This is a genomic window from Klebsiella sp. KP20-425-1 (assembly GCF_025813515.1).
In the GTDB taxonomy this organism is placed as follows: domain Bacteria; phylum Pseudomonadota; class Gammaproteobacteria; order Enterobacterales; family Enterobacteriaceae; genus Klebsiella; species Klebsiella pneumoniae.
In genome coordinates, this window is record NZ_CP109614.1 from 563,138 (window position 1) to 618,510 (window position 55,373).

General features: G+C 57.3%; 58 protein-coding genes and 1 other RNA gene (2 of these 59 running past the window's edge). 27 read left to right on the plus strand and 32 right to left on the minus strand.

Annotation, left to right across the window (positions count from 1 at the left end; all coding sequences use genetic code 11):
- The 9 genes from infB to mtr form a co-directional block, all read left to right on the plus strand.
- Positions 1 to 1,224, plus strand: partial view of a translation initiation factor IF-2 gene (gene infB, locus OHJ17_RS02745; RefSeq protein WP_002918250.1) — the 3' portion only. Its footprint begins 1,467 nt before the window's first position; 1,224 of the gene's 2,691 nt are visible here — the last part of the coding sequence; its start codon lies off the left edge, out of view; its stop codon occupies positions 1,222 to 1,224.
- A gap of 102 nt (positions 1,225 to 1,326) precedes the next feature.
- On the plus strand, positions 1,327 to 1,728 hold the full coding sequence (rbfA, locus tag OHJ17_RS02750; protein ID WP_002918248.1) for a 30S ribosome-binding factor RbfA: 402 nt from the start codon (positions 1,327 to 1,329) through the stop codon (positions 1,726 to 1,728).
- Positions 1,728 to 2,672, plus strand: a complete 945-nt coding sequence (gene truB, locus OHJ17_RS02755) for a tRNA pseudouridine(55) synthase TruB (RefSeq protein ID WP_004144892.1) — start codon at positions 1,728 to 1,730, stop codon at positions 2,670 to 2,672. Before rbfA ends, truB begins: the two co-directional genes overlap by 1 nt.
- A 148-nt stretch (positions 2,673 to 2,820) precedes the next feature.
- Positions 2,821 to 3,090, plus strand: a complete 270-nt coding sequence (gene rpsO, locus OHJ17_RS02760) for a 30S ribosomal protein S15 (protein WP_002918244.1) — start codon at positions 2,821 to 2,823, stop codon at positions 3,088 to 3,090.
- Positions 3,091 to 3,332: 242 nt separating this feature from the next.
- Positions 3,333 to 5,468, plus strand: a complete 2,136-nt coding sequence (pnp, locus tag OHJ17_RS02765; RefSeq protein WP_004150944.1) for a polyribonucleotide nucleotidyltransferase — start codon at positions 3,333 to 3,335, stop codon at positions 5,466 to 5,468.
- A 108-nt stretch (positions 5,469 to 5,576) separates the two neighbouring features.
- Positions 5,577 to 6,461, plus strand: a complete 885-nt coding sequence (gene nlpI, locus OHJ17_RS02770) for a lipoprotein NlpI (protein ID WP_002918241.1) — start codon at positions 5,577 to 5,579, stop codon at positions 6,459 to 6,461.
- Between the two features lie 104 nt (positions 6,462 to 6,565).
- Complete coding sequence (gene yrbN, locus OHJ17_RS02775) at positions 6,566 to 6,646, plus strand: protein YrbN (protein ID WP_085903200.1); 81 nt, start codon at positions 6,566 to 6,568, stop codon at positions 6,644 to 6,646.
- Positions 6,639 to 8,570 (plus strand): ATP-dependent RNA helicase DeaD, encoded by a 1,932-nt coding sequence (gene deaD / locus OHJ17_RS02780; protein ID WP_004150943.1) that lies wholly within the window; start codon positions 6,639 to 6,641, stop codon positions 8,568 to 8,570. Before yrbN ends, deaD begins: the two co-directional genes overlap by 8 nt.
- A 144-nt stretch (positions 8,571 to 8,714) precedes the next feature.
- Positions 8,715 to 9,959, plus strand: a complete 1,245-nt coding sequence (gene mtr, locus OHJ17_RS02785) for a tryptophan permease (protein WP_004900870.1) — start codon at positions 8,715 to 8,717, stop codon at positions 9,957 to 9,959.
- 44 nt (positions 9,960 to 10,003) lie between these two features.
- Here the strand turns inward: mtr and OHJ17_RS02790 are convergent, their stop codons facing one another.
- From OHJ17_RS02790 to ubiU, 3 genes are all read right to left on the minus strand, one after another.
- The gene (locus OHJ17_RS02790) at positions 10,004 to 11,011 is read right to left on the minus strand and encodes a luciferase-like monooxygenase (protein WP_002918234.1); all 1,008 of its coding nucleotides are present in this window, start codon (positions 11,009 to 11,011) and stop codon (positions 10,004 to 10,006) included.
- 143 nt (positions 11,012 to 11,154) lie between these two features.
- Positions 11,155 to 12,033: a U32 family peptidase gene (locus OHJ17_RS02795; RefSeq protein WP_002918233.1), complete on the minus strand. Its 879-nt coding sequence runs from the start codon at positions 12,031 to 12,033 to the stop codon at positions 11,155 to 11,157.
- 5 nt (positions 12,034 to 12,038) lie between these two features.
- On the minus strand, positions 12,039 to 13,034 hold the full coding sequence (ubiU, locus tag OHJ17_RS02800; protein ID WP_002918232.1) for a ubiquinone anaerobic biosynthesis protein UbiU: 996 nt from the start codon (positions 13,032 to 13,034) through the stop codon (positions 12,039 to 12,041).
- A 221-nt stretch (positions 13,035 to 13,255) separates the two neighbouring features.
- Between ubiU and ubiT the strand changes: the two genes are divergently transcribed.
- Entirely contained in the window at positions 13,256 to 13,780 is a 525-nt protein-coding gene (ubiT, locus tag OHJ17_RS02805) for a ubiquinone anaerobic biosynthesis accessory factor UbiT (RefSeq protein ID WP_002918231.1), read from the plus strand.
- The gene (locus OHJ17_RS02810; RefSeq protein ID WP_002918229.1) at positions 13,774 to 14,277 is read left to right on the plus strand and encodes a GNAT family N-acetyltransferase; all 504 of its coding nucleotides are present in this window, start codon (positions 13,774 to 13,776) and stop codon (positions 14,275 to 14,277) included. The genes ubiT and OHJ17_RS02810 overlap by 7 nt, the downstream gene beginning before the upstream one ends.
- On the opposite strand, the gene OHJ17_RS02815 is transcribed toward OHJ17_RS02810, so the two are convergent.
- A complete protein-coding gene (locus OHJ17_RS02815) occupies positions 14,264 to 14,554 on the minus strand; it encodes a GIY-YIG nuclease family protein (RefSeq protein WP_002918226.1) in 291 nt (96 codons plus the stop codon). The genes OHJ17_RS02810 and OHJ17_RS02815 overlap by 14 nt on opposite strands.
- A 49-nt stretch (positions 14,555 to 14,603) precedes the next feature.
- On the opposite strand from OHJ17_RS02815, the gene OHJ17_RS02820 reads away from it, so the two are divergent.
- A complete protein-coding gene (locus OHJ17_RS02820) occupies positions 14,604 to 15,047 on the plus strand; it encodes a YhbP family protein (protein ID WP_009484023.1) in 444 nt (147 codons plus the stop codon).
- On the opposite strand, the gene OHJ17_RS02825 is transcribed toward OHJ17_RS02820, so the two are convergent.
- Positions 15,009 to 15,545: a type 1 glutamine amidotransferase domain-containing protein gene (locus OHJ17_RS02825; protein ID WP_002918221.1), complete on the minus strand. Its 537-nt coding sequence runs from the start codon at positions 15,543 to 15,545 to the stop codon at positions 15,009 to 15,011. The genes OHJ17_RS02820 and OHJ17_RS02825 overlap by 39 nt on opposite strands.
- Positions 15,546 to 15,673: 128 nt before the next feature.
- On the opposite strand from OHJ17_RS02825, the gene OHJ17_RS02830 reads away from it, so the two are divergent.
- Entirely contained in the window at positions 15,674 to 16,321 is a 648-nt protein-coding gene (locus OHJ17_RS02830) for an NAD(P)H-binding protein (protein ID WP_020317103.1), read from the plus strand.
- A 75-nt stretch (positions 16,322 to 16,396) separates the two neighbouring features.
- A complete protein-coding gene (locus OHJ17_RS02835; RefSeq protein WP_004889624.1) occupies positions 16,397 to 17,437 on the plus strand; it encodes a permease in 1,041 nt (346 codons plus the stop codon).
- 121 nt (positions 17,438 to 17,558) lie between these two features.
- Here OHJ17_RS02835 and dolP read toward each other — a convergent pair whose 3' ends face one another.
- Genes dolP through OHJ17_RS02855 form a run of 4 tightly spaced genes read right to left on the minus strand, consistent with a single transcriptional unit; the run spans position 17,559 to position 21,212 of the window.
- Positions 17,559 to 18,134 (minus strand): division/outer membrane stress-associated lipid-binding lipoprotein, encoded by a 576-nt coding sequence (gene dolP / locus OHJ17_RS02840; RefSeq protein WP_002918214.1) that lies wholly within the window; start codon positions 18,132 to 18,134, stop codon positions 17,559 to 17,561.
- 9 nt (positions 18,135 to 18,143) lie between these two features.
- Positions 18,144 to 18,734, minus strand: coding sequence for a DnaA initiator-associating protein DiaA (gene diaA / locus OHJ17_RS02845; RefSeq protein WP_002918211.1), 591 nt, complete (start codon positions 18,732 to 18,734; stop codon positions 18,144 to 18,146).
- Positions 18,735 to 18,759: 25 nt separating this feature from the next.
- Complete coding sequence (locus tag OHJ17_RS02850) at positions 18,760 to 19,146, minus strand: YraN family protein (protein ID WP_002918206.1); 387 nt, start codon at positions 19,144 to 19,146, stop codon at positions 18,760 to 18,762.
- Positions 19,104 to 21,212, minus strand: coding sequence for a penicillin-binding protein activator (locus tag OHJ17_RS02855; protein WP_032433606.1), 2,109 nt, complete (start codon positions 21,210 to 21,212; stop codon positions 19,104 to 19,106). Before OHJ17_RS02855 ends, OHJ17_RS02850 begins: the two co-directional genes overlap by 43 nt.
- Before the next feature lie 63 nt (positions 21,213 to 21,275).
- Here OHJ17_RS02855 and rsmI point away from each other — a divergent pair, with 63 nt between their 5' ends.
- A complete protein-coding gene (gene rsmI / locus OHJ17_RS02860; RefSeq protein ID WP_004144878.1) occupies positions 21,276 to 22,139 on the plus strand; it encodes a 16S rRNA (cytidine(1402)-2'-O)-methyltransferase in 864 nt (287 codons plus the stop codon).
- A 200-nt stretch (positions 22,140 to 22,339) separates the two neighbouring features.
- Here the strand turns inward: rsmI and garD are convergent, their stop codons facing one another.
- Positions 22,340 to 23,911: a galactarate dehydratase gene (gene garD, locus OHJ17_RS02865; RefSeq protein ID WP_002917960.1), complete on the minus strand. Its 1,572-nt coding sequence runs from the start codon at positions 23,909 to 23,911 to the stop codon at positions 22,340 to 22,342.
- Positions 23,912 to 24,303: 392 nt separating this feature from the next.
- Between garD and OHJ17_RS02870 the strand changes: the two genes are divergently transcribed.
- The 5 genes from OHJ17_RS02870 (at position 24,304) to rnpB (ending at position 28,974) form a co-directional block, all read left to right on the plus strand.
- On the plus strand, positions 24,304 to 25,635 hold the full coding sequence (locus tag OHJ17_RS02870; protein WP_004149911.1) for an MFS transporter: 1,332 nt from the start codon (positions 24,304 to 24,306) through the stop codon (positions 25,633 to 25,635).
- A gap of 26 nt (positions 25,636 to 25,661) precedes the next feature.
- Positions 25,662 to 26,432, plus strand: a complete 771-nt coding sequence (garL, locus tag OHJ17_RS02875) for a 2-dehydro-3-deoxyglucarate aldolase (RefSeq protein WP_002917954.1) — start codon at positions 25,662 to 25,664, stop codon at positions 26,430 to 26,432.
- A gap of 26 nt (positions 26,433 to 26,458) precedes the next feature.
- Positions 26,459 to 27,349, plus strand: a complete 891-nt coding sequence (gene garR / locus OHJ17_RS02880) for a 2-hydroxy-3-oxopropionate reductase (RefSeq protein ID WP_002917952.1) — start codon at positions 26,459 to 26,461, stop codon at positions 27,347 to 27,349.
- 64 nt (positions 27,350 to 27,413) lie between these two features.
- Positions 27,414 to 28,559: a glycerate 2-kinase gene (gene garK, locus OHJ17_RS02885; protein WP_004149910.1), complete on the plus strand. Its 1,146-nt coding sequence runs from the start codon at positions 27,414 to 27,416 to the stop codon at positions 28,557 to 28,559.
- A gap of 32 nt (positions 28,560 to 28,591) precedes the next feature.
- Positions 28,592 to 28,974: RNase P RNA component class A (rnpB, locus tag OHJ17_RS02890), an RNA gene on the plus strand.
- Between the two features lie 462 nt (positions 28,975 to 29,436).
- On the opposite strand, the gene OHJ17_RS02895 is transcribed toward rnpB, so the two are convergent.
- Positions 29,437 to 29,901 (minus strand): OB-fold putative lipoprotein, encoded by a 465-nt coding sequence (locus tag OHJ17_RS02895; protein WP_004150939.1) that lies wholly within the window; start codon positions 29,899 to 29,901, stop codon positions 29,437 to 29,439.
- A 307-nt stretch (positions 29,902 to 30,208) separates the two neighbouring features.
- Between OHJ17_RS02895 and OHJ17_RS02900 the strand changes: the two genes are divergently transcribed.
- The gene (locus OHJ17_RS02900; protein WP_004149907.1) at positions 30,209 to 30,619 is read left to right on the plus strand and encodes a Spy/CpxP family protein refolding chaperone; all 411 of its coding nucleotides are present in this window, start codon (positions 30,209 to 30,211) and stop codon (positions 30,617 to 30,619) included.
- Between the two features lie 73 nt (positions 30,620 to 30,692).
- On the opposite strand, the gene OHJ17_RS02905 is transcribed toward OHJ17_RS02900, so the two are convergent.
- Positions 30,693 to 30,860 carry a hypothetical protein gene (locus OHJ17_RS02905; RefSeq protein WP_002917926.1) on the minus strand — a complete coding sequence of 56 codons (168 nt, stop codon included), beginning with the start codon at positions 30,858 to 30,860 and terminating at the stop codon, positions 30,693 to 30,695.
- Positions 30,861 to 30,884: 24 nt separating this feature from the next.
- Entirely contained in the window at positions 30,885 to 31,586 is a 702-nt protein-coding gene (locus OHJ17_RS02910) for a pirin family protein (RefSeq protein WP_002917925.1), read from the minus strand.
- Between the two features lie 104 nt (positions 31,587 to 31,690).
- On the opposite strand from OHJ17_RS02910, the gene OHJ17_RS02915 reads away from it, so the two are divergent.
- Positions 31,691 to 32,587 carry a LysR family transcriptional regulator gene (locus OHJ17_RS02915; RefSeq protein ID WP_004144865.1) on the plus strand — a complete coding sequence of 299 codons (897 nt, stop codon included), beginning with the start codon at positions 31,691 to 31,693 and terminating at the stop codon, positions 32,585 to 32,587.
- A gap of 41 nt (positions 32,588 to 32,628) precedes the next feature.
- On the opposite strand, the gene OHJ17_RS02920 is transcribed toward OHJ17_RS02915, so the two are convergent.
- The 11 genes from OHJ17_RS02920 to OHJ17_RS02970 all read right to left on the minus strand — a co-directional run bounded on the left by OHJ17_RS02920 (position 32,629) and on the right by OHJ17_RS02970 (position 40,087).
- Positions 32,629 to 32,997 (minus strand): DUF805 domain-containing protein, encoded by a 369-nt coding sequence (locus tag OHJ17_RS02920; protein ID WP_002917923.1) that lies wholly within the window; start codon positions 32,995 to 32,997, stop codon positions 32,629 to 32,631.
- A gap of 126 nt (positions 32,998 to 33,123) precedes the next feature.
- Positions 33,124 to 34,110, minus strand: a complete 987-nt coding sequence (locus OHJ17_RS02925) for a glutathione S-transferase family protein (protein WP_002917922.1) — start codon at positions 34,108 to 34,110, stop codon at positions 33,124 to 33,126.
- Positions 34,111 to 34,190: 80 nt separating this feature from the next.
- Positions 34,191 to 34,583: a DoxX family protein gene (locus tag OHJ17_RS02930; protein WP_002917920.1), complete on the minus strand. Its 393-nt coding sequence runs from the start codon at positions 34,581 to 34,583 to the stop codon at positions 34,191 to 34,193.
- Between the two features lie 345 nt (positions 34,584 to 34,928).
- Complete coding sequence (locus tag OHJ17_RS02935) at positions 34,929 to 35,225, minus strand: YqjK-like family protein (RefSeq protein ID WP_002917918.1); 297 nt, start codon at positions 35,223 to 35,225, stop codon at positions 34,929 to 34,931.
- A complete protein-coding gene (locus tag OHJ17_RS02940; protein ID WP_002917917.1) occupies positions 35,222 to 35,620 on the minus strand; it encodes a phage holin family protein in 399 nt (132 codons plus the stop codon). The genes OHJ17_RS02935 and OHJ17_RS02940 overlap by 4 nt, the downstream gene beginning before the upstream one ends.
- Before the next feature lie 2 nt (positions 35,621 to 35,622).
- A complete protein-coding gene (locus OHJ17_RS02945; protein WP_002917916.1) occupies positions 35,623 to 35,928 on the minus strand; it encodes an ElaB/YgaM/YqjD family protein in 306 nt (101 codons plus the stop codon).
- Positions 35,929 to 35,973: 45 nt separating this feature from the next.
- Positions 35,974 to 36,342, minus strand: coding sequence for a DUF1090 domain-containing protein (locus OHJ17_RS02950; protein WP_004144860.1), 369 nt, complete (start codon positions 36,340 to 36,342; stop codon positions 35,974 to 35,976).
- A gap of 149 nt (positions 36,343 to 36,491) precedes the next feature.
- Entirely contained in the window at positions 36,492 to 36,869 is a 378-nt protein-coding gene (gene mzrA / locus OHJ17_RS02955; protein ID WP_072196900.1) for an EnvZ/OmpR regulon moderator MzrA, read from the minus strand.
- An 8-nt stretch (positions 36,870 to 36,877) separates the two neighbouring features.
- Positions 36,878 to 37,540: a DedA family general envelope maintenance protein YqjA gene (gene yqjA / locus OHJ17_RS02960; RefSeq protein WP_002917909.1), complete on the minus strand. Its 663-nt coding sequence runs from the start codon at positions 37,538 to 37,540 to the stop codon at positions 36,878 to 36,880.
- 341 nt (positions 37,541 to 37,881) lie between these two features.
- Complete coding sequence (exuR, locus tag OHJ17_RS02965; RefSeq protein ID WP_002917907.1) at positions 37,882 to 38,658, minus strand: transcriptional regulator ExuR; 777 nt, start codon at positions 38,656 to 38,658, stop codon at positions 37,882 to 37,884.
- A gap of 127 nt (positions 38,659 to 38,785) precedes the next feature.
- A complete protein-coding gene (locus tag OHJ17_RS02970) occupies positions 38,786 to 40,087 on the minus strand; it encodes an MFS transporter (protein ID WP_002917905.1) in 1,302 nt (433 codons plus the stop codon).
- 480 nt (positions 40,088 to 40,567) lie between these two features.
- On the opposite strand from OHJ17_RS02970, the gene uxaC reads away from it, so the two are divergent.
- The 3 genes from uxaC (at position 40,568) to OHJ17_RS02985 (ending at position 44,170) form a co-directional block, all read left to right on the plus strand.
- Positions 40,568 to 41,980: a glucuronate isomerase gene (uxaC, locus tag OHJ17_RS02975; protein ID WP_002917899.1), complete on the plus strand. Its 1,413-nt coding sequence runs from the start codon at positions 40,568 to 40,570 to the stop codon at positions 41,978 to 41,980.
- Positions 41,981 to 41,998: 18 nt separating this feature from the next.
- Positions 41,999 to 43,486, plus strand: a complete 1,488-nt coding sequence (locus tag OHJ17_RS02980) for a UxaA family hydrolase (protein WP_002917898.1) — start codon at positions 41,999 to 42,001, stop codon at positions 43,484 to 43,486.
- A 129-nt stretch (positions 43,487 to 43,615) separates the two neighbouring features.
- Complete coding sequence (locus OHJ17_RS02985; RefSeq protein WP_002917897.1) at positions 43,616 to 44,170, plus strand: YgjV family protein; 555 nt, start codon at positions 43,616 to 43,618, stop codon at positions 44,168 to 44,170.
- Between the two features lie 15 nt (positions 44,171 to 44,185).
- On the opposite strand, the gene sstT is transcribed toward OHJ17_RS02985, so the two are convergent.
- The 5 genes from sstT to OHJ17_RS03010 all read right to left on the minus strand — a co-directional run bounded on the left by sstT (position 44,186) and on the right by OHJ17_RS03010 (position 49,128).
- A complete protein-coding gene (gene sstT, locus OHJ17_RS02990) occupies positions 44,186 to 45,433 on the minus strand; it encodes a serine/threonine transporter SstT (protein ID WP_002917895.1) in 1,248 nt (415 codons plus the stop codon).
- A gap of 266 nt (positions 45,434 to 45,699) precedes the next feature.
- Positions 45,700 to 46,671: a TerC family protein gene (locus OHJ17_RS02995; RefSeq protein ID WP_004144845.1), complete on the minus strand. Its 972-nt coding sequence runs from the start codon at positions 46,669 to 46,671 to the stop codon at positions 45,700 to 45,702.
- Positions 46,672 to 46,942: 271 nt separating this feature from the next.
- Positions 46,943 to 47,932, minus strand: a complete 990-nt coding sequence (locus OHJ17_RS03000) for a Gfo/Idh/MocA family protein (protein WP_004181399.1) — start codon at positions 47,930 to 47,932, stop codon at positions 46,943 to 46,945.
- 73 nt (positions 47,933 to 48,005) lie between these two features.
- The gene (locus OHJ17_RS03005; protein ID WP_032433604.1) at positions 48,006 to 48,506 is read right to left on the minus strand and encodes a M48 metallopeptidase family protein; all 501 of its coding nucleotides are present in this window, start codon (positions 48,504 to 48,506) and stop codon (positions 48,006 to 48,008) included.
- Positions 48,507 to 48,525: 19 nt separating this feature from the next.
- Entirely contained in the window at positions 48,526 to 49,128 is a 603-nt protein-coding gene (locus tag OHJ17_RS03010) for a helix-turn-helix domain-containing protein (RefSeq protein WP_023158296.1), read from the minus strand.
- A 43-nt stretch (positions 49,129 to 49,171) separates the two neighbouring features.
- Here OHJ17_RS03010 and OHJ17_RS03015 point away from each other — a divergent pair, with 43 nt between their 5' ends.
- Positions 49,172 to 49,879: a B3/B4 domain-containing protein gene (locus tag OHJ17_RS03015; protein ID WP_002917889.1), complete on the plus strand. Its 708-nt coding sequence runs from the start codon at positions 49,172 to 49,174 to the stop codon at positions 49,877 to 49,879.
- 85 nt (positions 49,880 to 49,964) lie between these two features.
- Complete coding sequence (gene rlmG, locus OHJ17_RS03020; RefSeq protein WP_002917887.1) at positions 49,965 to 51,095, plus strand: 23S rRNA (guanine(1835)-N(2))-methyltransferase RlmG; 1,131 nt, start codon at positions 49,965 to 49,967, stop codon at positions 51,093 to 51,095.
- 108 nt (positions 51,096 to 51,203) lie between these two features.
- Here the strand turns inward: rlmG and OHJ17_RS03025 are convergent, their stop codons facing one another.
- The 3 genes from OHJ17_RS03025 to lsrR form a co-directional block, all read right to left on the minus strand.
- Entirely contained in the window at positions 51,204 to 53,225 is a 2,022-nt protein-coding gene (locus OHJ17_RS03025) for an NADPH-dependent 2,4-dienoyl-CoA reductase (protein WP_032433601.1), read from the minus strand.
- 181 nt (positions 53,226 to 53,406) lie between these two features.
- Positions 53,407 to 55,005, minus strand: coding sequence for an autoinducer-2 kinase (gene lsrK, locus OHJ17_RS03030; RefSeq protein WP_004210520.1), 1,599 nt, complete (start codon positions 55,003 to 55,005; stop codon positions 53,407 to 53,409).
- Between the two features lie 37 nt (positions 55,006 to 55,042).
- On the minus strand, positions 55,043 to 55,373 hold the final stretch of the coding sequence (lsrR, locus tag OHJ17_RS03035) for a transcriptional regulator LsrR (protein WP_032433599.1). 641 nt of this gene lie beyond the right edge of the window; only the last 331 of its 972 coding nucleotides appear in the window; its start codon lies off the right edge, out of view — the gene reads right to left on this strand; its stop codon occupies positions 55,043 to 55,045.

Below are 55,373 nucleotides of genomic sequence, written 5' to 3' on the forward strand. Positions count from 1 at the left end.
CAGCACGCTAAAGCGGCGCAGGTACCGGTGGTAGTGGCGGTGAACAAGATCGATAAGCCAGAAGCCGATCCGGATCGCGTGAAGAACGAACTGTCCCAGTACGGCATCCTGCCGGAAGAGTGGGGCGGCGAGAGCCAGTTTGTCCACGTTTCCGCGAAAGCGGGTACCGGCATCGACGACCTGCTGGACGCGATCCTGCTGCAGGCTGAAGTTCTTGAGCTGAAAGCGGTCCGCAACGGTATGGCGAGCGGCGCGGTCATCGAATCCTTCCTTGATAAAGGTCGTGGTCCGGTAGCTACCGTTCTGGTTCGCGAAGGTACTCTGCATAAGGGCGACATTGTTCTGTGCGGCTTCGAATATGGCCGTGTGCGCGCGATGCGTGACGAACTGGGTCGCGAAGTGCTGGAAGCGGGTCCATCCATTCCGGTGGAAATCCTCGGCCTGTCCGGTGTGCCGGCTGCCGGTGATGAAGTGACCGTAGTGCGTGACGAGAAAAAAGCGCGTGAAGTGGCGCTGTATCGTCAGGGCAAATTCCGTGAAGTTAAGCTGGCGCGTCAGCAGAAATCTAAACTGGAAAACATGTTCGCTAACATGACCGAAGGCGAAGTTCACGAAGTGAACATCGTACTGAAAGCGGACGTACAGGGTTCTGTCGAAGCGATTTCCGATTCCTTACTGAAACTGTCTACCGACGAAGTGAAAGTGAAGATCATCGGTTCCGGCGTAGGTGGTATCACCGAAACCGACGCTACCCTGGCAGCAGCATCCAACGCGATTCTGGTTGGCTTCAACGTTCGTGCCGATGCCTCTGCGCGTAAAGTTATCGAAGCGGAAAGCCTGGATCTGCGTTACTACTCCGTCATCTATAACCTGATCGACGAAGTGAAAGCGGCGATGAGCGGCATGCTGTCTCCGGAACTGAAACAGCAGATCATCGGTCTGGCTGAAGTGCGTGATGTCTTCAAATCGCCGAAATTCGGCGCCATCGCGGGCTGTATGGTTACCGAAGGGACGATCAAACGTCACAACCCAATCCGCGTCCTGCGTGACAACGTGGTTATCTATGAAGGCGAGCTGGAATCCCTGCGCCGCTTCAAAGATGACGTTAACGAAGTCCGTAACGGCATGGAATGTGGTATCGGTGTGAAGAACTACAACGACGTTCGCGTTGGCGATATGATCGAAGTGTTCGAAATCATCGAAATCCAGCGTAGCATCGATTAATCATTTGATGGCTAAGCAGCCGGGGAAGCGAAGCGCCACCCGGCAATCATTTTAAAAAGGGGCTTTTGGCCCCTTTTTTGTCTTTATTCTGGAGAACTTATTATGGCGAAAGAATTTGGTCGCCCGCAGCGTGTGGCCCAGGAGATGCAAAAAGAGATTGCCATCATCCTGCAGCGTGAAATTAAAGATCCGCGTCTGGGCATGATGACCACCGTTTCCGGTGTGGAAATGTCCCGTGACCTGGCCTATGCCAAGGTGTATGTCACCTTCCTTAACGACAAAGATGAAGCCGCGGTGAAAGCGGGCATCAAAGCGCTGCAGGAAGCTTCTGGCTTTATCCGCTCTCTGCTGGGGAAAGCGATGCGTCTGCGCATCGTACCGGAACTGACTTTCTTCTACGACAACTCACTGGTGGAAGGGATGCGTATGTCCAACCTGGTCACCAGCGTGGTGAAACACGACGATGAGCGTCGTGTGAACCCGGACGACAGCAAGGAGGACTGATGAGTCGTCCTCGTCGTCGCGGCCGCGACGTGCATGGCGTATTGTTGCTGGACAAGCCTCAGGGCGCCTCCAGTAACGATGTGCTGCAAAAAGTAAAACGTATTTATAACGCCAACCGCGCCGGGCATACCGGCGCGCTGGATCCGCTGGCGACCGGTATGCTGCCGATCTGCCTTGGCGAAGCGACCAAGTTTTCCCAGTATCTGCTGGACTCCGATAAGCGTTACCGCGTGATCGCCAAACTTGGCCAGCGCACGGATACCTCCGATGCCGACGGTCAGGTGGTGGAAGAGCGCCCGCTGACCTTTAGCGACGAACAGCTGGCGGCGGCGCTGGACAGCTTCCGCGGCGAGACGCAGCAGGTGCCGTCGATGTATTCGGCGCTGAAATATCAGGGCAAGAAGCTATACGAATATGCTCGCCAGGGTATTGAAGTTCCGCGGGAAGCCCGGCCGATAACCGTCTATGAGCTGCTGTTTATTCGCCGCGAAGGCGATGAGCTGGAGCTGGAGATCCACTGCTCGAAAGGCACCTACATCCGGACGATTATCGATGATTTAGGTGAGAAGCTCGGCTGCGGCGCGCACGTGATTTTCCTGCGTCGCCTGGCGGTAAGCAAATACCCGGTCGAGCGGATGGTGACCCTCGAGCAGCTGCAGGCGCTGGTCGATGAGGCGGCGGCGCAGGATATTCCTGCCGCTCAGTTGCTTGATCCGCTGCTGATGCCGATGGACAGCCCGGCCTCGGATTACCCGCTGGTTAATATTCCAGAAACCTCCGCAGTCTACTTTAAGAACGGCAACCCGGTACGTCAGTCAGGCGCGCCGCTTAACGGGCTGGTGCGAGTGATGGAGAGCGAGTCCGGCAAGTTTCTCGGCATGGGCGAAATTGACGATGAAGGCCGCGTGGCCCCGCGTCGTCTGGTGGTGGAATACCCGGCGTAAGCGCTTTTCTTGCGATAAAAGCCTGCTACGAGTAGAATATCGCCGCTTAACGTCCGCTAACGTGTTTTAACATTTTCGGGCGTTGCATCAGGGGTCGCTGAATTAGAGATCGGCACCCTTTCTTTCTTTTAATTTTTGGAGTTATAAAATGTCTCTAAGCGTTGAAGCTAAAGCAAAAATCGTTTCTGAGTTTGGTCGTGGCGAAAACGACAGCGGTTCTACCGAAGTTCAGGTTGCACTGCTGACCGCACAGATCAACCACCTGCAGGGCCACTTTGCAGAGCACAAAAAAGATCACCACAGCCGTCGTGGTCTGCTGCGCATGGTTTCTCAGCGTCGTAAACTGCTCGACTACCTGAAACGTAAAGATGTTGCCCGTTACTCTGCGCTGATTGAGCGTCTGGGTCTGCGTCGCTAATTCTGCGAGTTTCAGAAAAAGGGGCCTGACGGCCCCTTTTTTCGACCGGGCGGCAGCAATTCATTCAAAACTCATGTATTGTTGCTAGTAATGATCTTCATGCAGAGGTTCGCGCGGCTAATGAGAGGCTTCATCCGCAGGGGCGGGTAAAGGTTGTCATTAGTCGCGAGGATGCAGAAGATCGGGTCAATAGACGCTATGTCGTGGATATGGCGTGATTTATAGATAAAAAGGATAGAATTTTGCTTAATCCGATCGTTCGTAAATTCCAGTACGGCCAGCATACCGTGACCCTGGAAACCGGCATGATGGCGCGCCAGGCAACGGCCGCTGTGATGGTTAGCATGGATGACACTGCGGTATTCGTTACCGTTGTGGGTCAGAAAAAAGCGAAGCCAGGCCAGGACTTTTTCCCGCTGACCGTTAACTACCAGGAGCGTACCTACGCTGCCGGTAAAATCCCGGGTGGTTTCTTCCGCCGTGAAGGCCGTCCAAGCGAAGGCGAAACCCTGATCGCGCGTCTGATTGACCGCCCGGTTCGCCCGCTGTTCCCGGAAGGCTTCGTTAACGAAGTTCAGGTTATCGCCACCGTCGTTTCCGTTAACCCGCAGGTTAACCCAGACATCGTCGCGATGATCGGTGCTTCCGCTGCGCTGTCGCTGTCTGGTATTCCGTTCAATGGCCCAATCGGCGCTGCGCGCGTGGGTTACATCAACGACCAGTACGTACTGAACCCAACCCAGGAAGAACTGAAGTCCAGCAAACTGGACCTGGTGGTTGCCGGTACCGAAGCGGCCGTGCTGATGGTGGAATCCGAAGCGGAACTGCTGAGCGAAGACCAGATGCTGGGCGCGGTGGTCTTCGGCCACGAGCAGCAGCAGATTGTTATTCAGAACATCAACGACCTGGTGAAAGAAGCCGGTAAACCGCGTTGGGACTGGCAGCCGGAAGCGGTCAACGAAGCGCTGAACGCGCGCGTGGCTGCGCTGGCTGAATCCCGTCTGAGCGATGCTTACCGTATCACCGACAAACAAGAGCGTTACGCTCAGGTTGACGTGATCAAATCTGAAACCATCGCCACGCTGGTTGCTGAAGATGAAACCCTGGACGCTAACGAGCTGGGTGAAATCCTGCACGCCATCGAGAAAAACGTGGTTCGTAGCCGCGTACTGGCCGGCGAGCCGCGTATCGATGGCCGTGAAAAAGATATGATCCGTGGTCTGGACGTTCGTACCGGCGTTCTGCCGCGTACTCACGGTTCCGCGCTGTTCACCCGTGGCGAAACGCAGGCGCTGGTTACCGCGACTCTGGGTACCGCACGTGATGCGCAGAACATCGACGAACTGATGGGCGAGCGCACCGACTCCTTCCTGTTCCACTACAACTTCCCTCCGTACTCCGTAGGCGAAACTGGCATGGTGGGGTCTCCGAAGCGTCGTGAAATCGGTCACGGTCGTCTGGCGAAGCGCGGCGTACTGGCCGTGATGCCGACTATTGAAGAATTCCCGTACACCGTGCGCGTGGTATCGGAAATCACCGAATCTAACGGTTCCTCTTCCATGGCTTCCGTCTGCGGCGCCTCTCTGGCGCTGATGGACGCCGGCGTGCCGGTAAAAGCCGCTGTGGCGGGTATCGCAATGGGTCTGGTGAAAGAAGGCGACAATTTCGTCGTGCTGTCTGACATCCTCGGTGACGAAGATCACCTCGGCGATATGGACTTCAAAGTTGCGGGTTCCCGCGACGGTATCTCTGCGCTGCAGATGGATATCAAAATTGAAGGTATCACCAAAGAAATCATGCAGGTTGCATTGAACCAGGCTAAAGGTGCGCGTCTGCACATCCTGGGCGTGATGGAGCAGGCGATTAACGCGCCGCGCGGCGATATCTCTGAATTCGCACCGCGTATCCACACCATCAAGATCAACCCGGACAAGATCAAAGACGTTATCGGTAAAGGCGGTTCTGTTATCCGTGCCCTGACCGAAGAGACCGGTACTACCATCGAGATCGAAGATGACGGTACCGTGAAGATCGCAGCGACCGACGGCGACAAAGCGCAGCATGCTATCCGTCGTATCGAAGAGATCACCGCTGAGATCGAAGTTGGCCGCATCTACAATGGTAAAGTGACCCGTATCGTTGACTTTGGTGCATTCGTTGCCATCGGCGGCGGTAAAGAAGGTCTGGTTCACATCTCGCAGATCGCTGACAAGCGCGTTGAGAAAGTGACTGACTACCTGCAGATGGGTCAGGAAGTACCGGTTAAGGTTCTGGAAGTTGACCGCCAGGGCCGTGTCCGTCTGAGCATTAAAGAAGCAACTGAACAGACTCCGTCTGCCGCAGCGCCGGAAGCTCCGGCTGCCGAGCAGGGCGAGTAAGGTTGCCGTTAGCCCTCCGCTTTTGCGGAGGGCGTTTTACGGGCAGGACGCCTCGTTTGCAGCCGGGGAACAGGACGTTCATCCAATCGTTGTCTTCGGGAGTGGGAAATGAAGCCTTTTTTGCGCTGGTGTTTCGTGGCGACAGCTCTCACGCTGGCAGGATGCAGTAGCACCGCCTGGCGTAAGGACGCCGTCCTCGCAGTACCATTGCAACCGACTTTACAGCAAGAAGTGATTCTGGCACGCATGGAACAAATTCTTGCCAGTCGGGCTTTATCCGATGACGAACGCGCACAGCTTTTATATGAGCGCGGAGTGTTGTATGATAGTCTCGGTCTGAGGGCACTTGCGCGAAATGATTTTTCACAAGCGCTGGCAATCCGACCCGATATGCCGGAAGTATTCAATTACTTAGGCATTTACTTAACGCAGGCAGGCAATTTTGATGCTGCCTATGAAGCGTTTGATTCTGTACTTGAGCTTGATCCAACTTACAACTACGCGCACTTGAACCGCGGTATCGCCCTGTATTACGGCGGCCGGGCTAAGTTAGCGCAAGATGATCTGCTGGCGTTTTATCAAGACGATCCCAATGATCCTTTCCGTAGCCTGTGGCTTTATATCGCCGAGCGTAAACTCGACGAGAAGCGGGCGCTTGAAGCACTCAGAGAGCGCTTAAACAAGTCGGATAAAGAGCAATGGGGATGGAACATTGTCGAGTTCTACCTTGGCGACATTAGCGAAAAAGAGCTGATGACTCGTCTGAAGGCAGACGCAACGGATAACACCTCGCTCGCTGAGCATCTCAGTGAAACCAACTTCTATTTAGGTAAGTACTACCTAAGTCTGGGGGACAAGGACAGCGCTACGGCACTGTTCAAACTGGCGGTCGCCAACAACGTACATAACTACGTTGAGCACCGATACGCATTGTTGGAATTATCGCTCTTGGGCCAGGAGCAAGATGACCTGGCAGAATCGGACCAGCAATAGCTGACGAACACATCAGCCCATAGTTTTTTGCTTGCCATCACCTTCGCGGGTGAGGGCGTTGTTGTTCGTTAATACACCTACTTTGAGCCGGTTCACACTTTTCAATGAAAATTACCGTAAATTTTCACGATGAGTTATGTAGACTGGCCGCCATTAATTTTGAGGCACACGTACTACATGGCTGAATTCGAAACCACTTTTGCAGATCTGGGCCTGAAGGCTCCTATCCTTGAAGCGCTCACCGATCTGGGTTACGAAAAACCATCTCCGATCCAGGCTGAGTGCATTCCGCACCTGCTGGACGGCCGCGACGTTCTGGGTATGGCCCAGACCGGTAGCGGTAAAACCGCAGCATTCTCTTTACCGCTGCTGAACAACATCGATCCTGAACTGAGAGCACCGCAGATTCTGGTGCTGGCGCCGACCCGCGAGCTGGCGGTACAGGTTGCTGAAGCAATGACGGAATTCTCTAAACATATGCGCGGCGTGAACGTGGTTGCCCTGTACGGCGGCCAGCGTTATGACGTGCAGCTGCGCGCCCTGCGTCAGGGTCCGCAGATCGTCGTCGGTACCCCGGGTCGTCTGCTGGACCACCTGAAGCGCGGTACCCTGGACCTCTCCAAACTGAGCGGCCTGGTACTGGATGAAGCAGATGAAATGCTGCGCATGGGCTTTATCGAAGATGTAGAAACCATTATGGCGCAGATCCCGGAAGGGCATCAGACCGCGCTGTTCTCCGCCACCATGCCGGAAGCTATCCGTCGTATTACCCGTCGCTTTATGAAAGAGCCGCAGGAAGTGCGCATTCAGTCCAGCGTGACGACTCGCCCGGATATCAGCCAGAGCTACTGGACTGCCTACGGCATGCGTAAAAACGAAGCGCTGGTGCGTTTCCTGGAAGCGGAAGACTTTGATGCGGCGATTATCTTCGTCCGTACCAAAAACGCGACCCTGGAAGTAGCTGAAGCGCTGGAGCGTAATGGCTACAACAGCGCGGCGCTGAACGGCGACATGAACCAGGCGCTGCGTGAGCAGACTCTGGAACGCCTGAAAGATGGTCGTCTGGATATCCTGATTGCGACTGACGTTGCGGCCCGTGGCCTGGACGTTGAGCGTATCAGCCTGGTGGTGAACTACGACATCCCAATGGATTCTGAATCCTACGTTCACCGTATCGGCCGTACTGGTCGTGCCGGTCGTGCTGGCCGCGCGCTGCTGTTCGTTGAGAACCGCGAGCGTCGTCTGCTGCGCAACATCGAACGCACCATGAAGCTGACCATTCCTGAAGTGGAACTGCCTAACGCGGAGCTGCTGAGCAAGCGTCGTCTGGAAAAATTCGCCGCGAAAGTTCAGCAGCAGCTGGAAAGCAGCGATCTGGATCAGTACCGTGCACTGCTGGCGAAAATCCAGCCGACGGCGGAAGGTGAAGAGCTGGACGTGGAAACGCTGGCTGCTGCGCTGCTGAAGATGGCTCAGGGCGAACGTTCGCTGATCGTTCCGCCGGACGCGCCGATGCGTCCACGTCGTGAATTCCGCGATCGTGACGATCGTTTCGACCGTCGTGGCGACCGTAATGATCGCGGCCCGCGCGGCGATCGCGAAGATCGTCCGAAGCGTGAGCGTCGTGACGTGGGTGACATGGAGCTGTATCGCATTGAAGTGGGTCGCGATGACGGCGTTGAAGTGCGTCATATCGTTGGCGCGATCGCCAATGAAGGCGATATCAGCAGCCGTTACATCGGTAACATCAAGCTGTTCGCTTCTCACTCCACCATTGAGCTGCCGAAAGGGATGCCGGGCGAAGTGCTGCAGCACTTTACTCGTACCCGTATCCTGAACAAGCCGATGAACATGCAGCTGCTGGGCGATGCGCAGCCGCGCACCGAACGTCGTGGCGGCGGTGAGCGTCGCGAAGGCGGCCGTGGCTTCGGCGGCGAGCGTCGTGAAGGCGGCCGTGGCTTCGGTGGCGAACGTCGTGAAGGCGGTCGTGGTGAAGGACGTCGTTTCAGCGGCGAACGTCGTGAAGGCCGTGCGCCGCGTCGTGACGATGCATCCGCGCCGCGCCGCGATGACTCAGCCGGTCGCCGTCGCTTCGGTGGCGATGCGTAATCAACGCCGCCCGCTAGCGTAAACTAAATAATACAGCCCCGATCGTCATGATTGGGGCTTTTTTTATTCCCTTTGTACTCGTGTACTGGTACAGTGCGTCATGCTCAACGTGAGCGAAGTATTTTCGACTGGAGAATTCGGTAAATGGCGACACTAACCACTACGGCAACCCGTCCGTCTCTGTTTGGCGGCGTGGTGATTATCGGCGGCACGATTATCGGCGCGGGCATGTTCTCGCTGCCGGTGGTGATGTCCGGCGCGTGGTTTTTCTGGTCGCTGGCGGCGCTGGTCTTCACCTGGTTCTGCATGCTGCACTCCGGTTTGATGATCCTCGAGGCCAATCTTAACTACCGCATCGGCTCCAGCTTCGACACCATTACCAAAGACCTGCTCGGCAAGGGCTGGAACCTGGTGAACGGTGTATCAATCGCCTTTGTGCTCTATATCCTGACCTACGCCTATATTTCGGCGAGCGGTTCGATCCTCCACCACACCTTCAGTGAACTGTCGCTGAAGGTGCCGGCGCGCGCGGCGGGCTTCGGCTTTGCGCTGCTGGTGGCGTTTATCGTCTGGATGAGCACCAAAGCGGTGAGCCGCATGACGGCTATCGTACTGGGCGCTAAGGTGATCACCTTCTTCCTGACCTTCGGTAGCCTGCTCGGGCACGTCGAGCCGACGACGCTATTTAACGTTGCGGAGAAGAATGCCTCCTATGCGCCATACCTGCTGATGACGCTCCCGTTCTGCCTGGCCTCGTTTGGCTATCACGGCAACGTGCCGAGCCTGATGAAATACTACGGAAAAGATCCGCGCACCATCATCCGCTGCTTAACCTACGGTACGCTGCTGGCGCTGGGTCTGTATGTCGTTTGGCTGCTGGTGACGATGGGTAACATCCCTCGTCCGCAGTTTATCGACATTGCGCAGAAGGGCGGCAACATTGATGTGCTGGTGCAGGCGTTGAGCGGCGTGCTGAATAGTCGGAGTCTGGATCTGCTGCTGGTGGTGTTCTCGAACTTTGCTGTCGCCAGTTCGTTCCTCGGCGTGACGCTGGGGCTGTTCGACTACCTGGCGGATCTGTTTGGCTTTGACGATAGCGCGATGGGACGCTTTAAAACCGCGCTGCTGACCTTTATCCCGCCGATGATTGGCGGACTGGTCAAACCCGATGGTTTCCTCTACGCCATCGGCTATGCTGGCCTGGCGGCGACGATCTGGGCGGCGATTGTACCGGCGCTGCTGGCTCACGCCTCACGCAAACGCTTCGGCAGCCCACAGTTCCGCGTTTGGGGCGGAACGCCAATGATTGTGCTGATCCTGCTCTTTGGCCTCGGCAATGCGATTGTACATATCCTGTCGAGCGTCAATCTGCTGCCGGTTTATCAGTAAAGCTATTGCCCGGTGGCGCGACGTCCACCGGGCTGACGTGTGTGTTACCCCAACAGCTCCTCTTTCACCTGCATCGCTAAATCGAAAGAATGCAGACGCGCCTGGTGGTCGAAGATCTGGCCATTGACCATGATTTCGTCCGCCTCGGTTTCACGCAGAATCGACTCTAGCCCATGGCGGACTTTAGTTTTATCGCCGACCAGCGACATGCTCAGTGCCTGCTGCACACCATACTGCTCGGATGCTGACCACAGCTGATGCATATTTTCCACCGGCGGCGGCAACTGACCGGTCTCGCCGCGACGCAGCTTCACAAACGCCTGTTGCATGGAGGTGAAGAGAAACTCCGCATCGCGGTTGCTGTCGGCGGCGATGATATTGATACACACCATCGCGTACGGTTTTTCCAGCCGCGCCGAAGGTTTGAAATTGCTGCGATACAGATGCAGGGCCTGGAACAACATATCCGGCGCGAAGTGCGAGGCGAAGGCAAACGGCAGGCCGAGCTGCGCCGCCAGTTGCGCGCTATAGAGGCTTGAGCCCAGCAGCCATACTGGAATGCGCTCCCCGTAGCCGGGAACCGGGCGCACGTGCGGGTTCGGATCGCGGGCGTCAAACCAGTCCACCAGTTCCGCTACATCGCGCGGGAAATTATCGACATCGCCGCTCATATGGCGACGCAGGGCGCGCATGGTCGGCTGATCGCTGCCCGGCGCGCGGCCAAGGCCGAGGTCGATCCGCCCGGGGTAAAGGGTGTTCAGGGTGCCGAACTGCTCAGCTATCACCAGTGGAGAGTGGTTAGGCAGCATCACGCCGCCGGACCCGAGATGCAGGGTGGTGGTGTTGGCGGCGAGATAGCCAATCAGCACCGAGGTCGCTGCGCTGGCAATGCCGACCATATTATGGTGCTCCGCCAGCCAGTAGCGATGATAGCCGCGCGATTCGGCCAGCCGGGCGAGATCCAGAGAGTGGGTAAAGGCTTCTTTGGCAGAAGATCCTTGTGGGATCGGCGCCAGATCGAGCACCGAGAATGGAACAGATTTGTCAGTCATAAAGGCTCACTTTGCTACAGCATCGTCATCAGATTGAAGGTCTTCTTCCAGCCTGGCGCATCCTGGACGCGCCAGCCAGAAAAGCTGCATCTTTAATAATGCATTAAAATCTGAGCACTGTTGTTAACAAAGTGAGCGGTTTATCAGGCCTGAAGCACCAGTCCTGGCAATCGTTTCCAGTAGCCGTTGCAATCGCTATTGCTGGTGAGATCCAGCGGCGCAGCGCCGTTTTCGTTGGCGCGGAAGGCCTCGAGCATGGCGAAGGTCTCGTTGCCCATCGGCGACAGGCGCACCATATCCACCAGGCCGTGCATGGAGGTCAGCTCATTGCCCAGGTTATAGACGTAGCCGCTCATGGTCTGAATACCATTGAGCACGAACACCTGCTGGTTCTCCTGCGACAGCATGCTGCGCCCGGTTGGGTACTTGATGCAGCAGGTTTCGCACTCGTCCTTTGGCCGGTCTTCCGAGCGGGCGGTAAAGCAGCGCGCGGAATAAGCCAGCGGCAGATGGCCGTAGCTCAGCACTTCGACTTCAAACTGGTTGCGGATACCCAGCTCTTCGCACTGGGTCAGTAAATTAGCCAGCCAGTCGCGGGAGAGTTCCACCGGCATGCACCAGCGCACCATGCCCTGTTTCCGCAGCAGGCGCAGGGTGACGGCGTTGTAGCAGTTCAGCGCATGCCCGGCGACGAACGGTAGCTTGCGTTCGGCGCAGAGATTTACCACGCCCAAATCGCTGGCCTCAATCAGAAATTCGCCGTTATCGACATAGCGCTTCAGCTCGCCCAGTTCAGAAGAGGCCTGCACCAGCGCGAGGGTGGAGAGCACCACCTGCTTGCCGCTAGCGGCCAGCGTTTTCGCCATTTCGATCCAGTCGCCAACTTTGGTGGCGCGGCGTTTGCTGCATACCGCTTCGCCGAGATAAATGGTGTCGGCGCTGCAGTTTGCCGCCTGCTGGTAAAAATCTTCCAGCGTCTCTTTTGGCCAGTAGTACAGCACCGGCCCTAATGAATATTTCATGTTTCTCACTGCCATTTACGGTGATAAGCGCCAAGGGTAGTTTGTGTCCCCTCGGACATGGCGCCCAGGGTCTCCATCCAGGCGGACTGTGGTACGAAATTCTGCGGATCGGCCTTGCAGCGATCGATCGCCTGGCGCCAGACTTTCGCCACCTGGGTCACGTAAGCCGGGCTGCGCTGACGGCCTTCGATTTTCACCGAGGCGATATTGGCGGCCATCAATTCCGGCAACAGTTCCAGGGTGTTGAGGCTGGTGGGCTCCTCCAGCGCGTGATAGCGCTCGCCATCAACCAGGTAGCGGCCTTTGCACAGCGTCGGATAACCGGCATTTTCGCCATCCTGATAACGGTCAATCAGCACTTCATTGAGACGCGATTCCAGCCCCTGCGGCGTTTGCTGCCAGCGTACGAAGCGGGCAGGCGAACAGGCGCCGACGGTGTTGGGCGATTCGCCGGTCAGGTAGGAAGAGAGATAGCAGCGGCCTTCCGCCATGATGCACAGGCTGCCGAAGGCGAAGACTTCCAGCGGCACCGGCGTGGCGCGGGCCAACTGTTTCACCTGATGAATAGACAACACGCGCGGCAGTACGACGCGCGCGACGTCGAAGTTGCGATGATAGAAGCGAATGGCCTCTTCATTGGTGGCGGAAGCCTGCACCGAAACGTGACGCTCAATGTGTGGGTAACGCTCCGCAGCGTACTCCAGCATGGCGATATCGGCCAGAATGAGCGCATCGGCGCCCAGTTGAGCGGCCATATCCACTGCTCGCTGCCAGCGGGCGTAGCCGTCGGGATGAGCGAAGGTATTGATGGCGATATGCAGCTTACGACGGTGCTGATGCACAAAGCTGACGGCTTCCTGCAGTTTCTTTTCGGTGAAATTAAGGCCGGCAAAGTGGCGGGCGTTGGTGTCATCTTTCAGCCCGATATAGACGGCATCGGCGCCGTTTTCGATGGCCGCCTTAAGCGCCGGAAGGTTACCGGCTGGGCAGAGCAGCTCCATAATTTTTCCTGAAAAATGCGGCCCGTCAGGGACGCTGAATGGTTAACGAGCAGGGATTTTAGTTAACCTTCTGGTGACAATTTTTGATTTGAGGCAGTTAAAAGTGTATTGGCGGCGCCAATAACTGGCGGCCGTCATCGCGTTTTTGTTGATTTACGCCGCTATGTTGTTTATGTGATATGGCACAATAGCGGAACTATTGCATTCATGGAGTAAAGCTTGTGTTGGATAAACTGCGTTCCCGGCTGGTCCACTTTGGCCCGTCTTTAATGAGCGTGCCGGTTAAGCTGGCGCCTTTTGCCCTCAAGCGCCAGGTGCTGGAGCAAGTGCTGAGCTGGCAGTTTCGCCAGGCGCTGGCGGAGGGGGAGCTGGAGTTTCTTGAGGGGCGTTGGTTAAGTATTCATGTGCGTGACATCGGTCTGCTGTGGTATACCTCGGTAGTCGATGGTCGACTGGTGGTCAGCCAGCAGGCCGACGCCGACGTCAGCTTCAGCGCCGACGCCAGCGATCTGTTAATGATCGCCGCGCGCAAGCAGGATCCGGATACGCTATTCTTCCAGCGTCGTCTGGTCATTGAAGGCGATACGGAGCTGGGGCTGTATGTAAAAAATTTGATGGACGCCATTGAGCTCGAGCAGATGCCAAAAGCGCTGCGCGTGATGTTGCTGCAACTGGCGGATTTTGTCGAAGCTGGACTGAAGAGCCCGCAGAAACCTGAACAGACATCGGTAGGTGAGGCATGCTGATTCGAGTGGAGATTGGGATTGATGCACCGGGAATCGACGCGCTGCTGCGTCGTACTTTCGGCCGCGATGCCGAAGCGCAGCTGGTGCACGATCTGCGTGAAGATGGACTGATCACGCTGGGGGTAGTGGCGACGGATGATGAAGGCCAGGTGATCGGCTACGTTGCCTTCAGCCCGGTGGCGGTGGAAGGTGAAGAACTGCAGTGGGTCGGCCTGGCGCCGCTGGCGGTAGATGAACGCTACCGCGGACAGGGCATTGGCCGGCAGCTGGTTTATGAAGGGCTGGACTCGCTGAATGAGTTTGGCTACGCCGCGGTGGTGACGCTGGGCGACCCGGATTTATACCGTCGCTTCGGCTTTGAACCGGCCGCGCGCTTCGATCTCCGCTGCCGCTGGCCGGACAGCGCCGAGGCGTTCCAGGTTCACCGTCTGGCGGATGACGCCCTCGACGGCGTCCATGGCCAGGTAGAATACAGCGAGCACTTTAATCGTCTTTAAGCCTTGCCAGCAGGGTTTCGAAGGCATCCTCTCCGGCAACGAGGCGCTCTTTTTCGCGCTTCGTTAGCTGCTTGACGCGATATTCCAGTCGCAATGCAAGTGAGTGTTCACCAACTTCGTGGCTAAAGGCCAGCTGCAGGTCGCCTTTGCCGCGCAACGCCTTTGCGCCTTTTCCCGCCTGATGCTGGCGAAAGCGGCGTGGCACGTCGGTGGTGATGCCGGTATAAAGGCGATTATCCGCGGTTCGAATGAGATACAGAAACCAGCACACGGTCACAAAGTCACTATGGTAAGGTGTGTGCACCATAGCATAATGGAGAAGAAAGATGGATACGCTTACCGCCATTGGTCGCTGGCTGAGTAAACAGCACGTCGTCACCTGGTGCGTCTCCCGTGAAGACGAGCTGTGGTGCGCGAATGCCTTTTACGTCTATGACCCGGATACCGTGGCCTTTTATCTGCTCAGCGAGGAGCACACCCGCCATGGCCAGATGACCGGACAGAGGGCGAAGGTGGCCGGCACGGTTAACGGCCAGCCAAAAACCGTGGCCCTGATCCGCGGCGTGCAGTTCAAAGGCGAGATCCGTCGTCTGAGCGGTGACGAAGAGGCGCGAATGCGCCAGCGCTACGTCAAGCGCTTCCCGGTGGCCCGCATGCTGTCGGCGCCGGTATGGGAGATTCGTCCGGACGAAATCAAATTTACCGACAACACGCTGGGTTTCGGGAAAAAATTATACTGGCGGCGTGATGCCGGCGCCGAGCAGGCGTAGCGCTTCGCGATTGAAGGCCGGCAGATCGTCCGGCGTTCTGCTGGTGACCAGCTGTTCGTTATCGACCACCACCTCCTGGTCGTAAAACTCGCCCCCGGCGTTTTTCACATCCACCACAATCGGTTTCACCGCCGTGAGCTTACGTCCGCGGATCACATCGGCGCTGATCAGCAGCTGCGGACCGTGGCAGATGGCAAACACCGGCTTACCGCCGTTGACAAAATCGCGGGTAAAGGTGACGAAGCGTTCATCACCACGCAGCTGGTCGGGAGAGTAGCCCCCGGGCAGCAATAAGGCATCAAATTCACCCGGTGTGACGTCATCGATGGCTCTGTCGATGGCGACCTCGGCTTCTCCCTGCTTACCCTTCACCGTTTTGCCAGCCTGCTTTTCGATCGTGATGACCTGATGCCCGGCGAGCTTAAAGGCTTCGGCGGGAGAGGTAAATTCAGAATCTTCAAAGTCGTCGGTAATGAGGACGGCTATCTTTTTACTCATGCTTCCTCCACTGTCTGGATGGTCAATGAGGTAATTCCATGATGATGGTGGATACTTACCTTGTAAGGTATTAAGCCTGGAACATGAGCCTGAAAGTGCAAGGCGGAGAATTCTGTAAAGGAGAACCAATGAGTCAGGTATTATTAACCGGCGCGACCGGGTTAGTTGGCGGTCACTTACTCCGGCTGCTGCAGAATGAGCCCCGTATAAGCACCATCGCCGCGCCGACGCGTCGCCCGCTGGCGCCAGCGGAAGGTGTCTTTAATCCTCACGATCCCCAGCTGACCGATGCCCTGGCGCAGGTGGTTGACCCGGTGGATATCGTCTTCTGTTGCCTGGGAACGACGCGCCGGGAGGCCGGGAGCAAAGAGGCCTTCGTCCATGCTGACTACACGCTGGTGGTTGATACCGCGCTGACCGGCAAACGACTGGGTGCGCAACATATGCTGGTGGTTAGCGCGATGGGCGCCAACGCCCACTCGCCGTTTTTCTACAATCGGGTGAAGGGGGAAATGGAGGCGGCGCTGATTGAGCAAGACTGGCCGCGGCTGACCATCGCCAGGCCGTCGATGCTGTCAGGCGAGCGGGAAAAAAAGCGGACCAATGAGACCTTCCTCGCACCATTGTTCCGGCTCTTGCCGGGGAACTGGAAATCCATTGCGGCCCGCGATGTGGCGATCGCCCTGCTGGCGGAGGCGCTGTCGCCCACCCACGAAGGGGTGCGAATTCTGACATCATCGGAACTACGGGAGCGCGCCGCGCGGCAGGCTGAATAGCGGTTTGCAAACGCAGGCTTCCGGCGTAGTATTCACGGCTTCAATTCATATCCACATTTCTTGCTGGGGAATGCTATGGCTGGTCAGTCTTCATCTCAGGCGGCGTCACCATTTCAATGGTGGAAACCCGCGCTTTTCTTTCTCGTCGTGATTGTTGGTCTGTGGTACGTCAAATGGCAGCCGTACTACGGGAAAGCCTTCACCGCTGCGGAAACCCACAGTATCGGTAAATCTATTCTCGCCCAGGCCGACGCTAACCCGCTGATGGCGGCGTGGGACTATGCGATGGTTTACTTCCTTGCCGTCTGGAAAGCGGCGGTGCTCGGCGTGCTGCTCGGGTCGTTGATTCAGGTACTCATTCCGCGCGACTGGCTGCTACGCACCCTGGGACAATCGCGGTTTCAGGGCACGCTGCTGGGAGCGATTTTCTCGCTGCCCGGCATGATGTGCACCTGCTGCGCCGCGCCGGTCGCGGCCGGGATGCGCAAACAGCAGGTGTCGATGGGCGGGGCGCTGGCGTTCTGGATGGGGAACCCGCTACTCAATCCGGCGACGCTGGTGTTTATGGGTTTTGTTCTGGGCTGGCAGTTTGCGCTGGTTCGCCTGGTGGCGGGTCTGGCGACAGTATTAACTGTGGCGACGCTGGTGCAGAAATGGGTGAAAGAGGCGGCGACGCAGCCGGTAGCGGTGCCTGCTGCACCGTCGGAAGCGACTCAGGGCGGCTTCTTTAGCCGCTGGCTGCAGGCGCTGTGGACGCTGTTCTGGAACACGATCCCGGTTTATATCCTCGCGGTGCTGGTGCTGGGAGCGGCGCGCGTCTGGCTGTTCCCGCACGCCGATGGCGTGGTGGATAATACGTTGTTCTGGGTTATCGCGATGGCGATCGCCGGCTGCCTGTTTGTGATCCCTACCGCGGCGGAAATTCCGATTGTGCAGACAATGATGCTGGCGGGTATGGGGACGGCGCCCGCGCTGGCGCTGCTCATCACACTGCCGGCAGTGAGCGTGCCGTCGCTGATTATGCTGCGTAAAGCCTTCCCAGCCAAAGCGCTGTGGCTGACGGGCGGACTGGTGGCGCTGTGCGGGGCGATTGTCGGTGCGCTGGCGCTGGTGTAGTTTGCCGTAAACGTACGCATAGCCGGATTGGATGCCGGGTGGCGGCTACGCCTTACCCGGCACACAACGTACAGGGGGCGGTAGCCCGGCTAAGCGCAGCGCCAGCCGGGAAACTGCAGCTTTATTTAATGTAGGTAAAGGCGGTGGTCACCCGGGATACGCCGCTTACCCGGCTGGCAATATCCGCCGCCGCCCGGCCTTCGCGGTCGGTCACCAGCCCCATCAGGAAGACTTCGCTGTTTTCCGTGGTTACTTTCACGTTCGAGGATTTGACCTGATCGGTGCTCAGGAGCTGCGAACGCACCTTGGTGGTAATCCAGGTATCAGACGAGGCGGTGCCTAAACCAATCGGCTGGCCCTGGCGCACTTCATTAAACACTTCCGTGGTCCCTTCCACGCCCATGGCGATTTGCTTGGCGCGCGCGGAGAGGTCCGGCGTCGGCGACTGGCCGGTCAGCAGAACTTTGCCCTGATAAGCGGTGACGTTGATACGGGCCTGTTTCTTAATCTGTTCATCTTTCGACAAGGCGCTATTGACGCGCAGTTCCAGGGTACTGTCATCGACCTGGGTTCCCACCGTACGCGGGTCCGTTGCGGCTTTGGTGCCGACTGCTGCCGTTCCGACTACCGCGGCGGCAACGCAGCCCTGCAGCAGTAGTGCAGAAAGCAGGATGGCGAGGGGCGAGAGAGCCTTCATGTGTTCTCCTTAATCGTCCTGGTGTGGAAAAAGAGTGTTATCTATCAAATCGCACAGACAGTTGACGGTCAGCATGTGCATCTCCTGGATACGCGCGCTGCGATGGGAGGGGATGCGGATTTCGACATCCTGTTGACCTAACAGGCCCGCCAGCTCACCGCCGTCATAGCCGGTTAACGCGACGATGGTCATGTCGCGGGTCACGGCGGCTTCCACCGCCTTGACGATGTCCCGACTGTTTCCGCGCGTAGAGATCGCCAGCAGCACATCGCCGGCGTGTCCCAGGGCGCGCACCTGCTTGGCGTAGATCTCGTCATGCAAGCGATCGTTAGCGATGGCGGTTAAGACCACATTATCGGTATTTAGTGCAATGGCAGGTAAACCAGGGCGTTCCGTTTCAAAGCGATTAATCATGCTGGCAGCAAAATGCTGTGCGTTGGCGGCGGAGGTGCCATTACCACAACAGAGGATTTTGTTGCCGTTAAGCAGGGACTGGACGAGCGTCATCGCCGCCCGGGAGATGGCGTCCGGGAGTGCTTCCGCTGCGGCAATTTGGGTTTGAATGCTTTCGGTAAAGCAGGCTTTGATTCTGTCGAGCACGGGATCCCTTACTTCTGGTATTACGCTATTCGCCAAAGGCGTTTTTTAGCCATTGGATGTCGTTTCCGGTGAAGGCTACCACATCGAAACGGCAATCCACAGTCTCAAAGCTCCCATTCTGTCGGCAGAGCCACAAACGGGCGGCTTTAAGCAGTCGTTGTTGTTTTTGCGGAGTGACGCTGGCCGCCGCATCACCGTACCGGGCGCTACGGCGGTAGCGCACTTCGATAAAAACGGTGACCGTGCCGTCGCGCATGATAAGGTCAATTTCGCCGCCACGCTCGCGGGCATTGGCGGCGATAAAACGCAGGCCCTGGCCTTCCAGCCAGCGGCGCGCCTGGTTTTCCCAGGCATCGCCGGTCTGTTTGCTTAGCTGGCCGGAACGATTTTTCCCTGCTGGTACTTGAGCCATGACAGTTTCCTGTTAATCACGCAATCCTGGTTGGCCGTCAGATCGCCGGTATTGCCGTTCAGCTCGAAGCCAGGCGTCTGGCGCATTTGCGTGAAGTGATTTGCCAGTGACCAGGCGTCAGCGCCCATGGCATACAGACGCGCCAGCGAGTAGTCATTACGCACCGCGGACAGCGCCTGCTGCATTAGCGACGGATTGCTGCCGGCCAGCATTGGGATCTCACTATACTGCAAGCCTTCCATCTCCAGACGGAAATCCGGCCCCGCGGTGCCCTGGGCGCTGCGCGAGCTGGCGTACAGGGTGACATTGCTCTGGCTGCCGTTGCGCATGGCGATCATCGGTTTGATATAGGCAATCTGTTCCGGGGTGGCGAGGATATAGGCCGCATCGACGCTGCCGCCGCTGCTTACCGGCATCTCATCAGCACTGCCGAGGATGCTGTTCTGCGCTGATGGCAGGGTGGAGACCGGGGTGCCGCTCAGCGCAATGCCCCCGCCGCCGTTCACGCCGGCGCGCAGCTCGGCCGTGGATCCAAAACGCTGCTGCAGGACGCTGGCGCCGCCCAGCTTCAGCCACTCGTCGGCAAAAGCGCTAACCACACGATCGCCCAGCGCGCCGCGCGGAACCAGCAGCAGCGGGGTCTGTTTCCCCTGTTGGTGGATATGTCGGGCGGCGTCACGCGCTTCGTCTTCCGGAGAAAGCGCGAAATAGCAGAGGTTAGCGCGGCTTTCGACTTTTTCCGGCTGGTTGAGGGCCAGCACATTGAGCGGCGTGTTGCTCTTGATAACCTCTTTAACGTTTTCTTTCAGCAACGGCCCAACCACCAGGGTGGCGCCATCCTGCTGCGCCTGGGCGAGCAGCTGGCTTATCGGCTGGGTGGTGGTGTCGTAAATTTTCAGTTCCGCAGAAGGGTTAGCGGCGGTTGCGACCACGGGCTGCGGCTGTGCGGCCGGCGCGGTAACCGGCTGGGTGGCCGGGGAAGCGGTAGTCTGCGGCGTGGTGGATGTTGCCGGCGCCTGGGCTGCCGGTTCCGCAGCAGGCGCTGCCTGGTCCTGCGTCGGGGCCTGAACCGGATCCGCGCGGCTTCCGGTGGCGGTAAGATCGCTGATTTCTGCCTGCGACGGACTCACCACATCATCATTACCGGAGACATTCGCCGCCTGGGCGACCTGGGCGGGAACCGCGCTGCCCGTCACCGACGGCGCGCCGTTTTTGGCGGCTTCAAAGCCCTGCTGGATAGTGCGGCCGAAGATCGACGCCTGACCGTTCAGCGGCAGAAAAAGCGCAATCTTGTTGATGGACGCAGGCTTATAGTTTTGCATATTCACAAGCGCCGTCGGCAGCATTTTAGCGCCCGGGTTTTGCGGATAGCGCGTCTGCCAGTCTTTAACGCCCGCTTTCAGTAGCGTCGGATCGTTGCGGTTGTCAAACCACATCCGCTGCAGATCCAGCCAGCCCTGGAGGATATTTTCATCGGCGTTGATCACCAGCGCATTGGCCTGGTCCTGGGGCATCGAGGTGAGCGCTTGCCAGGTCGCATCAATATTTTTCTGACGCTGTTTGGCGTCACTCAGCAGCGGCTGCTGGGCGATTAAGGCGCGCAGCAGGGTCAGCGATGGTTTGCCCTGGCTGGCATCGATTTGCGCCTGCCAGTAGCGCGCCTGCTGAGGCTGCTCAAGGTTTGTCGGATCGATCTTAGCCAGCAGATTACGGGCGGCCTGATAATCGTTCTGCGCCAGCTTCACTTCCACCGCCAGCAGCGACTGTTCACGGGCCTGAGTGCTGTTCAGGTTCGCCGGCAGCTGGTTAAACAGGTCGATAGCCTGCTGCTTCTTCCCTTCCTGCAGTAGTGCACGAATGGCGAGTAATTGCCAGTTGGTCTTGCTATCATTCGTGCTTTGCTGCATCTGCTGTAAGTAGAAACTGGAGTTGGCCTGCGACGTACCCTGCATAAACGCCGCGCTTTGATCCTGCGTGTGGGTGCCGCAGCCAGCAAAAATAAGAGTCGCCAGCAATACGGGCAGGCAGCGCGCGGGCTTAGAACGAAGAAATGTTGACGGTACCATAAGTGTCCAGTGATATTTTTTTGGCTCAATGCTCAATATTAAATCGGCAATACGGACGAGACAATGAAACAACACGAATCAGCGGATAATTCTCAGGGGCAGCTCTATATTGTGCCCACTCCGATAGGAAATCTGTCTGATATCACGCAGCGTGCACTGGAAGTGCTGCAAGCCGTTGATTTAATTGCAGCGGAAGATACCCGTCATACCGGTTTGCTGCTGCAACATTTTGCGATAAACGCCCGTTTGTTTGCGCTTCACGACCATAATGAGCAGCAAAAAGCGGAAACCCTGCTTGCCAAACTGAAAGAAGGGCAAAACATCGCGCTGGTTTCCGATGCCGGCACGCCGCTGATTAACGATCCTGGTTACCATCTGGTGCGCACCTGCCGCGAAGCGAATATTCGCGTGGTACCGCTGCCGGGCCCCTGTGCGGCTATCGCCGCCCTGAGCGCCGCCGGCCTGCCTTCCGACCGTTTCTGTTATGAAGGCTTCCTGCCGGCGAAATCGAAAGGCCGCCGCGATACCCTGAAAGCGCTGGAAGAAGAGCCGCGCACCCTTATTTTCTATGAGTCGACCCACCGTCTGGTGGAGAGTCTGGAGGATATCTGCGCGGTACTGGGAGAATCCCGCTATGTGGTGCTGGCTCGTGAGCTGACCAAAACCTGGGAGTCGATCCATGGCGCGCCGATTGGTGAGCTGGTGGCGTGGGTGAAGGAAGATGAAAACCGTCGTAAAGGCGAGATGGTGCTGATCGTCGAAGGTTTCAAGGCTCAGGAAGAGGCGCTGCCGGCGGCCGCGCTGCGTACTCTGGCGCTGCTGCAGGCGGAGCTGCCGCTGAAGAAAGCCGCCGCGCTGGCCGCGGAAATCCACGGCGTGAAGAAAAATGCGTTGTATAAGTACGCCCTGGAGCAGCAGGGGGAGTGATCCTGTAAACCCAATTGAAGCCTGGCAAGCAGCCCTTCAGATAGTGAAGAGCTGCTTGAGCGTCCTCCCACATGTCGGAAGAAATGTCGGAAAAAATGTCGGAAGAAAAGGGCAGAATCGCTTTTCTTGCCGCCCAGCATCCCTAACCAACAAGCCCGGATAGATCCGGGCTAAAAGTGGTTAAATCCTTACGCTCTCGATCAGGTTACCGGCGCCGGGTTAAATACCGCCAGCTGGTTGTGCAGGCCCCATTGATCGGAGAAGGTTTTTTTGCGTCCGCTGGCGACGTCGAGAATAAATTCGAACAGCTTCCGCCCGACATCCTCAATCGTCTCTTCGCCAGTGGCGATGGTCCCGGCGTTAATGTCCATTAAGTCATACCAGCGGTTGGCCAGCTCGGTACGGGTCGCCATTTTTATCACCGGTACCGCCATCAGTCCGTACGGCGTACCGCGACCGGTGGTGAATACCTGCACCGTGATGCCAGAGGCTACCTGCTGGGTGCCGCAGACAAAATCGCTGGCGGGGGTTGCGGCGTAAATGAGGCCGCGTTTGGTCGGACGCTGCCCCGGAGAGAGCACCTCAACGATGGCGCTTTTCCCTGATTTGGCAATCGACCCCAGCGCTTTTTCCACCACGTTGGCCAGACCGCCTTTCTTGTTGCCGGGGGAGGGGTTGGCGCTGCGGTCGGTTTTGCCCATATCAAGATAGTTATCGTACCAGGCCATCTCTTCCAGCAGACGTTTACCGACCTCTTCGTTAATCGCCCGCGGCGTCAACAGATGAATGGCGTCGCGTACTTCGGTCACTTCTGAGAACATCACCGTCGCGCCGCAGCGCACCAGCAGGTCGGACGCGTAACCTACCGCCGGGTTGGCGGTCACGCCTGAAAAGGCGTCGCTGCCGCCGCACTGCATCCCGACCACCAGCTCAGAGGCCGGGCAGGTTTCCCGCTGGCGCTGGTTCAGTTTCGCCAGGTGGCGCTCGGCGACCTGCAGAATGTCATCGACCATCGATTTAAAACCAACATGCTTTTCATCCTGCAGGCTGACGATGCTGGCGCTGTCCACCGGGATACTTTTGACGTCTTCCGTGCCCTGCAGCAGGCGTTCCGGCTGCAGCTTCTCACAGCCGAGGCCAATGACCATCACCTCGCCGCCGAAGTTTGGGTTGAGGGCGATATTATGAATGGTGCGAATCGGCACTACCGCCGCCGGCGCATTAATCGCCACGCCGCAGCCATAGAGATGATTCAGGCCCACCACGCCATCGACGTTGGGATAGTTTGGCAGCAGGTCGCGTTCAATGATTTTCACCACGTAATCGACCACGCCAGCGACGCAGTGCACGCTGGTGGTAATACCCAGCAGATTCTTGGTACCCACGCTGCCGTCAGCATTGCGGTAGCCTTCGAAGGTGTAACCTTCCAGCGGCGGTAGCGGTTCAGGCACTTTAGTGGCCAGCGGCAGGGTATTCAGCGGCGGGGCGGTGGGCAGCTCCACCAGCGACTCGTCAATCCAGCTTCCCTGCGGGATATCGCGTACGGCATAGCCAATGACTTCGCCGTAGCGGATGATTTCACCATGGGCGGGGATATCCACCAGGGCAACTTTGTGACCCTGCGGGATATGCTCGACGAGCGTCAGGCCGTCCGGGAAACGCGTTCCGGCGGTTAAGCCGCGATCGTTGACAATAATCGCCACATTATCTGTCGGGTCAACTTTAATATAAAACGCGGTCGGCGATTGTTGTCGAATTGCAATGTCAGCCATTGTCCAGTCATCTCCAAACAGGTGCTAATAATAAAATAAAACGCTAATTCATTTGCTACGTATCAGTATGATGGAATAAAGGATGTCAGCTGAGTTGATTTTAAAATGTGATCGGCATCACTCCTTTTTATGACGCTAACCTCTGCAGGGCAGGCAATCGTAAGAAGTGTGGATTAGCGCCCATGACTTATGGCATAAGCACAATTATGGCTTTAAATAATAACTTTATATTGTGGGTATGCATAGTGTCTGGCGGGGGCGTGCTGATTATACTGAGTCATGTTTTTGAGGTGATCGATATGCGAATAGACAGTTTCAATATCGTCTTTTAAATAAATCAGAAACCACTTAAAACAATTATAAAAGGTGTTCTGTGCCCGAGGAATGTCTAAATGATTTTGGATTCTACATTAGATGAAAAAAAAGGAATACCGACCCGCTATTTAATTCTGTTGATGATATTTGTGGTGACGGCAGTGAACTATGGCGACCGCGCGACCTTGTCTATCGCCGGTACTGAAGTCGCGAAAGAGCTGGGGCTCAGCGCGGTGTCGATGGGATACATTTTTTCCGCCTTCGGCTGGGCTTATCTGCTGATGCAGATCCCTGGTGGCTGGCTGCTGGATAAATTTGGCTCGAAAAAGGTTTATTCATACAGTCTGTTTTTCTGGTCACTGTTTACCTTCCTGCAAGGCTTTATTGATGTGTTCCCGCTCGCCTGGGCCGGGGTCTCCATGTTCTTTATGCGTTTTATGCTGGGCTTTTCCGAAGCGCCCTCGTTTCCCGCCAACGCCCGCATTGTGGCGGCCTGGTTTCCGGCCAAAGAGCGGGGTACGGCTTCAGCTATCTTTAATGCCGCTCAGTACTTCTCGCTGGCTCTGTTCTCGCCGCTGCTCGGCTGGCTGACCTTCGCGCTGGGCTGGGAACATGTCTTTACCGTGATGGGGATAATAGGGTTTGTGCTCACCATCATCTGGGTGAAGTTTGTGCATAACCCCACCGATCATCCGCGAATGTCGGCCGCGGAGCTGAAATATATCTCAGAAGGCGGCGCAGTGGTCGATATGGACCATAAAAAAGAGGCCACCCCGGCGGCCGGGCCGAAGATGGACTATATCCGCCAGTTGCTGACTAACCGAATGATGTTAGGCGTATTTTTCGGTCAGTATTTCCTGAATACCATTACATGGTTCTTCCTGACGTGGTTTCCGATCTACCTCGTGCAGGACAAGGGAATGTCGATTCTGAAAGTGGGGTTTGTGGCTTCGATTCCGGCGCTGTTTGGCTTTGCTGGCGGCGTACTGGGCGGGCTGTTTTCGGATTATCTGATTGGCCGCGGCTGCACGCTGACTTTTGCGCGTAAGCTGCCCATTGTGCTGGGAATGCTGCTGGCGTCGTCCATCATCCTGTGTAACTACACGGCCAGCACGCCGCTGGTCATTACGCTTATGGCGCTGGCGTTCTTTGGCAAAGGCTTTGGCGCGCTGGGCTGGCCGGTTATCTCGGATGTCGCGCCGAAGGAGATTGTTGGCCTGTGCGGCGGGGTATTCAACGTCTTTGGCAATGTGGCCTCGATCGCCACGCCGCTGGTTATTGGCTATATCGTGAGCGAACTGCACTCATTTAATGGCGCACTGATTTTTGTTGGCGGCTCCGCGCTGATGATGATGGTCTGCTACCTGTTTGTGGTTGGCGATATCAAACGTATGGAATTGCAGAAGTAAGCAACGATTAACGCAAGGTAAAAATCATGGATAACGCAATTTTTCCGAACAAATTTAAGGCCGCGCTGGCGGCGCATCAGGTGCAGATTGGCTGCTGGTGCGCTTTGGCTAACCCGATTAGCACCGAGGTGCTGGGTCTGGCGGGGTTCGACTGGCTGGTGTTGGACGCGGAACACGCGCCAAACGACGTCACCACGCTCATTCCGCAGCTGATGGCCCTGAAAGGTAGCTCCAGCGCGCAGGTAGTCCGTGTGCCGACCAATGAACCCATCATCATCAAGCGCATGCTGGACATCGGCTTCTATAACTTCCTGGTGCCGTTTGTCGAGACGGCTGAACAGGCGGCGCAGGCGGTGGCTTCGACCCGTTATCCGCCGGAAGGGATCCGCGGGGTCTCCGTTTCCCACCGCGGCAATATGTTTGGCACCGTGCCGGACTACTTCGCCCAGTCCAACAAGAACATTTCCATTCTGGTGCAGATTGAGAGCCAGACCGGAGTGGACAACGTCGAGGCGATTGCCGCGACCGAGGGCGTGGACGGTGTGTTTGTCGGCCCGAGCGACCTGGCCGCCGCCTTAGGCCATTTGGGCAATGCCGCCCATCCTGAGGTGCAGCGCGCTATCCAACATATCTTCGCCAGCGCGAAGAAGCACGGTAAGCCAAGCGGCATTCTGGCGCCAGTGGAAGCCGATGCGCGCCGCTATCTGGAATGGGGCGCGACCTTCGTCGCCGTTGGCAGCGATCTGGGCGTCTTCCGTTCTGCAACCCAGAAACTTGCCGACGCGTTTAAAAAATAATCACCAGGATGAAGAGAGAGAACATTATGACAATCAAAGTAGGTTTTATCGGTCTTGGCATTATGGGCAAACCGATGAGCAAAAATTTGCTGAAAGCGGGTTACTCGCTGGTGGTGTCTGACCGTAACCCGGAAGCGATTGCCGACGTGATCGCCGCTGGCGCTGAGACCGCGACGACGCCGAAAGCGATTGCCGAACAGTGCGAGGTGATCATCACCATGCTGCCGAACTCTCCGCATGTTAAAGAGGTGGCGCTGGGTGAAAACGGCATTATTGAAGGGGCGAAACCGGGCACCGTAGTGATCGATATGAGCTCCATTGCGCCGCTGGCGAGTCGGGAAATCAGCGAAGCGCTGAAAGCCAAAGGTATTGATATGCTGGATGCGCCGGTGAGCGGCGGCGAACCGAAAGCCATCGACGGCACGCTGTCGGTCATGGTCGGCGGCGATAAAGCGATCTTCGATAAATACTACGATCTGATGAAAGCGATGGCCGGCTCCGTAGTGCATACCGGCGATATTGGCGCGGGCAACGTCACCAAACTGGCTAACCAGGTGATTGTCGCGCTGAACATCGCGGCGATGTCTGAAGCGCTGACCCTGGCGACTAAAGCCGGCGTCAATCCGGATCTGGTTTATCAGGCTATTCGCGGCGGTCTGGCGGGCAGTACCGTGCTGGATGCGAAAGCCCCGATGGTCATGGACCGTAACTTCAAACCGGGTTTCCGTATCGACCTGCATATTAAAGATCTGGCCAATGCGTTGGATACCTCACACGGCGTGGGCGCCCAACTGCCGCTGACGGCGGCGGTGATGGAGATGATGCAGGCGCTGCGCGCGGACGGTCTCGGCACTGCAGACCATAGCGCGCTGGCGTGCTATTACGAAAAACTGGCGAAAGTGGAAGTCACTCGCTAACAAGAAGGGCGCCCTGCGCGCCCTGTTATGCTTGCCTTGCGCGGCACTGTCAGGCTACAAAATTATGAAAATCGTCATTGCCCCAGACTCTTACAAAGAAAGCCTTTCTGCCAGCGAGGTAGCTCAGGCGATAGAAAAAGGATTTCGGGAAATTTTCCCTGATGCACAGTATGTTTCCCTGCCCGTCGCCGACGGCGGCGAGGGGACGGTGGAAGCCATGATTGCCGCCACGCAGGGAAAGGAACATTTCGCGTGGGTAACGGGTCCGCTGGGTGAGAGAGTGAAGGCCTGCTGGGGCATGTCCGGCGACGGCGTCACCGCGTTTATTGAGATGGCGGCAGCCAGCGGTCTGGGGCTCGTTCCGCCCGACAAACGTAACCCGCTCATCACCACTTCACGGGGTACCGGGGAGCTAATATTACAGGCGCTGGAGCATGGTGCGGAACGGATCATTATCGGCATCGGCGGTAGTGCGACCAACGACGGTGGGGCGGGTATGATGCAGGCGCTAGGCGCCCGCCTCTGTGACGCCGAGGGACAAGAGATCGGCCATGGCGGGGGCAGTTTGAGCCGTCTGAGCCGGATCGATCTTTCCGCCATCGATCCGCGCTTACGTGACAGGATGATCCACGTGGCCTGCGATGTTACCAATCCGCTGGTAGGCGAGCGTGGGGCGTCGCGGATCTTTGGCCCACAGAAAGGGGCGACCGAGGCGATGATCGTCGAGCTGGATCGTAATCTGGCGCATTATGCCGACGTCATTAAGACGTCGCTGCAGGTGGACGTGAAGTCGATCCCCGGCGCGGGAGCGGCCGGCGGCATGGGTGCGGCGCTGATGGCCTTTCTCAATGCGGAGCTGCGCAGCGGGATTGAGATCGTTACCGAGGCGCTGAAGCTGGAAGAACAAATCCATGACTGCTCACTGGTGGTCACCGGGGAAGGGCGGCTCGATAGCCAGTCTGTTCACGGTAAGGTGCCGGTGGGGGTGGCCCGGGTGGCGAAGAAATACCGTAAGCCGGTGATCGGTATTGCTGGCAGCCTGACTCACGATGTCGGCGTGGTTCACCAGCACGGTATCGATGCCGTATTCAGCGTGTTAACTTCCGTTTCGACGCTGGAAGAGGCATTTCGCGGGGCGTTTGATAATATTTACCGCGCGTCGCGTAATATTGCTGCCACCCTGCAGGTTGGGATGACCACTGAGGGATGACAACGGGCGGTAAACCCTCTATACTGCGCGCCGAAGCTGACCAGACAGTCGCCGCTTCGTCGTCGTCCTCCTTCGGGGGGAGACGGGCGGAGGGGAGGAAAGTCCGGGCTCCATAGGGCAAGGTGCCAGGTAACGCCTGGGGGGTGTCACAGCCCACGACCAGTGCAACAGAGAGCAAACCGCCGATGGCCCGCGCAAGCGGGATCAGGTAAGGGTGAAAGGGTGCGGTAAGAGCGCACCGCGCGGCTGGTAACAGTCCGCGGCACGGTAAACTCCACCCGGAGCAAGGCCAAATAGGGGTTCATAAGGTACGGCCCGTACTGAACCCGGGTAGGCTGCTTGAGCCAGTGAGCGATTGCTGGCCTAGATGAATGACTGTCCACGACAGAACCCGGCTTATCGGTCAGTTTCACCTTTTTATGTCAAAACCCCGCTACGGCGGGGTTTTTGCTATTCGAATAGCGGAGAAAGGATGAATGACTGTCCACGACGCTATACCAAAAGAATGCGGCTTATCGGTCAGTTTCACCTTTTTATGTCAAAACCCCGCTTCGGCGGGGTTTTTGCTATTCGAATAAGCGGGGACAGGATGAATGACTGTCCACGACGCTATACCAAAAGAACGCGGCTTATCGGTCAGTTTCACCTTTTACGCAAAAACCCCGCTCCGGCGGGGTTTTTGCTATTCGAATAGCGGAGAAAGGATGAATGACTGTCCACGACGCTATACCAAAAGAACGCGGCTTATCGGTCAGTTTCACCTTTTTATGTCAAAACCCCGCTTCGGCGGGGTTTTTGCTATTCGAATAGCGGAGAAAGGATGAATGGCTGTCCACGACGCTATACCAAAAGAACGCGGCTTATCGGTCAGCTACCGTTATTTAACCACCTTAGGATTCTGTAGCGTCGGGATCGTGGAATCTTGCACCTGATGAACCTGGCCGACGATCGTAGCGACGCTGCCGTTGCTTAAAGCCTCTACGTCTGCGCTGTTATGCGAGCCAAAATTAAAGGTAAGACGTTTATCCGTTTTATTCTGTTCATCTCGCATGGTCACGATAAAATAGTAGCTGCCGGCGATACCGCTCTTCCGACGAATGTCGACAATCACCCCGCGTACCTTGACCCATTTACCCAGATAATCGCTGCTGGCCTTCGCCGGGTTGAGAGTAAACGGCTGCAGGAACTGAGCCACTGAATACGTCTGCATCGAAGCGACGGCGTCATCTCCGGGTTGAAATAATTTGTCTCCCGCGGAATAAAAGGCTTTAGAAGCCAGGCCGCAGCCGCTTAACAGCGAGATGACAAAAACCAGCGGTAATACGCGAAAACGTAATAACATCTCAATCTCCTTATCTATTTTTAAATGATATCCTTGATGCGCTGGATAACGTAATATGCGCTAATTAAATTAAAGGAAAAGTCACCACTGTCAAATATTTTGCCTGCTGTTGAAATTAAAATAAAAACTGGTGATGTTAGGGCGTCAAATATATAAGTTAACACAGTATTCATATTTTATATGTTTTAGTGAAGTATATTAGTGCTGTGGATATATATAATGTTTGGCTATCATTTTTTACATTTATTCACTGCGCCCTGTAAAATAATAATCCGCTATTTCTGCCACCTTTACTTCAGGAAAAAAAATGAAATTGATAACCCGTATTGCCTTTGCCACGCTGTTGACCACCGGTTTCTCTATCACGGCTCAGGCCGCAGACGTTAAGGCGGCGCCAGCACCGGCGCAGGATCCTATTGTTCAGCACTTAAAACTTACCAACGATCAGGTCGCGAAAATTAAAAGCCTGCATCAGCAGTTGGAGAGTAATGTCCAGCAGATTTCCCAACAGGAAATTAAAGACGGGGCTCTGATAAACGTGATTGATTCCGGTAAATGGGATGAAAAAGCGGTCAACGATCAGCTGGCGGCCTTCAGCAAGATTGATCAGCAGGTGCGTTATTACCGCGTGAAGTACTATTTTGAGGTGAATAAGGTACTGACGCCGGAGCAGCGCACGCAGGTGAAAAAAGATCTTGCCGACGCGCTGAGTGAATAATGCCATCGGCCCCTCGCGGGGCCGATATCTTCTTCAGGCCATTAATGAAAATCAACCCAGCCATTTTGCCGTTTCAGGCGAGACTTTCTTCATCCCGCAGGCGGATCTCCGCTTCGGCAACAATGGCTTCCAGTTCGCTAAGCATCTCATCATAACCAAAGCTGGCGGCCCCGGCGACTTGCGGTTGCACCGGAGCTAACGGCGTTGGTGACGCCTTTTTTCTGTTTTTCTTCTTACTCACTGACAGACTCCATCACTTCCGTTGTTACACCGGTAAATCTATCAGCAAAGCGCGCAGCGGCGTATCGGCGACGAGGGTAATGTTAGCTTCGTCACGAATAAATGCGCCGTCACCGCAGGTGAGAGCCTGCTTTTGCTGTTCCTGTGCGACGGCATGGACGGAGCCGTGAATCGACTGCAGGTAGGCGCGTGGACCATGTAATTGCACGTTGATCTGCTCACCTTTCTCCAGCGCGATATGGTAGACCCAGGCCTGTTGGCGAAGCTGGAGGCTGTTATCACCGCCCTCCGGAGAGGCCAGCAGCTGCAGCGTCGCGTCTGCGACATTGATTTTCTGCTGCAGCGGGTTTTCCCGCTGCGGGCAGGCATCAAGCCAAAGTTGCATTCGCGTTAACGACTGCTCTTTACTCAGATTATGCTCGCTATAGCTCACGCCAGGCTGGGTGGCGATCAGCAGCGCTTCACCGGCTTTGGCCTGCACGTGGTTGCCGTCGCTGTCGCGATACTCCGCTTCGCCTTCCAGAATCAGGTTCAGGATATCGACTTTTGGGTACGTTCTAGCCTGGAAGGAAGCGCCGGGCGCCAGCACTTCCTGGTTGAGGACGCGCAAGGATGCGAAGCCCAGTAATTTCGGGTCGAAGTAGTGGCCAAAGGAGAAGGTGTAGCGGGCCTGCAGCCAGCCGAAGTCTGCTTGTCCGCATTGTTTGGCTGTTCGGGTAGTAATCATGTTCTTGACCTCTCTTTACACTAAATCAATGGTAAAGGTATGGACGCTGTATTGTTAGCCAGATATTCTGCCCGGTATGTTCAAATTTCCTGAATGAGAAAGCGATGGCCAAAGAGAGAGCATTAACGCTGGAAGCGTTACGCGTGATGGATGCGATCGACCGGCGCGGAAGCTTCGCTGCCGCGGCTGATGAGCTGGGACGCGTGCCTTCCGCCCTGAGCTACACCATGCAAAAACTGGAGGAGGAACTGGACGTGGTGCTGTTTGACCGCTCAGGTCATCGCACGAAGTTCACTAACGTTGGAAGAATGCTGCTGGAGCGCGGGCGCGTGCTGCTTGAAGCGGCGGATAAACTCACCACCGATGCTGAAGCCCTGTCGCGTGGTTGGGAAACCCACCTGACGATCGTTACCGAAGCGCTGGTGCCCACTCCGGATCTGTTTCCGCTGATTGAGAAACTGGCGACTAAATCAAACACCCAGCTGTCGATTATCACTGAGGTGCTGGCCGGCGCCTGGGAGCGGCTGGAGCAGGGGCGGGCGGATATCGTTGTCGCACCGGATATGCATTTTCGTTCCTCTTCGGAGATTAACTCGCGCAAACTCTATTCGGTGCTCAGTGTGTACGTCGCGGCGCCGGATCACCCGATCCATCAGGAGCCGGAGCCGCTCTCTGAGGTTACCCGCGTGAAATACCGCGGCGTCGCGGTGGCGGATACCGCGCGCGAGCGGCCCGTCCTCACCGTTCAACTGCTGGATAAACAGCCGCGTTTAACGGTGAGTACGATAGAAGATAAACGTCAGGCGCTACTGGCCGGACTGGGCGTGGCGACTATGCCCTATCCGCTGGTGGAGAAGGATATTGCCGAAGGTCGCCTGCGGGTCGTCAGCCCGGAATACACCAATGAAATTGACATTATCATGGCCTGGCGACGGGACAGTATGGGCGAAGCGAAGTCCTGGTGTCTGCGTGAGATCCCCAAGCTGTTTGCCGGCAGATAGTGATGAAGACGCTCCTCCCGCTAGCGGGAGGAGCAGGAAGATTAGTAGGAAAAGGGTTTCGGATCGGGCCCGAAGCGATTATTGCCTTCGGTGCCGCGCTGGCAGTTAAAGATCAGGATCACCAGCCAGCCGATGACCGGGATCAACAGCAGCAATAGCCACCAGGCCGAACGATCGGTGTCATGCAGACGGCGAAATTGCACCGCCCACCACGGTAAAAAGACCAGTACGCCATAGATAGTGGTCAGAATGCCTTCGCCGCCAGCCCGCTGCCAGCCCAGCATTTTATCGATGATGCTCAATACGCCGGTCAGGATGAGGTTGACCAGAATAAACATCCAGTACTCTTTGCGCCGCGCACGGCCGCCAAATCCTATATAGTTTTTTAATACCTTGAGATACCAGTCCATTTCTACGCCTCAATTAACCGTCAATCACTTGTTTTTTAAGCGATCGCAATAAGAATAGACGTGAATGAATGGTGGGTAAATATCTGTTTTCTGAATTATTGGGCGCCATCACTGGCGCCCGACAGATCAACGGAAGCGCTGATCGCGACCGTGCGGTTCGTTGAGATCCTGCTGCGGCCCAATGGAAATAATACCGGTAGGGTTAATGGTTTTATGGCTGCGGTAATAGTGGTGACGGATATGCGGAAAACTCACCGTCTCGGCGATACCCGGCATCTGGTAGATGTCGCGCAGGAAACCATACAGATTGAGGTAATCGCTGATGCGCCGTTTATCGCATTTAAAATGGGTCACATATACCGGGTCGAAGCGTACCAGCGTTGTCCACAGGCGAATGTCGGCTTCCGTTAGCTGATTGCCCGTCAGATAGCGATGCTGGCCGAGGATCTGCTCCAGCCGCTCCAGCGAGGTAAAGACCGCATCCACCGCTTCGTCGTAAGCTTGCTGGCTGGTGGCAAAGCCGGCTTTATACACGCCGTTGTTGACGTTGTCATAGATCCAGCCGTTCAGCTCATCGATTTGTTCCCGCAGCGCTGGCGGGTAGTAATCCCCGGCCCGGGCGCCAAGGCCATCGAAGGCGGTATTGAACATGCGGATGATTTCTGCCGACTCATTGCTGACGATGGTCTGCTGTTTTTTATCCCACAGCACCGGCACGGTCACGCGTCCGGTGTAGTGCGGGTCGGCGTGCAGATACAGCTGATAGAGAAAGTCATGCTGGTAGAGGGTATCGCCGGTGGCTTCCGGGAAGCTATCGTCAAAGGTCCAGCCGTTTTCCAGCATCAGCGGATTGACCACGGATACGGGGAGAAAAGGCTCCAGACCTTTTAATTTACGCATAATTAACGTGCGATGCGCCCACGGGCAGGCGAGAGAAACATACAAATGATAGCGATCCTTTTCCGCTGCAAAACCGCCTTCACCGCTGGGGCCAGCCGCGCCGTCGGCGGTCAGCCAGTTACGGAAGGCGGAAACGGAACGTTTAAAACGCCCACCGGTGGATTTTGTGTCATACCAGGTATCCTGCCAGACGCCGTCGACTAATTGTCCCATCTTTGCTCCTCCTTCAGACTACAGATAGCAAAAGCGAGGAGTGGTCTCCTCGCTTTTTTCATTCATTCAGTATAGTGCGCTTACCATTTCTTATTCAGTACACGGTCAATACTGAAGGCGCCCGGTCCGGTAATGGCCAGCAGCAGGTAACCGCCCGCAATGGTCAGGTTCTTCATGAACATCAGGGAGTTCACGCCTTCCGCAAAGTTGCTATGGAACAGGAACGCGGTCAGCAGCGTAAAGCCCGCAGTGAACAGCGCGGTGGTCCGGGTCAGGAAACCGAACAGAATCGCCAGACCGCCGCCGAACTCAAGGAGGATGGTCAGCGGCAGCAGCGCGCCCGGGACGCCCATGGCTTCCATATACTGCTGGGTTCCCGCATAACCGGTGATTTTGCCCCATCCTGCAGTGATAAACAGAATCGGCATCAGAATACGCGCTACCAATACACCAACATCTTCTAATTTTTTCATTTGTTACTCCAGAAAACCCAAAGGGCGGCGGTTTTGTTTTTTAGTGCAATCCCGCGTAGTTACGCGGTGTTGCTGTCGATGGAGAGGATAGTAGCGAGGCGGAGAGGGAATTGTTAGCAAGGAAAACTGTAGATCTATTTCAAAGTTTCTGAGCAATCAGTACGCGGAGGCGAAAGCGTACCGAACGCGATGGGCCACCACCGGACCTGGTATGGCGTAAGGTAAAGGGCGTCGTAGAGAAGGGCGCGCTACGGAAAAGGCGCATGTTGCTGCGAACAGCGTGCAGTAAGGGACAGGGAAATGGCAGAGCGTGGGCGCCAGGGAAAGCGCCCACGCTCAGGGCCGCTAGCGAACTGCCGACTGGCGCAGGATCCCGCGCACCAGGCGCCAGGTGCTCCACAGTCCGAGTCCGCGTTTGGTCCAGCGCATTAAAAAATGCGGATGTCGTACGGACCATACGGCCATCAGACCGCTGCCAACCATCAGCCACGAACGTAAACTCAGCAGCGTATGCCAGCCGCGGTCGAGGGGCGCAGTCGCCTCGTGCCAGTGACGGCGGCAGGCGCTGAGCTCCAGCCGTTGCTGCTGGATCTGGCGCAGCAGCTGCGTCTTTTGCCGTTCACGCTCCTGTCGGCCATTCACGATTTATCCTCCTCCAGAAGGGCACGGTCGTTCTCCAGCTCTTTACGCGTTAGACGCAGCAGCGTGGAGCGGCGCGCCTTACGTAGGGTTAGGATACCCACGATCGCGGCGGCAAGGAGCAGCACAACGGTGGTGGCGATCATCACGTGCAGGCGGTACTGAGCGTCAACGGCCCAGATAACCAGCACCAGCAGACTCATGAGGCCAAACGCGGCAAACAGCAGCGTCAGTCCGGTCATGATCAGCAGCTGGAAGAGGTTGGCTTTCTCCTCCTCCAGCTCCACGACGACCAGACGCAGCCGCGTTTCCACCATTTCGACCAGCAGCGTGACGATGCGCTGACCAATGGAGAAAACGCGCTGACCCGGTCCCTGCGTGTGTTGAGTATTCGCCATAATCAGCGACGCGACAGCAGGACACCCAGCACCAGCCCGACGGCGGCGCCAATTCCTACCCCAGTCCACGGATTTTCGCGAACATAATCATCCGCTCGCGCGGCGGTCTCACGAGTTTGACGAAGAATCGCTTCGCTGGTTTCACCCAAACGAGCGCGGCTCTCTTTCAGCGCGCTCTCGGCTTTACTGCGCAGTTTACCCATCTCTTCTTTCGACTTGTCCGCCGAGGAATTTAGTACTTCCTCCAGGGTATCCGCCAGCGTTTTCAGTTCTGCACGAAGGTCGTCAGTCACATTCTCTTTAGCCATGTCGTTCTCCTGTAGCGTGGTCCGTGTTGCGAAAGTTAATGGTGATTAGTAATCCCGAGACTCCAGCGTTTTTAACTCCTGTTGCGCTTCATTGAGTTTATGCTGGCGTTTGTTAATTTTGTCCGCATCGCCTTTCTTCCGGGCTTCCTGCAGATCGCGCTGACGTTCAGCGATCTCTTCCCGCTGTTTGGCAATTTTTTGCTGATGATCGGCTTTGAGTTTACTGTCGCTACAGTTTTCCCGAACCTGACGTAGCGCGGTATTTAGCCCATCAATGCGACTTTGATTATGATGCTTTTCGGCGTAGCTGATCTCTCGTTGAATATCCTGCTCTTTTTCCTGGCAGGGAGAGGCGGCTAGGGCGCTGGCGCTAAGTGAAGTCAGGACCAGAAGCAGAGCGATGCGGTGTTTCATGGATAGTACCTTCCATTGTCTGAGGGGATACCCGGAGGATATACCCGTTCCCGTTGGTGAACGTGAATGCGTTGATTCCCGCAGGTTTAAGCATAGTAACAAATGCGGGAAACCACCAGACTGGGTTAAAAACGCAGTCTGGCGGCAGCTTACCCGAGGCGATGCGGCGCGTCGCGCAGGCGGGATAGCCAGGCGGTGGGCGAGTTATCGTCCTCCAGCAGGGCAATAATATAACCATGTGGCAGAGCGCGGCCGAGAACTTCTTTCGCCGCCGCGCCCTGGGCGGTGGAATCGAACTTAATCAGCAGACCATCCTTCTGTGGCGTGATGCTTTTAAAGCGGATGCCGTTGGCATCGAGATGATGCCAGACGGAGAAACCGTCCGGCATTCCGATACCCTGGCCAACCGGGCGGATCGCCAGCGTGGCCTCCTGCTGCTGCACCGCCAGCCAAAGCCAGAACAGGGCGCCGAGCAGAAGAGAACCACCCAGCAGCCAGCAGAACTGGCGCAGGGAAGGGCGTTTCATGACCATCATTAGCCCCGGCTTCTGTATTTTTTCTTCCACAGCACCACCAGCGAGCCGATCAGTCCGAAGACCAACAGGGCAACCGGCAGGAGCATCAGGCAGGACATCAGCTGATCTTCATACTTGAGGAATACCGGGGTTTTACCCAGCAGATAGCCAAGCGAGGTCAGGATGAGCACCCACAGCAGGCCGCTCATCCAGTTGAAAAACTGAAAACGGGCGTTATTAAGGCCGGAAAGCCCGGCGATGGTGGGCAGCAGCGTGCGTACGAAGGCGATAAAGCGGCCGATCAGCAGCGCGGAGAGCCCATGCTTATGAAACAAGTGATGCGCACGCTGGTGATAGTGCGAAGGCAGGTGTGACAGCCAGTTTTGCACGATCCGCGTATTACCCAGCCAACGCCCCTGAATATAGCTTAGCCAGCAGCCGAGGCTGGCGGCGGCGGTGAGCAGCAGCAAAGTTTCCGGAAAACCCATCGCCCCTTTGGCGATCAGCACGCCCACGAGCACGAGCAGACTATCCCCCGGTAAAAACGCGGCAGGCAATAACCCGTTCTCAAGGAACAAAATCATAAACAAGACAAAATACAGCATGCCTATCATGGAGGGATTCGCGAGCGTTTCGTAATCCTGAGCCCACAAGGCATTCAATAACTGGGTAAATAGTTCCATTCACGATTCCTGGTACATCGGTTAACGGCACGTCTGAGCGCGTGGCATATAGGGCGACAAGATTTTTATGAGATTATGGTCGCTGCTTAGGCGCTCTGAACGCTTCCCTGTATAAGACTGAAGTAAGTAAATACCTACCCCCCAGAACGACAAAATGCATCTAATTGTAACAAATCACCTGACTTTCCGTCAGAGAAATTGCAAGGTGTTGCTCGTTGATTTTGCTGATTGCGGAGATGGGAGGCGAGAGGATTTACACAGGCTGACACTATATATGACTTGCTTACTCCAGCCTCACTGTCAGACAGGCGCGCAGGGGGGCGCGCCGGAGGGATAAGGCCTTATTTCGCGCCGTTGACTGCGGTATCGAGATGAACGACTGGGTTTTCGGCAAATAAGTAGCGATCGGCATTAAATTCAAAGTCATCGCTGGTTTCGTTGAACAACATTTGCTTGGTATTTTCCAGATGCTGCCACATCGCCAGCTTGGCGGCGTTGGGATCTTTTCGCAGCAGAGCTTTCAGGATCTGATCGTGGTCGTCGCACCAGTTATCGACCGTACGCAGGTCGATATGCTCATGCAGCTTTTTCCAGTAGGGGTTATGCACGCGCTGGGTCCACATCTTTTCCACGATCGCCGCCAGCGCGCTGTTCTGCGTCGCCAGCGCCACCTGGACGTGAAACTGCAGGTCCCACTCGGAGTCGCGGAAACATTTCTCGTTACGCGCTTTCTCCTGAATCTCCATCAGCTTCATGATGTCCTGTTTGGTCACCTGAGTCGCCGCGAATTCGGCAATATTGCTTTCAATTAGCTGCCGCGCCTGCAGCAGTTCAAAGGGGCCATAGTTGGCGAACTCAAGGCTTTCATCGGCCACCTGCTGGTATTTCGGATGGTTGGAGATAACGTGGATACCCGACCCTTTGCGGACTTCGACATACCCTTCCACTTCCAGCATGATAATGGCTTCACGAACCACGGTGCGGCTGACGTTTTTTTCATCGGCGATGAAGCGCTCGGCGGGCAGCTTATCCCCTACAAGGTAGACACCTTGTTCGATGCGCGTCTTCAGCTCAGCGGCAAGCTGCTGATATAGACGGCGTGGTTCAATGATTTCCATATTCGCTCCCGGAAGATGGCGACAATATTCGATTTGTTATACCACTTTTACGCGCTTTCCACCACTGGCAGACATGAAAAAGCCGCCTGAGAAGGCGGCTTGATCGGCGATTACCTTGCCATTCGATCTAACTCTGCGTGACCGGTTTGCGACTGCTAAGCGGCGTCGAGTCATCGTCAGCCGGTTTGTTTTTCAGCACCGTCCAGATAACCAGCGCGCCCAGCAGGTCAAAGACGGCCAGTACCGCAAACAGCGGGCTAAAGCCGATGGTATCCGCCAGCGCGCCGACAACCAGGGCGAACATGGTGCTCGCCAGCCAGGCGGCCATCCCGGTCAGACCGTTGGCGGTAGCGACTTCGTTACGGCCAAAGACGTCGGAAGAGAGGGTAATCAGCGCCCCGGACAGCGCCTGGTGAGCGAACCCGCCGATGCACAGCAGGGCAATCGCCACGTACGGGCTGGTGAACAGGCCGATCATCCCCGGGCCAATCATCAGCAGGGCGCCCATGGTGACCACCATTTTACGCGACACGATCAGGTTGACGCCAAACCAGCGCTGGAACAGCGGCGGCAGATATCCGCCGACGATGCAGCCGAGGTCGGCGAACAGCATCGGCATCCAGGCGAACATGGCGATCTCTTTCAGGTTAAAACCGTAAACTTTGAACATGAACAGCGGGATCCAGGCGTTAAAGGTCCCCCAGGCCGGCTCGGCGAGGAAGCGCGGCAGGGCGATACCCCAGAACTGACGGTTGCGCAGGATTTGCCACGGCGACATTTTCTTCGCGTTATTGGTCTGATGCTGAGACTCCTGACCGCCAATGATGTAGTCACGTTCTTCGTCAGATAATTTTTTCTGGTCGCGCGGGTGTTTGTAGAAGATAAGCCAGGCGATGGCCCAGGCGAAGCTCAATACCCCGGAGATGATGAACGCCATCTGCCAGCTGTGCATGACAATCGCCCACACCACCAACGGCGGCGCGATCATGGCGCCAATAGAGGAACCCACGTTGAAGTAGCCCACTGCGATAGAGCGCTCTTTTGCCGGGAACCACTCTGAGCTGGCCTTCAGGCCGGCGGGGATCATTGCGGCCTCCGCTGCGCCGACTGCGCCACGGGCCAGCGCCAGTCCACCCCAGCTGCCGGCCAGCGCCGTTGAGCCGCAGAATACCGCCCAGGCGATGGCGAAGAAGGCATAGCCAATTTTGGTCCCCAGAATATCAAGGACATACCCCGCGACGGGCTGCATAACGGTATAGGCAGCGGAATAGGCTGCAATGATATAGGAGTACTGTTGGGTCGAAATGTGTAACTCTTCCATCAGCGTCGGCGCGGCCGCCGCTACGGTGTTACGGGTCAGGTAGCCCAGCACGGTGCCCAGCGTCACCAGCGCGATCATGTACCAACGTAACCCTTTAATTTTACGCATGTAAACCTCATCGTCTGTTATCTTTCCGCATCAGGTGCGGCCTTTACCGAGCGCAATAAGCGGCCGGGAAAGCGAAACGGAGGATTCAGGAGGGTAGTCCCCTCTGGCCTGAACCTTACCATCAGTTGTTATGTTGAAAGTCGGTATCCATTCCGTATAAGCCGATGCCATAAGCACCGGTAATGCATTCCGTCGGTTTATATGTTGCGACGGCAGAAAGATAACTTGTCATACAACTTTAAAAGTTGAGAGCTGTCACAAAAGTGGGAAAGTTAGTGTGGTCTTTATCCCTTGCCTGGAAAGCCAGAGATGGCGCGCTCTGGCGAGGTGTTTTGCTCCAGGGCGGTCATTTTTTTATCGACGTTTATTGATCTAACTCACGAAAAACAGTTCGGTCTGTAGAAATTGGTGTGATAACTTTGTCAGCATTGTAGTCAATCATCTGAAAGGCTCCCGCACTGGAGCGAAGAGGACACGCGAATGACATCGTTTATGACTGAAGATTTTCTACTTGATACCGAGTTTGCCCGCCGTCTGTACCATGATTACGCCAAAGATCAGCCGATTTTCGACTACCACTGCCACCTTCCGCCGCAGCAGGTTGCCGAAAACTATCGCTTTAAAAACCTGTATGACATCTGGCTGAAAGGCGATCACTATAAATGGCGCGCAATGCGCACTAACGGCGTGCCGGAGCGTCTGTGTACCGGTGATGCGTCCGATCGCGAGAAATTTGACGCCTGGGCGGCCACGGTTCCGCACACTATTGGCAACCCGTTATACCACTGGACCCATTTAGAGCTGCGTCGACCTTTTGGTATTACAGGTAAGCTGTTGTCGCCATCCACCGCCGATGAGATCTGGGACCAGTGTAATGATTTGCTGGCTCAGGATGCCTTCTCCGCCCGCGGAATCATGAAGCAGATGAATGTGAAGATGGTCGGTACCACCGACGATCCGATTGATTCTCTTGAGCACCACGCGGCTGTCGCCAAAGACAACTCCTTTGACATCAAAGTGCTGCCGAGCTGGCGCCCGGATAAAGCCTTCAACATCGAGTTGGCGACCTTCAATGATTATATGGCTAAGCTGGGCGAGGTATCCGATACCGATATTCGCCGCTTCGCTGACCTGCAAAGCGCCCTGACCAAACGTCTGGATCATTTTGCCGCACACGGCTGCAAAGTCTCCGATCATGCGCTGGACGTGGTGCTGTTTGCCGAAGCGACCGACGCCGAGCTGGATGACATTCTGGCGCGCCGCCTGGCTGGCGAGACCCTTAGCGAACACGAAGTGGCGCAGTTCAAAACCGCGGTGCTGGTGTTCCTCGGCGCAGAGTATGCCCGTCGCGGCTGGGTCCAGCAGTACCACATTGGCGCGCTGCGTAACAACAACCTCCGTCAGTTCAAACTGTTAGGGCCAGACGTCGGCTTCGACTCGATCAACGATCGTCCGATGGCGGAAGAGCTGTCTAAGCTGCTGAGCAAGCAGAACGAAGAAAACCTGCTGCCGAAAACGATTCTCTACTGCCTGAACCCGCGTGATAACGAAGTGCTGGGCACCATGATCGGTAACTTCCAGGGTGAAGGCATGCCAGGCAAGATGCAGTTCGGCTCCGGCTGGTGGTTCAACGATCAGAAAGACGGTATGGAGCGGCAGATGACCCAGCTGGCGCAGCTCGGGCTGCTGAGCCGCTTCGTCGGGATGTTGACCGACAGTCGCAGCTTCCTCTCCTACACGCGCCACGAATACTTCCGCCGCATTCTGTGCCAGATGATCGGCCGTTGGGTGGCTGCCGGCGAAGCGCCTGCGGATATCGCGCTGCTGGGCGAGATGGTGAAAAACATTTGCTTTAACAATGCGCGTGACTATTTCGCCATTGAACTGAACTAAGGCCAGAGGTCGGTTGATATGCAATACATCAAAATCCATTCGCAGGATAACGTCGCGGTCGCGCTGACGGATATCGCTGCCGGTAGCGTGGTGACGATTGATAATGACTCGGTCACCCTCGGCCAGGATATCGTTCGCGGCCACAAGTTTGCACTGCGCGCTATCGCGAAAGGGGAAAACGTCGTTAAGTACGGGTTGCCGATTGGCCATGCGCTGGCGGATATCGCGCCGGGCGAGCATGTTCATGCGCACAATACGCGCACCAATCTCAGCGACCTTGACGCGTATCGCTATCAACCGGACCTGGTTGCCCAACCGCCACAGCCTGCGGATCGCGAAGTACAGATTTATCGTCGCGCCAACGGTGACGTCGGCGTGCGCAATGAGCTGTGGATCCTGCCGACCGTCGGCTGCGTCAACGCGATGGCCAGACAAATGCAGAACCGTTTCCTGAAAGAGACGTATGGCGCTGAGGATATTGATGGGGTACATCTCTTCAGCCACACCTATGGCTGCTCGCAGCTTGGGGACGATCACATCAACACTCGCACCATGCTGCAAAATATGGTTCGTCACCCGAACGCCGGGGCGGTGCTGGTGGTTGGCCTTGGCTGTGAAAACAACCAGGTGGAGGCCTTTCGCGAGACGCTGGGCGAGTTTGACCCGCAGCGCGTGCACTTTATGGTTTGCCAGCATCAGGACGATGAAGTGGAGGCGGGGGTTGAGCATCTGCATCAGCTGTATGAAGTGATGCGTCAGGATAAACGCCAGCCGGGCAAGCTCAGCGAGCTGAAGTTTGGCCTCGAGTGCGGGGGATCGGACGGCCTGTCGGGCATTACCGCTAATCCGATGCTGGGCCGCTTCTCAGACTATGTGATCGCCAACGGCGGCACTACCGTGCTGACCGAAGTGCCGGAGATGTTCGGCGCTGAACAGTTGTTGATGAGCCACTGCCGCGACGAAGCGACCTTCGACAAGCTGGTGACCATGGTCAATGACTTTAAGCAGTACTTTATTGCTCACGACCAGCCTATTTACGAAAACCCCTCGCCGGGTAATAAGGCCGGAGGGATCACTACCCTCGAAGATAAGTCGCTGGGCTGTACTCAGAAAGCGGGCTCCAGCCAGGTGGTGGATGTTCTGCGCTACGGCGAGCGCCTGAAGGTTCATGGTCTGAATTTACTGAGCGCGCCGGGCAACGACGCGGTCGCCACCAGCGCGCTGGCCGGCGCCGGCTGCCATATGGTGCTGTTCAGCACCGGTCGCGGCACGCCGTACGGCGGCTTTGTGCCAACGGTGAAGATCGCCACCAATAGCGAGCTGGCGGCGAAGAAAAAGCATTGGATCGACTTTGATGCCGGGCAGCTGCTCCACGGCAAAACGATGCCGCAGCTGCTGGAAGAGTTTGTGGATGCCATTGTAGCCTTCGCCAACGGTAAACCGACCTGTAATGAGCAGAATGACTTCCGCGAGCTGGCCATCTTTAAAAGCGGTGTTACCCTGTAAAGGCGTATTTGCGTTGGCGCCCAGAGGCTTGGTTTGTGTATCGGCCTGATAGCGTAGCGCCATCGGGCTCGTAACAGCGGCGTTTCAGCCAGTGAAGCGCCGTTTGTTTTTTTCAGTCAGGGAGCTTACATGACCGCGTATTGGCTGGCCCAGGGGGTCGGCGTCATCGCCTTTCTTATCGGCATTACCACCTTTATCAACCGCGATGAACGCCGTTTCAGGCTACAGCTGGCGGTCTATAGCGCTATTATCGGCGTTCATTTTTTCCTGATGGGCGCCGGGCCGGCTGGAATGAGCGCCGGGCTCAATGCGCTTCGCACGGTCATTTCCTTACGCACCCGTAGTCTGTGGGTGATGACAGTCTTTATCCTCCTGACGTTGATTCTCGGCCTGGGTAAACTGCAGCATGCCATGGAGCTGTTGCCGATCATTGGCACCGTCGCCAGCACCTGGGCGCTGTTTCGCTGCAAAGGGCTAACCGTCCGCTGCGTGATGTGGTGCTCCACCGCCTGCTGGGTCACGCATAATCTGTGGTTGGGTTCCATTGGCGGGACGCTGATAGAAGGCAGTTTCCTGATCGTCAACGGGCTGAACATCATTCGCTTCCGCCGGATGCAAAAGCGCGGTATCGATCCGTTTAAGGTTGAAAACGCAGTACAGGAAGAGAGCCCCTCCGCCCGATAGCGGAGGGGAAAGGCGTTATCCGCGCAGGGCGTTTTTCGCCAGCTGGTCGTCTTCCGCCATGCAGGCCGCGGCGGTAAACAGGGCGTCGGTGGAGGAGTTCAGCGCGGTTTCGCAGGAGTCCTGCAGCACGCCGATAATAAAGCCAACGGCAACCACTTGCATCGCCACATCGTTCGGGATCCCAAACATATTACAGGCCAGCGGGATCAGCAGCAGCGAGCCGCCCGCCACGCCGGAGGCGCCGCAGGCGCACAGCGAAGCGACCACGCTCAGCAGCAGCGCCGTCGGCAGATCCACCGGAATATTCAGCGTATGCACCGCCGCCAGCGTCAGCACGGTGATGGTGATTGCCGCGCCAGCCATATTAATGGTCGCCCCCAGTGGAATAGAGACCGAATAGGTGTCGCGATCCAGATTCAGCTTCTCGCACAGCGCCATATTCACTGGAATGTTGGCGGCGGAGCTGCGGGTGAAGAACGCGTAAACGCCGCTTTCGCGCAGGCAGGTGAGCACCAGCGGATAGGGGTTGCGGCGGATCTTCCAGAACACCAGCAGCGGATTAATCACCAGCGCTACCAGCAGCATACAGCCCACCAGCACCAGCAGCAGCTGGGCATAGCCCCACAGGGTCTCGAAACCGGTGGTCGCCAGGGTGGAAGATACCAGGCCGAAGATCCCCAGCGGCGCAAAGCGGATCACCACTTTAACGATAAAGGTCACCGCGTGGGAGACGTCGTTGATCAGGTTTTTGGTGGTGTCGTTACCATGACGCAGGGCGAAGCCAAGCCCCACCGCCCACACCAGAATGCCGATATAGTTGGCGTTCAGCAGAGCGTCGATCGGGTTGGACACCATGCTCATCAGCAGGCCGCGCAGCACCTCAACAATCCCCGACGGCGGCGTGATGCTGTCGGCGGCGGTGGTTAAGTGCAGGGTCGAGGGAAAGAGAAAACTGAACAACACCGCGGTCAGCGCCGCGCTAAAGGTGCCCAGCAGATAGAGAAACAGAATGGGGCGTATACTGGTTTTTTGTCCGTGCTGATGGTTGGCGATCGAGGCCATGACAAGCATCAATACCAGCACCGGCGCTACCGCTTTTAACGCGCCGACGAACAGGGTCCCCAGCAGACCGACGGCGATAGCCGCAGGCTTAGAGACCAGCGCCAACAGTACGCCAAGCACCAGGCCGATTAAAATTTGTTTCACCAGGCTGCCTTGCGCCAGGCGGGAGAGCCACCCTGATGAGGGAGTGCGTGTTGTCATAATTCATTCCTTCCAGTGATGTAGCAAGCCATCCCAGCCACGTATTATTTTTTACGTTTATGTCAGGATGTAAGTAGATGTTTGCATAGTCGAGTATACGGAAAGAAAGACTGGCGGGAAGCGTAAAATACTGTGATTTTAATATGGATCTTATTTTTTAACTGCGTAGCAACATAATTGTGACATGAGCAGGTATTCTCGTTACGAGAACGTCTGCTATAGCTGATTACCGCGCCGCCAGCGAGGGCCGACGGCGCGGTAGCAGATTACTCTGGCAGTTTGCGCTGCTTGTCGTGCTGCCTGTTGACCCAGGCGTTAATCAGCAGCGTGACGGCCAGGATGCCGCCCACCACGCCCAGCGAGATGGCAACCGGGATATGGTAGAAGTCGACGATCAGCATCTTCACGCCAATAAACACCAGGATCACCGACAGACCGTATTTGAGCATCGAGAAGCGCTCAGCGACCCCCGCCAGCAGGAAGTACATGGCGCGCAGGCCGAGGATGGCGAACAGGTTCGAGGTCAGCACGATAAACGGATCGGTGGTGACCGCGAAGATTGCCGGGATACTGTCGACGGCGAAAATCACGTCGCTCAGTTCCACCAGAATCAGCACCAGCAGCAGCGGGGTGGCGAACAGCACCCCGTTTTTACGGGTGAAGAAGCGCTCGCTCTCGATTTTATCGGTCATCCGCAGATGGCTGCGGATCCAGCGCACCAGCGGTTTATCGCCGATGCCGGAGTCGTCCTCTTTCGCCAGCGCCATCTTCACGCCGGTAAACAGCAGGAAGGCGCCAAAGACGTACAGCAGCCAGTCGAACTGCGAAATCAGCCAGCTGCCGGCGAAGATCATAATGGTACGCAGAACGATCGCGCCCAGTACGCCATACACCAACACCCGGCGCTGCAGAGCAGGCGGTACGGCGAAATAGCTGAACAGCATCAACCAGACGAAGACGTTATCGACCGCCAGCGCTTTTTCAATCAGATAACCGGTGAGGAAGGCTAAGGCCTGCGGATCGGCGACGGCCCGGCCCTGGGTTTGCACCAGATACCACCAGAAGGCGGCGTTGAACAGCAGAGAAAGCGTGACCCAGAGGATTGACCAGCCAGCGGCCTGTTTCATGGTCATGCTATGCGAACCGCGTCGTCCCTGAAGCAGCAGGTCGATTGCCAACATGATCGCGACAACGACAGCGAATCCACCCCATAGCAACGGCGTGCCGACAGTATTCATTTGATATTCCTTACATAAAAACAAAACGGCTGACGTCGGAAGACGGCAGCCGCTGCGCTTTTATGCATAGACCTCGCCTTCCGGCAAGGTCTCACTTACAACAACCAAAGTACATCGCGATGGGCTTTGGTTATTGCCCGGCGACCGGATGCGGTATTGCACGCATCGTAATGACGATCCACCGGCAAGGAAGTTACTCCCCTTTGCACGTAACAAAATATGTCACAGGGCGGTTTTCGTCAATGGCGGCCGGTCGGGCCTTTACACTCTTTTACGCCAGCGGCTGCGTATCGGCCGGGAAGATCACCCCGGTCTGGCGACGAATTTCGCTGGACAGTTTGGCGGTGATCCGGCTCACCGCCAGGCCCGGGTGATCCACATCCTGTGTCTCCACCAGCCGCGCAAAGGTCTCCGCCTCATACAGCATGGTATTAATGTGCTGGGGCTGCGTCAGGTCCTGGGCTTTACCGCCGCGCGGCACAAACGCCAGCTTCTGACATTCGGAGATTTTTTCGATCACTAACGCGCCGTCTTCGCCCTGAATTTCACTGGGGATCGCGGAATCGCTAACTTTGGAGTGATGCAGCGTCACGTCGAAGTCGCCATAGCTCAGCACCACGGTGCCCTGGGCGTCTACGCCGCTGTCCAGCAGGCTGGCGGTGGCAAGAACGGCCTGCGGCTCGCCCCACAGCGCCACAGCGGACGCCAGGCAATAGAAGCCGATATCCATAATCGAACCGTTAGAGAACGCCGGGTTAAAGGTGTTGGGGTTTTCGCCGTCAAGGTAGCGCTGATAGCGCGAGGAGTACTGACAGTAGTTGATAAAGGCTTTGCGTAGTTTGCCCACTTTAGCGAGCGTTTCTTTCAGTAGGAGAAAGTTAGGCAGACTGGCGGTTTTAAAGGCTTCAAACAGCACCACGTTATTTTCTTTCGCCAGCGCTATCGCCGCCTCGACTTCCTGCAGGTTCGACGCCAGCGGCTTTTCGCAAATGACGTGCTTCTTATGGCTCAGGAACAGCCGGGTCTGCGGAAAGTGCAGCGAGTTCGGGCTGGCAATATAGACCGCGTCAACGTCAGGGCTCTGTGCCAGTTCATCGAGCGAGGTAAACAGATGCTCGACCGGATAGTCTTTGGCGAAGGCTTGCGCCTGTTCGAGGCTGCGGGAGTAGATGGCGGTAAGTTTATATTTGCCGGTTTCATGGGCGGCATCGACAAACTGCTTGGTGATCCAGTTTGTGCCAACAACTGCGAAACGTATCATAAACGTTGACGAACTCCGTTAAAGGGAACCTGCCGCCACTCTATCATGCCGTCATGACAAAACCAGTGCGTCACTACGCAGAACGATTTAACGAAAGGTGCGTCAGCCACAGGCGGGTGTCGAACTCCAGCTGGTGGTACTGCGGCTCCATATGGCAGCACAGCTGATAAAAAGCCTTGTTGTGATCCTTCTCTTTCAGATGCGCCAGTTCATGAACCACGATCATCCGCAGAAAGGCTTCCGGCGCGTCGCGAAATACCGTCGCCACGCGAATTTCCGCTTTAGCTTTCAGCTTACCGCCCTGCACGCGGGAAATGGCGGTATGCAGGCCGAGCGCATTGTTCAGCACGTGGATCTTACTGTCATACATCACTTTGTTGATCGGCGCCGCGCCGCGCAGAAAGCGGTTTTTCAAGTCCTGGGTGTACTGATACAGCGCTTTATCGTTGTTAACGTCGTGCCCTTGCGGATAGCGCTTTTGCAGCACCTCGCCGAGGCGGTCTTGCTCGATTAACGTGGTCACCTGCGCCAGCAGCGATTCAGGATAGCCCTGTAAATAAATGAGTTTTGTCATCGTCTTATCATTATGTCTGTCAGGAGGGCAGTTCAGCCACGGTCATGGTAAAGACCAGCGGCGCGGTACCCTCATTGCGGTAACCGTGCTCTATTTCGGTGCGGGCCACCGCCGATTCCCCGGCCGCCACCGTGCGGCAGGTCTCGCCAAGCGTCAGCGTCAGCGCGCCGGCTTCCACGTGCAGCAGCTCGAAGGTTGTTGCCGGGTGGCCGGGCGAGGTAAAGGCTTCGCCGGGCTGCATATCCCAGCGCCACAGCTCAATCATATTCGGCCCGGCGGTGCCGGCGAGGAGCCTGGCGCTGCCCCCCAGCGGGCCTTGCCAGAGGGTGGGGATCTGCTCGGCGGGAATAATATGCAACGCGGGTTCGCTTGCCACATTGACAATATCCGCTACCGATACGCCCAGCGCGGCGGCGAGTTTGCAGAGGATCGCAATGCTGGGATTGGCGGCCTCTTTTTCCATCTCGACCAGCATACCTTTGCTGATGCTGGCCCGGCGCGACAGCTCGTCCAGCGACATTTTTTTCGCTTTACGGTAGGCCTTCAGCCGCGTGGCGACGGCGCGACTTACCTGGTCGACATCAGATCCTGAATCGGTCGTTATATTGACTTTTACGTTCATTGGTCACTATGATGAAACAAATTGGTCATTACAGGATTATCGAATGCGTAGCGTAACGCCGTCAATCGAATCTGCGGTCAGCCGCCTGGCGCCGGGCTTTCGGGCATTAAGTATTGTGGTGGAGAGCGCGCCGGTGGCCGATCCCGCCGTCGCGGAGCAGGCGCTGGCCGAGGCCTGCCTGGCGGTGCAGCAGGATGATGTGCCCTGGGCGCAAGCGCACCTGGCGGCATGGGATGAAGCGTTCAGCGCCTTCGGCGCGAAGGCGAAACGTACCCCCTGTTCGGCGCAGGCGCTGCGCAAGCGGGTGCTGAAAGAGGGGAGCCTGCCGGCCATCGATCCGGTGGTGGATATCTACAACGCGATCAGCATTCGCTATGCCGTCCCGGTCGGTGGGGAAAATCTGGCCGCCTACCGTGGCGAACCGCGGCTGGCCATTGCCCGCGGCGATGAGCCATTCGATACGCTAAAATCGGCAGAGCCGGTAGTGGAATATCCGGAGCCGGGCGAAGTCATCTGGCGGGATGATATAGGCGTAACCTGCCGACGCTGGAACTGGCGACAGGGCGTGCGCACCCGGCTGGACAGCGGCGCGCAGACGATGTGGTTTATTCTCGAAAGCCTGCCGGCGATGCCGTTGTCGGCCCTGCATGAGGCGGGAGAGCGGCTGGTAGGTTATCTGCAGCAGCTGATGCCCGGCGCTCGCGCGTCGATAACGCTGCTGCGAGCCGATGACGAGGGCGATCTACGCTGAGCGGCGATGATCAGCGATCTCTCTTCAACTGGACAGGATTTGCGTATAAACTCGCGGGTTTTACTATTCCGGAGGCGGAGAGGCGATGAGCCAGGCAGAGTTAAACGGTGAGTTATTCACATTAGAGCGGTTCCCACCTAACGCTGAAGAAGAAGCGCTTCAGGCATGGGAAGCGGCGGATGAATATCTGCTGCAACAGGTGAATGACGTCGACGGCCTGACGCTCATCTTCAACGACGGCTTCGGCGCGCTCGCCTGCGCGCTGGCGGAGCGCAACCCGGTCAGTATCAACGACTCCTTTATTTCCGAGCTGGCGACCCGCCACAACCTGCGGATGAACGGTATCGATGAAGAGAGCGTGCGCTTTCAGGATAGCCTGAGCCCGCTACCGGCCGCGCCGGCGCTGGTGCTGATTAAGGTGCCAAAACAGCTGGCGCTGCTGGAACAGCAGCTGCGCGCCCTGCGCGAAGTAGTTACGCCGGAAACCCGCATCATCGCCGCGGCGAAAGCCCGTGATGTGCACAACTCGACGCTGGCGCTGTTTGAAAAAATCCTCGGCACCACCACCACCTCGCTGGCGTGGAAAAAAGCGCGTCTGATCCACTGCGTTTTCACCGCTCCTGAGCTTGCCGATGCGCCGCAAACCTACAGCTGGAAGCTGGACGGCACGCCGTGGACCATCCATAACCACGCCAACGTTTTTGCCCGCAGCGGGCTGGATATCGGCGCGCGTTTCTTCTTGCAGCATTTACCGTCTGATCTAGAAGGCGAGATCGCCGATCTCGGCTGCGGCAACGGGGTGATTGGCCTGCAGGCGCTGGCGCAAAACCCGAACGCGCGGGTCATGTTTACCGATGAGTCGCACATGGCGGTGGCTTCCAGCCGGTTGAACGTCGAGCGCAATCTGCCGGACGATATCGCACGCTGTGAATTTATGGTCAACAACTCGCTCTCCGGCATTGAGCCCGACCGCTTTACGGCGATTCTGTGTAATCCGCCGTTCCATCAGCAGCACGCTATTACCGACCATATCGCCTGGCAGATGTTTAACGATGCCCGCCGCAGCCTGAAATACGGCGGCGAGCTGTACGTCGTCGGCAACCGCCACCTCGATTACTTCCGTAAGCTGAAGCGTGCGTTTGGTAATTGCACGACGATTGCGACGAACAATAAGTTTGTCATTTTGAAAGCAACGAAGGTGCGTAAGCAGCGCTGATTCTTGTCGCGGTTTCCCCCGGCTCGCGGCTGTCGCCTTAGCCGGGCTAGCGTGCGGGATTATCGTGGTAGCCCGGGGAAGGCGCATCGCGCCGCCCCCGGGACAGGGCTAAATCGCCAGCGCCAGTTTAGTGCCCTGGGCAATCGCCCGACGCGCATCCAGCTCCGCCGCCACGTCGCAACCGCCGATGAGATGCACCGTTTTCCCCGCCGCGCGCAGCGGATCCGCCAGCTCGCGGCGCGGCTCCTGACCGGCGCAGATCACCACCTGATCGACCGCCAGCAGTTGGCGCTCGCCGCCGATAGTGACATGTAACCCTTCATCATCGATCTTTTCATAGCTGACCGCCGGGATCATTTTCACCCCGCGCGCCAGCAGCGTCGCGCGGTGGATCCAGCCGGTGGTTTTGCCGAGCCCTTCGCCCGGTTTGCTGGCTTTGCGCTGCAGCATCACAATCTGTCGCGGGCTTTTACTCAGTTGCGGGCCTTCAGCACTCAGCCCTCCCGCCGTTTGCAGGCTGGTATCGATACCCCATTCGCGGCAGAACTCGCCGATATCCTGGCTGGTGGCCGCGCCCGACTGGCTTAAAAACATCGCGGTGTCGAAGCCGATGCCGCCGCAGCCGATAATCGCCACCTTCGCGCCAACCGGCGCTTTATCGCGCAAGACATCAAGGTAGCTCAGCACTTTTGGATGATCGATCCCATCGATCGCCGGCAGGCGCGGGGCGATACCGGTGGCGAGGATCGTCTCATCGAACGCCAGCAGATCGTCTGTCGTGACGCGGGTGTTCAGGCGTAGATCGACACCATGAAGATCGAGCATGGTGCGGTAGTAACGCAGCGTCTCGTGAAACTCCTCTTTGCCGGGGATCTGTTTGGCGATATTAAACTGACCGCCGATCTCCGGGAGCGCATCAAACAACGTGACGTGATGACCGCGGGCGGCGGCGTTAACGGAGAAGGCCAGACCGGCCGGCCCGGCGCCGACCACCGCCAGCCGTTTAGGCGCGTTGGCAGGCAGGACCGGCATCAGGGTTTCATGACAGGCGCGCGGGTTGACCAGACAAGAGGTGATTTTGCCGGCGAAGATCCGATCGAGACACGCCTGGTTGCAACCGATGCAGGTATTGATCTCCCTGGCGCGATCGCGCTGCGCTTTCGACATAAATTCGGCGTCGGCGAGGAACGGGCGGGCCATCGATACCATATCGGCATCGCCGCGGGCGAGAATATCCTCCGCGACCTGCGGATCGTTGATGCGGTTGGTGGTGATCAACGGGATCGACACCGCGCCCTTCAGCTTGCGGGTGACCCAGCTGAAAGCTCCGCGCGGTACCGGCGTGGCGATGGTCGGGATGCGCGCTTCGTGCCAGCCAATCCCGGTGTTGATGATGGTCGCTCCCGCCGCTTCAATCGCTTTGGCCAGTTCAGTGACTTCCGCCAGCGTGCTGCCGTCGTTGACCAGATCGAGCATCGACAGACGGTAAATGATAATGAAATCGTGGCCGGCGCGCTGGCGCACCGCCTTAACCACCTCTACGGCGAAACGCATGCGCCTGGCATAATCGCCGCCCCATTGGTCGTCGCGCTGGTTGGTGCGCGCGGCGAGAAATTCGTTAATCAGATAGCCCTCAGAGCCCATCACCTCGACGCCGTCATAGCCCGCTTCGCGCGCCAGCTGGGCGCAGTGGGCAAAATCATCGATCAGCGTCAGGATCTCATCGTGGCTCAGTTCATGGGGGGTAAAACGGTTGATCGGCGCCTGTAGCGCCGAGGGGGCCACCAGCGCGGGCTGGTAGCTGTAACGGCCGGTGTGCAGGATCTGCAGAGCGATTTTGCCGCCTTCCTGATGTACCGCGTCGGTAATATGGCGATGGTGCGCCAGATGGCTGGCATCGTTGAGTACCGCGCCGCCGGCCATGGTGACGCCAGAGGGCGCCGGAGCGATGCCGCCGGTGACGATCAGCGCCACGCCGTGACGGGCGCGTTCGGCGTAAAAGGCCGCCAGCCGCTGCGCGCCGTCCGGCAGCTCTTCCAGCCCGGTGTGCATTGAGCCCATCAACACGCGGTTTTTGAGCGTTGTGAAGCCCAGCTCAAGCGGGGCGAAAAGCGACGGATAGCGGCTCATAGTGGCTTCCAATGTAAAATTATTGTTATGTGGTCGGATGAGTTACTAATTTAGCCGTCGCGGAGAAAAAGGGAAAAGGGGAGTGCGGTGATTGTGATGGGATTCAAAGAACGGAACTCGTTGTCCCTCACCCCGGCCCTCTCCCAAAGGGAGAGGGGGAAAGGCGGATCGGTACCGGTGGTTAGGGTGACGGGGAAGACGCTACGCGCTGGCGGCGCTCCAGGCCCGGTGCCTGCCACATCGATGTTGTCAGCCCGCTATCGACAAGGCCAAGCTGATCGGCGTACACCGTCTGCCACTTGCTCATCATCTCCTGATACAGCTCGCGATGCTGCGGATTTGGGGTGAACTCGCGGTGCCAGCTCACTAACCGTTCTCCTGTACTGGCCATATCGCCATACAGTCCGGCGCCGGTTCCGGCGGCGATGGCGCAGCCCAGCGCGGTGGCTTCGCGGACCACCGGCACCCGCACCGGCAGGCCGGTGACGTCGCTGAGGATCTGGCTCCACAGCGCGCCTTTAGAGCCGCCGCCGGCAAACACCAGGCTCTCGAATGTCACGCCGGAGAACTGCGAAATCTGCGCCAGGTTGCAGGCGGAGACAATCGCCGCGTTCTCCTCCAGCGCGCGGAACAGGGTCGCTTTGTTGCACTTCTCCGGATCGATGGAGAGGTTAATAAACGACGGCGCGGCGTGGTACCACTGCTTAAAGTGCATAGCGTCGGAAAAAATAGGCATCACGCCATGGGAACCGGCGGGGACGCGGCTGGCCATCTCTTCCAGTAGTGAATAGGCATCAACGCCGAGCCGCTCGGCAATCAGTTTTTCTTCAGCGCAGAAGGCGTCGCGAAACCAGCGCATGGTCAGGCCGGTAAAGAAGCTGATCGATTCCGCCTGCGCCATGCCGGGAATCACGTGAGGATTAACACGAATATTCATCTGCGGATCGGTGCGCACCTGCGGCAGGTTGACCACCTGCTGCCAGAAAGTGCCGCCGAGTACCGCAGTTTGCCCGGCGCGCACCACCCCAAGGCCCAGGCAGCCGAGCTGGACGTCGCCGCCGCCCATCACCACCGGCGTCCCGGCGCGCAGGCCGCTCTGCTGCGCCGCCGCTTCGGTGACGGCGCCCAGCAGGGTACCGGTCTCTTTGACCGGCGACAGCATATCGGCGCGCAGCCCGGCCATATCCAGCAGCGCCGGACGCCAGTCGCGGCTGAACAGATCGAGCATGCCGGTGGTGCCGGCGTTTGACGGGTCGACCGCCAGCTCGCCGGAAAGCTTCGCCGCCAGCCAGTCGCTGATCATGGTGATGGTTGCCGCTTTGCGGTAGATATCGGGGCGGTGGTGCGCCAGCCACAGCAGGCGCGGCATGGCGCTGAGCGCCAGGGTTTGTCCCGAGACCTCGTATACCTCGGATTCGAAGCGATAGTCGTGGATCTCCTTAAGCTCCGCCACTTCGCGGCTGGCGCGGGCATCGACGTTGGCGCAGGCCCAGATGGCCTCGCCGTTGCGGTCATAGAGAACGATGCCTTCGCGCATCGAACAGCAGGCGACAGACTGAATATCGGCGGCAGAGAGCCGGGCGGCGTCGAGCGCCTGGCGAATGCACTGGCAGGCCAGCTGCCAGTTGGTGGTAAGGTCGAACTCCATCGAGCCGGGGACGTTATCAACGCTCAGGTGTTTCCATTCGGCCTGGCCTACCGCCAGCTGGCGGCCATTAAGATCGAAAATAACCGCCCGAATGCTGCCGGTCCCGGCATCTAACGCTAACAGGTAACTCATGACATGCGCCTCGCTGTTGTCGCGCGGCGCCAGGCCGTCAGGAGGCCAGGGTAAGCACCGCGCGTGCTGTTGTCTCTTCCGTTACCAGGCCATTAATGCGCTTGCCAATCAGAGCGGCATAAATCGCCTGCGCTTTTTCTTCTCCCCCGGCGACGCCAACGATGGTCGGCAGCTGCGCTAGCTCATCAAGGGTCACGCCGAGCAGTTCCCGATGGATCTCCAGTCCTTCTACCGGCCTGCCGTCGGCCTGCAGGAAATAACCTAAAATGTCGCCGACCGCGCCTTTGCGGGCGTACATCAGCTGTTCGCCCTCGCTGATATAGCCGGAGCGCAGGATGGTCGCGTCGCGCCGCTGATCGATGGCGCCG

Excerpts from the sequence above, each read along its gene's own strand:
- rbfA (WP_002918248.1), top strand. The coding sequence starts at position 1,327 with ATGGCGAAAGAATTTGGTCGCCCGCAGCGTGTGGCCCAGGAGATGCAA.
- truB (WP_004144892.1), top strand. The coding sequence starts at position 1,728 with ATGAGTCGTCCTCGTCGTCGCGGCCGCGACGTGCATGGCGTATTGTTG.
- rpsO (WP_002918244.1), top strand. The coding sequence starts at position 2,821 with ATGTCTCTAAGCGTTGAAGCTAAAGCAAAAATCGTTTCTGAGTTTGGT.
- nlpI (WP_002918241.1), top strand. The coding sequence starts at position 5,577 with ATGAAGCCTTTTTTGCGCTGGTGTTTCGTGGCGACAGCTCTCACGCTG.
- yrbN (WP_085903200.1), top strand. The coding sequence starts at position 6,566 with ATGAAAATTACCGTAAATTTTCACGATGAGTTATGTAGACTGGCCGCC.
- deaD (WP_004150943.1), top strand. The coding sequence starts at position 6,639 with ATGGCTGAATTCGAAACCACTTTTGCAGATCTGGGCCTGAAGGCTCCT.
- mtr (WP_004900870.1), top strand. The coding sequence starts at position 8,715 with ATGGCGACACTAACCACTACGGCAACCCGTCCGTCTCTGTTTGGCGGC.
- OHJ17_RS02790 (WP_002918234.1), bottom strand. The coding sequence starts at position 11,011 with ATGACTGACAAATCTGTTCCATTCTCGGTGCTCGATCTGGCGCCGATC.
- OHJ17_RS02795 (WP_002918233.1), bottom strand. The coding sequence starts at position 12,033 with ATGAAATATTCATTAGGGCCGGTGCTGTACTACTGGCCAAAAGAGACG.
- ubiU (WP_002918232.1), bottom strand. The coding sequence starts at position 13,034 with ATGGAGCTGCTCTGCCCAGCCGGTAACCTTCCGGCGCTTAAGGCGGCC.
- OHJ17_RS02810 (WP_002918229.1), top strand. The coding sequence starts at position 13,774 with ATGCTGATTCGAGTGGAGATTGGGATTGATGCACCGGGAATCGACGCG.
- OHJ17_RS02820 (WP_009484023.1), top strand. The coding sequence starts at position 14,604 with ATGGATACGCTTACCGCCATTGGTCGCTGGCTGAGTAAACAGCACGTC.
- OHJ17_RS02825 (WP_002918221.1), bottom strand. The coding sequence starts at position 15,545 with ATGAGTAAAAAGATAGCCGTCCTCATTACCGACGACTTTGAAGATTCT.
- OHJ17_RS02830 (WP_020317103.1), top strand. The coding sequence starts at position 15,674 with ATGAGTCAGGTATTATTAACCGGCGCGACCGGGTTAGTTGGCGGTCAC.
- OHJ17_RS02835 (WP_004889624.1), top strand. The coding sequence starts at position 16,397 with ATGGCTGGTCAGTCTTCATCTCAGGCGGCGTCACCATTTCAATGGTGG.
- dolP (WP_002918214.1), bottom strand. The coding sequence starts at position 18,134 with ATGAAGGCTCTCTCGCCCCTCGCCATCCTGCTTTCTGCACTACTGCTG.
- OHJ17_RS02850 (WP_002918206.1), bottom strand. The coding sequence starts at position 19,146 with ATGGCTCAAGTACCAGCAGGGAAAAATCGTTCCGGCCAGCTAAGCAAA.
- OHJ17_RS02855 (WP_032433606.1), bottom strand. The coding sequence starts at position 21,212 with ATGGTACCGTCAACATTTCTTCGTTCTAAGCCCGCGCGCTGCCTGCCC.
- rsmI (WP_004144878.1), top strand. The coding sequence starts at position 21,276 with ATGAAACAACACGAATCAGCGGATAATTCTCAGGGGCAGCTCTATATT.
- garD (WP_002917960.1), bottom strand. The coding sequence starts at position 23,911 with ATGGCTGACATTGCAATTCGACAACAATCGCCGACCGCGTTTTATATT.
- OHJ17_RS02870 (WP_004149911.1), top strand. The coding sequence starts at position 24,304 with ATGATTTTGGATTCTACATTAGATGAAAAAAAAGGAATACCGACCCGC.
- garL (WP_002917954.1), top strand. The coding sequence starts at position 25,662 with ATGGATAACGCAATTTTTCCGAACAAATTTAAGGCCGCGCTGGCGGCG.
- garR (WP_002917952.1), top strand. The coding sequence starts at position 26,459 with ATGACAATCAAAGTAGGTTTTATCGGTCTTGGCATTATGGGCAAACCG.
- garK (WP_004149910.1), top strand. The coding sequence starts at position 27,414 with ATGAAAATCGTCATTGCCCCAGACTCTTACAAAGAAAGCCTTTCTGCC.
- OHJ17_RS02895 (WP_004150939.1), bottom strand. The coding sequence starts at position 29,901 with ATGTTATTACGTTTTCGCGTATTACCGCTGGTTTTTGTCATCTCGCTG.
- OHJ17_RS02900 (WP_004149907.1), top strand. The coding sequence starts at position 30,209 with ATGAAATTGATAACCCGTATTGCCTTTGCCACGCTGTTGACCACCGGT.
- OHJ17_RS02910 (WP_002917925.1), bottom strand. The coding sequence starts at position 31,586 with ATGATTACTACCCGAACAGCCAAACAATGCGGACAAGCAGACTTCGGC.
- OHJ17_RS02915 (WP_004144865.1), top strand. The coding sequence starts at position 31,691 with ATGGCCAAAGAGAGAGCATTAACGCTGGAAGCGTTACGCGTGATGGAT.
- OHJ17_RS02920 (WP_002917923.1), bottom strand. The coding sequence starts at position 32,997 with ATGGACTGGTATCTCAAGGTATTAAAAAACTATATAGGATTTGGCGGC.
- OHJ17_RS02925 (WP_002917922.1), bottom strand. The coding sequence starts at position 34,110 with ATGGGACAATTAGTCGACGGCGTCTGGCAGGATACCTGGTATGACACA.
- OHJ17_RS02930 (WP_002917920.1), bottom strand. The coding sequence starts at position 34,583 with ATGAAAAAATTAGAAGATGTTGGTGTATTGGTAGCGCGTATTCTGATG.
- OHJ17_RS02940 (WP_002917917.1), bottom strand. The coding sequence starts at position 35,620 with ATGGCGAATACTCAACACACGCAGGGACCGGGTCAGCGCGTTTTCTCC.
- OHJ17_RS02945 (WP_002917916.1), bottom strand. The coding sequence starts at position 35,928 with ATGGCTAAAGAGAATGTGACTGACGACCTTCGTGCAGAACTGAAAACG.
- OHJ17_RS02950 (WP_004144860.1), bottom strand. The coding sequence starts at position 36,342 with ATGAAACACCGCATCGCTCTGCTTCTGGTCCTGACTTCACTTAGCGCC.
- mzrA (WP_072196900.1), bottom strand. The coding sequence starts at position 36,869 with ATGAAACGCCCTTCCCTGCGCCAGTTCTGCTGGCTGCTGGGTGGTTCT.
- yqjA (WP_002917909.1), bottom strand. The coding sequence starts at position 37,540 with ATGGAACTATTTACCCAGTTATTGAATGCCTTGTGGGCTCAGGATTAC.
- exuR (WP_002917907.1), bottom strand. The coding sequence starts at position 38,658 with ATGGAAATCATTGAACCACGCCGTCTATATCAGCAGCTTGCCGCTGAG.
- OHJ17_RS02970 (WP_002917905.1), bottom strand. The coding sequence starts at position 40,087 with ATGCGTAAAATTAAAGGGTTACGTTGGTACATGATCGCGCTGGTGACG.
- uxaC (WP_002917899.1), top strand. The coding sequence starts at position 40,568 with ATGACATCGTTTATGACTGAAGATTTTCTACTTGATACCGAGTTTGCC.
- OHJ17_RS02980 (WP_002917898.1), top strand. The coding sequence starts at position 41,999 with ATGCAATACATCAAAATCCATTCGCAGGATAACGTCGCGGTCGCGCTG.
- OHJ17_RS02985 (WP_002917897.1), top strand. The coding sequence starts at position 43,616 with ATGACCGCGTATTGGCTGGCCCAGGGGGTCGGCGTCATCGCCTTTCTT.
- sstT (WP_002917895.1), bottom strand. The coding sequence starts at position 45,433 with ATGACAACACGCACTCCCTCATCAGGGTGGCTCTCCCGCCTGGCGCAA.
- OHJ17_RS02995 (WP_004144845.1), bottom strand. The coding sequence starts at position 46,671 with ATGAATACTGTCGGCACGCCGTTGCTATGGGGTGGATTCGCTGTCGTT.
- OHJ17_RS03000 (WP_004181399.1), bottom strand. The coding sequence starts at position 47,932 with ATGATACGTTTCGCAGTTGTTGGCACAAACTGGATCACCAAGCAGTTT.
- OHJ17_RS03005 (WP_032433604.1), bottom strand. The coding sequence starts at position 48,506 with ATGACAAAACTCATTTATTTACAGGGCTATCCTGAATCGCTGCTGGCG.
- OHJ17_RS03010 (WP_023158296.1), bottom strand. The coding sequence starts at position 49,128 with ATGAACGTAAAAGTCAATATAACGACCGATTCAGGATCTGATGTCGAC.
- OHJ17_RS03015 (WP_002917889.1), top strand. The coding sequence starts at position 49,172 with ATGCGTAGCGTAACGCCGTCAATCGAATCTGCGGTCAGCCGCCTGGCG.
- rlmG (WP_002917887.1), top strand. The coding sequence starts at position 49,965 with ATGAGCCAGGCAGAGTTAAACGGTGAGTTATTCACATTAGAGCGGTTC.
- OHJ17_RS03025 (WP_032433601.1), bottom strand. The coding sequence starts at position 53,225 with ATGAGCCGCTATCCGTCGCTTTTCGCCCCGCTTGAGCTGGGCTTCACA.
- lsrK (WP_004210520.1), bottom strand. The coding sequence starts at position 55,005 with ATGAGTTACCTGTTAGCGTTAGATGCCGGGACCGGCAGCATTCGGGCG.